The 56,596-nt window shown below is 71.9% G+C and carries 50 protein-coding genes and 1 tRNA gene (2 of these 51 cut by a window edge); 19 read left to right on the top strand and 32 right to left on the bottom strand.

Translation table 11 applies throughout. The features are described from left to right. Both ACYVC6_RS06010 and mshD read left to right on the top strand, forming a co-directional pair. Positions 1-523, top strand: the 3' portion of a protein-coding gene (locus tag ACYVC6_RS06010) for a hypothetical protein (protein ID WP_460711971.1). It extends 194 nt beyond the left edge of the window; the window shows 523 of its 717 coding nt (coding positions 195-717); the start codon falls outside the window, past its left edge; its stop codon occupies positions 521-523. Between the two features lie 14 nt (positions 524-537). After that, positions 538-1,425 (top strand): mycothiol synthase, encoded by an 888-nt coding sequence (gene mshD / locus ACYVC6_RS06005; protein ID WP_460711969.1) that lies wholly within the window; start codon positions 538-540, stop codon positions 1,423-1,425. On the opposite strand, the gene ACYVC6_RS06000 is transcribed toward mshD, so the two are convergent. Continuing rightward, entirely contained in the window at positions 1,415-2,464 is a 1,050-nt protein-coding gene (locus ACYVC6_RS06000; protein WP_460711967.1) for a GGDEF domain-containing protein, read from the bottom strand. The two genes, mshD and ACYVC6_RS06000, sit on opposite strands and share 11 nt — an antisense overlap. 215 nt (positions 2,465-2,679) lie before the next feature. Between ACYVC6_RS06000 and ACYVC6_RS05995 the strand changes: the two genes are divergently transcribed. The 5 genes from ACYVC6_RS05995 to ACYVC6_RS05975 all read left to right on the top strand — a co-directional run bounded on the left by ACYVC6_RS05995 (position 2,680) and on the right by ACYVC6_RS05975 (position 12,361). Continuing rightward, positions 2,680-4,191, top strand: coding sequence for a putative bifunctional diguanylate cyclase/phosphodiesterase (locus tag ACYVC6_RS05995; protein WP_460711965.1), 1,512 nt, complete (start codon positions 2,680-2,682; stop codon positions 4,189-4,191). Positions 4,192-4,201: 10 nt separating this feature from the next. Then, a complete protein-coding gene (locus ACYVC6_RS05990) occupies positions 4,202-7,168 on the top strand; it encodes a response regulator (protein WP_460711963.1) in 2,967 nt (988 codons plus the stop codon). Continuing rightward, positions 7,101-8,438, top strand: a complete 1,338-nt coding sequence (locus ACYVC6_RS05985) for a pyruvoyl-dependent arginine decarboxylase (RefSeq protein WP_460711961.1) — start codon at positions 7,101-7,103, stop codon at positions 8,436-8,438. Before ACYVC6_RS05990 ends, ACYVC6_RS05985 begins: the two co-directional genes overlap by 68 nt. Positions 8,439-8,514: 76 nt before the next feature. After that, entirely contained in the window at positions 8,515-8,904 is a 390-nt protein-coding gene (locus ACYVC6_RS05980; protein ID WP_460711959.1) for a response regulator, read from the top strand. 34 nt (positions 8,905-8,938) lie between these two features. Beyond that, complete coding sequence (locus ACYVC6_RS05975; protein ID WP_460711957.1) at positions 8,939-12,361, top strand: coiled-coil domain-containing protein; 3,423 nt, start codon at positions 8,939-8,941, stop codon at positions 12,359-12,361. Between the two features lie 48 nt (positions 12,362-12,409). On the opposite strand, the gene ACYVC6_RS05970 is transcribed toward ACYVC6_RS05975, so the two are convergent. Then, the gene (locus ACYVC6_RS05970) at positions 12,410-13,231 is read right to left on the bottom strand and encodes an SGNH/GDSL hydrolase family protein (RefSeq protein WP_460711955.1); all 822 of its coding nucleotides are present in this window, start codon (positions 13,229-13,231) and stop codon (positions 12,410-12,412) included. A 34-nt stretch (positions 13,232-13,265) separates the two neighbouring features. Next, on the bottom strand, positions 13,266-14,300 hold the full coding sequence (locus tag ACYVC6_RS05965) for an alpha/beta hydrolase (RefSeq protein ID WP_460711953.1): 1,035 nt from the start codon (positions 14,298-14,300) through the stop codon (positions 13,266-13,268). Between the two features lie 61 nt (positions 14,301-14,361). On the opposite strand from ACYVC6_RS05965, the gene ACYVC6_RS05960 reads away from it, so the two are divergent. The 3 genes from ACYVC6_RS05960 to ACYVC6_RS05950 all read left to right on the top strand — a co-directional run bounded on the left by ACYVC6_RS05960 (position 14,362) and on the right by ACYVC6_RS05950 (position 18,246). Further along, positions 14,362-16,536, top strand: coding sequence for an RNA degradosome polyphosphate kinase (locus tag ACYVC6_RS05960; protein ID WP_460711951.1), 2,175 nt, complete (start codon positions 14,362-14,364; stop codon positions 16,534-16,536). Positions 16,537-16,615: 79 nt separating this feature from the next. Continuing rightward, a complete protein-coding gene (locus ACYVC6_RS05955) occupies positions 16,616-17,233 on the top strand; it encodes a DUF47 domain-containing protein (RefSeq protein WP_460711949.1) in 618 nt (205 codons plus the stop codon). An 11-nt stretch (positions 17,234-17,244) separates the two neighbouring features. Continuing rightward, the gene (locus tag ACYVC6_RS05950) at positions 17,245-18,246 is read left to right on the top strand and encodes an inorganic phosphate transporter (protein WP_460711947.1); all 1,002 of its coding nucleotides are present in this window, start codon (positions 17,245-17,247) and stop codon (positions 18,244-18,246) included. Positions 18,247-18,338: 92 nt separating this feature from the next. Here the strand turns inward: ACYVC6_RS05950 and ACYVC6_RS05945 are convergent, their stop codons facing one another. From ACYVC6_RS05945 to ACYVC6_RS05920, 6 genes are all read right to left on the bottom strand, one after another. After that, complete coding sequence (locus ACYVC6_RS05945; protein ID WP_460711945.1) at positions 18,339-19,382, bottom strand: hypothetical protein; 1,044 nt, start codon at positions 19,380-19,382, stop codon at positions 18,339-18,341. A 147-nt stretch (positions 19,383-19,529) separates the two neighbouring features. Beyond that, positions 19,530-20,300, bottom strand: a complete 771-nt coding sequence (gene pstB / locus ACYVC6_RS05940) for a phosphate ABC transporter ATP-binding protein PstB (protein WP_460713311.1) — start codon at positions 20,298-20,300, stop codon at positions 19,530-19,532. Positions 20,301-20,434: 134 nt separating this feature from the next. After that, positions 20,435-21,343, bottom strand: a complete 909-nt coding sequence (pstA, locus tag ACYVC6_RS05935) for a phosphate ABC transporter permease PstA (RefSeq protein WP_460711943.1) — start codon at positions 21,341-21,343, stop codon at positions 20,435-20,437. Continuing rightward, entirely contained in the window at positions 21,343-22,275 is a 933-nt protein-coding gene (pstC, locus tag ACYVC6_RS05930; RefSeq protein WP_460711941.1) for a phosphate ABC transporter permease subunit PstC, read from the bottom strand. Before pstC ends, pstA begins: the two co-directional genes overlap by 1 nt. A 22-nt stretch (positions 22,276-22,297) precedes the next feature. Beyond that, positions 22,298-23,251, bottom strand: a complete 954-nt coding sequence (locus ACYVC6_RS05925) for a PstS family phosphate ABC transporter substrate-binding protein (RefSeq protein WP_460711939.1) — start codon at positions 23,249-23,251, stop codon at positions 22,298-22,300. A gap of 228 nt (positions 23,252-23,479) precedes the next feature. Then, positions 23,480-24,391 carry an NUDIX hydrolase gene (locus ACYVC6_RS05920; protein WP_460711937.1) on the bottom strand — a complete coding sequence of 304 codons (912 nt, stop codon included), beginning with the start codon at positions 24,389-24,391 and terminating at the stop codon, positions 23,480-23,482. A gap of 19 nt (positions 24,392-24,410) precedes the next feature. On the opposite strand from ACYVC6_RS05920, the gene ACYVC6_RS05915 reads away from it, so the two are divergent. Then, positions 24,411-25,490, top strand: a complete 1,080-nt coding sequence (locus ACYVC6_RS05915; RefSeq protein WP_460711935.1) for a hypothetical protein — start codon at positions 24,411-24,413, stop codon at positions 25,488-25,490. A 9-nt stretch (positions 25,491-25,499) separates the two neighbouring features. Here ACYVC6_RS05915 and ACYVC6_RS05910 read toward each other — a convergent pair whose 3' ends face one another. Further along, positions 25,500-26,738, bottom strand: a complete 1,239-nt coding sequence (locus ACYVC6_RS05910) for an MFS transporter (protein WP_460711933.1) — start codon at positions 26,736-26,738, stop codon at positions 25,500-25,502. Then, positions 26,735-28,114 (bottom strand): FAD-dependent oxidoreductase, encoded by a 1,380-nt coding sequence (locus ACYVC6_RS05905; protein ID WP_460711931.1) that lies wholly within the window; start codon positions 28,112-28,114, stop codon positions 26,735-26,737. Before ACYVC6_RS05905 ends, ACYVC6_RS05910 begins: the two co-directional genes overlap by 4 nt. A 101-nt stretch (positions 28,115-28,215) precedes the next feature. Between ACYVC6_RS05905 and ACYVC6_RS05900 the strand changes: the two genes are divergently transcribed. Further along, positions 28,216-29,127: a helix-turn-helix domain-containing GNAT family N-acetyltransferase gene (locus ACYVC6_RS05900; protein ID WP_460711929.1), complete on the top strand. Its 912-nt coding sequence runs from the start codon at positions 28,216-28,218 to the stop codon at positions 29,125-29,127. Between the two features lie 5 nt (positions 29,128-29,132). Here the strand turns inward: ACYVC6_RS05900 and ACYVC6_RS05895 are convergent, their stop codons facing one another. From ACYVC6_RS05895 to ACYVC6_RS05870, 6 genes are all read right to left on the bottom strand, one after another. Beyond that, positions 29,133-31,436, bottom strand: coding sequence for a heavy metal translocating P-type ATPase (locus ACYVC6_RS05895; RefSeq protein ID WP_460711927.1), 2,304 nt, complete (start codon positions 31,434-31,436; stop codon positions 29,133-29,135). After that, entirely contained in the window at positions 31,426-32,346 is a 921-nt protein-coding gene (locus ACYVC6_RS05890) for a hypothetical protein (RefSeq protein WP_460711925.1), read from the bottom strand. The genes ACYVC6_RS05895 and ACYVC6_RS05890 overlap by 11 nt, the downstream gene beginning before the upstream one ends. 4 nt (positions 32,347-32,350) lie before the next feature. Then, positions 32,351-32,557: a heavy-metal-associated domain-containing protein gene (locus ACYVC6_RS05885; protein WP_460711923.1), complete on the bottom strand. Its 207-nt coding sequence runs from the start codon at positions 32,555-32,557 to the stop codon at positions 32,351-32,353. Then, complete coding sequence (locus ACYVC6_RS05880; RefSeq protein WP_460711921.1) at positions 32,554-32,850, bottom strand: metal-sensitive transcriptional regulator; 297 nt, start codon at positions 32,848-32,850, stop codon at positions 32,554-32,556. Before ACYVC6_RS05880 ends, ACYVC6_RS05885 begins: the two co-directional genes overlap by 4 nt. 79 nt (positions 32,851-32,929) lie before the next feature. Next, complete coding sequence (locus ACYVC6_RS05875) at positions 32,930-33,085, bottom strand: hypothetical protein (RefSeq protein WP_460711919.1); 156 nt, start codon at positions 33,083-33,085, stop codon at positions 32,930-32,932. Between the two features lie 218 nt (positions 33,086-33,303). Continuing rightward, positions 33,304-33,507: a cold-shock protein gene (locus ACYVC6_RS05870; RefSeq protein WP_028650227.1), complete on the bottom strand. Its 204-nt coding sequence runs from the start codon at positions 33,505-33,507 to the stop codon at positions 33,304-33,306. Between the two features lie 614 nt (positions 33,508-34,121). Between ACYVC6_RS05870 and ACYVC6_RS05865 the strand changes: the two genes are divergently transcribed. The 4 genes from ACYVC6_RS05865 (at position 34,122) to ACYVC6_RS05850 (ending at position 37,264) form a co-directional block, all read left to right on the top strand. Next, positions 34,122-35,444, top strand: a complete 1,323-nt coding sequence (locus tag ACYVC6_RS05865; protein WP_460711917.1) for a hypothetical protein — start codon at positions 34,122-34,124, stop codon at positions 35,442-35,444. Positions 35,445-35,643: 199 nt separating this feature from the next. Then, a tRNA-Lys gene (locus ACYVC6_RS05860) sits at positions 35,644-35,716 on the top strand. Positions 35,717-35,911: 195 nt separating this feature from the next. Then, positions 35,912-36,361: a CBS domain-containing protein gene (locus tag ACYVC6_RS05855; protein WP_460711915.1), complete on the top strand. Its 450-nt coding sequence runs from the start codon at positions 35,912-35,914 to the stop codon at positions 36,359-36,361. A gap of 72 nt (positions 36,362-36,433) precedes the next feature. Then, positions 36,434-37,264, top strand: a complete 831-nt coding sequence (locus ACYVC6_RS05850; protein ID WP_460711913.1) for a lysophospholipase — start codon at positions 36,434-36,436, stop codon at positions 37,262-37,264. Between the two features lie 136 nt (positions 37,265-37,400). Here ACYVC6_RS05850 and ACYVC6_RS05845 read toward each other — a convergent pair whose 3' ends face one another. Further along, positions 37,401-38,165: a crotonase/enoyl-CoA hydratase family protein gene (locus ACYVC6_RS05845; RefSeq protein WP_460711911.1), complete on the bottom strand. Its 765-nt coding sequence runs from the start codon at positions 38,163-38,165 to the stop codon at positions 37,401-37,403. Continuing rightward, complete coding sequence (locus ACYVC6_RS05840) at positions 38,162-39,409, bottom strand: acyl-CoA dehydrogenase family protein (protein WP_460711909.1); 1,248 nt, start codon at positions 39,407-39,409, stop codon at positions 38,162-38,164. Before ACYVC6_RS05840 ends, ACYVC6_RS05845 begins: the two co-directional genes overlap by 4 nt. A 44-nt stretch (positions 39,410-39,453) precedes the next feature. Between ACYVC6_RS05840 and ACYVC6_RS05835 the strand changes: the two genes are divergently transcribed. Continuing rightward, positions 39,454-40,620: an acyl-CoA dehydrogenase family protein gene (locus ACYVC6_RS05835; RefSeq protein ID WP_460711907.1), complete on the top strand. Its 1,167-nt coding sequence runs from the start codon at positions 39,454-39,456 to the stop codon at positions 40,618-40,620. Here ACYVC6_RS05835 and ccsB read toward each other — a convergent pair. From ccsB to hemL, 6 genes are read right to left on the bottom strand one after another with little or no spacing between them, the layout of a single operon-like run. Further along, the gene (gene ccsB / locus ACYVC6_RS05830) at positions 40,607-41,614 is read right to left on the bottom strand and encodes a c-type cytochrome biogenesis protein CcsB (RefSeq protein ID WP_460711905.1); all 1,008 of its coding nucleotides are present in this window, start codon (positions 41,612-41,614) and stop codon (positions 40,607-40,609) included. The genes ACYVC6_RS05835 and ccsB overlap by 14 nt on opposite strands. Next, complete coding sequence (gene resB / locus ACYVC6_RS05825; protein WP_460711903.1) at positions 41,611-43,209, bottom strand: cytochrome c biogenesis protein ResB; 1,599 nt, start codon at positions 43,207-43,209, stop codon at positions 41,611-41,613. The genes ccsB and resB overlap by 4 nt, the downstream gene beginning before the upstream one ends. Continuing rightward, positions 43,206-43,970, bottom strand: coding sequence for a cytochrome c biogenesis CcdA family protein (locus tag ACYVC6_RS05820; RefSeq protein ID WP_460711901.1), 765 nt, complete (start codon positions 43,968-43,970; stop codon positions 43,206-43,208). The genes resB and ACYVC6_RS05820 overlap by 4 nt, the downstream gene beginning before the upstream one ends. A gap of 3 nt (positions 43,971-43,973) precedes the next feature. Beyond that, positions 43,974-44,543: a TlpA family protein disulfide reductase gene (locus ACYVC6_RS05815; protein ID WP_460711899.1), complete on the bottom strand. Its 570-nt coding sequence runs from the start codon at positions 44,541-44,543 to the stop codon at positions 43,974-43,976. Continuing rightward, positions 44,540-45,220, bottom strand: a complete 681-nt coding sequence (locus tag ACYVC6_RS05810; RefSeq protein ID WP_460711897.1) for a histidine phosphatase family protein — start codon at positions 45,218-45,220, stop codon at positions 44,540-44,542. The genes ACYVC6_RS05815 and ACYVC6_RS05810 overlap by 4 nt, the downstream gene beginning before the upstream one ends. Positions 45,221-45,231: 11 nt before the next feature. Beyond that, positions 45,232-46,575, bottom strand: a complete 1,344-nt coding sequence (gene hemL, locus ACYVC6_RS05805) for a glutamate-1-semialdehyde 2,1-aminomutase (RefSeq protein WP_460711895.1) — start codon at positions 46,573-46,575, stop codon at positions 45,232-45,234. Positions 46,576-46,846: 271 nt separating this feature from the next. Here hemL and ACYVC6_RS05800 point away from each other — a divergent pair, with 271 nt between their 5' ends. Further along, the gene (locus tag ACYVC6_RS05800) at positions 46,847-48,022 is read left to right on the top strand and encodes a lytic transglycosylase domain-containing protein (RefSeq protein WP_460711893.1); all 1,176 of its coding nucleotides are present in this window, start codon (positions 46,847-46,849) and stop codon (positions 48,020-48,022) included. Between the two features lie 145 nt (positions 48,023-48,167). Here ACYVC6_RS05800 and hemB read toward each other — a convergent pair whose 3' ends face one another. The 7 genes from hemB to ACYVC6_RS05765 all read right to left on the bottom strand — a co-directional run bounded on the left by hemB (position 48,168) and on the right by ACYVC6_RS05765 (position 55,895). Continuing rightward, positions 48,168-49,166, bottom strand: a complete 999-nt coding sequence (hemB, locus tag ACYVC6_RS05795) for a porphobilinogen synthase (protein ID WP_460711891.1) — start codon at positions 49,164-49,166, stop codon at positions 48,168-48,170. A 5-nt stretch (positions 49,167-49,171) separates the two neighbouring features. After that, positions 49,172-50,848 carry a bifunctional uroporphyrinogen-III C-methyltransferase/uroporphyrinogen-III synthase gene (locus ACYVC6_RS05790; protein WP_460711889.1) on the bottom strand — a complete coding sequence of 559 codons (1,677 nt, stop codon included), beginning with the start codon at positions 50,846-50,848 and terminating at the stop codon, positions 49,172-49,174. Between the two features lie 32 nt (positions 50,849-50,880). Beyond that, the gene (hemC, locus tag ACYVC6_RS05785; protein ID WP_460711887.1) at positions 50,881-51,870 is read right to left on the bottom strand and encodes a hydroxymethylbilane synthase; all 990 of its coding nucleotides are present in this window, start codon (positions 51,868-51,870) and stop codon (positions 50,881-50,883) included. Next, on the bottom strand, positions 51,867-53,171 hold the full coding sequence (locus ACYVC6_RS05780) for a glutamyl-tRNA reductase (RefSeq protein ID WP_460711885.1): 1,305 nt from the start codon (positions 53,169-53,171) through the stop codon (positions 51,867-51,869). Before ACYVC6_RS05780 ends, hemC begins: the two co-directional genes overlap by 4 nt. Beyond that, entirely contained in the window at positions 53,168-53,857 is a 690-nt protein-coding gene (locus ACYVC6_RS05775) for a redox-sensing transcriptional repressor Rex (protein ID WP_460711883.1), read from the bottom strand. The genes ACYVC6_RS05780 and ACYVC6_RS05775 overlap by 4 nt, the downstream gene beginning before the upstream one ends. A 158-nt stretch (positions 53,858-54,015) precedes the next feature. Further along, entirely contained in the window at positions 54,016-54,255 is a 240-nt protein-coding gene (locus ACYVC6_RS05770) for a glutaredoxin family protein (RefSeq protein ID WP_460711881.1), read from the bottom strand. A gap of 2 nt (positions 54,256-54,257) precedes the next feature. Beyond that, on the bottom strand, positions 54,258-55,895 hold the full coding sequence (locus tag ACYVC6_RS05765) for a class I adenylate-forming enzyme family protein (protein WP_460711879.1): 1,638 nt from the start codon (positions 55,893-55,895) through the stop codon (positions 54,258-54,260). 75 nt (positions 55,896-55,970) lie between these two features. On the opposite strand from ACYVC6_RS05765, the gene ACYVC6_RS05760 reads away from it, so the two are divergent. Then, positions 55,971-56,596, top strand: partial view of an HAD family hydrolase gene (locus ACYVC6_RS05760; RefSeq protein ID WP_460711877.1) — the 5' portion only. 256 nt of this gene lie beyond the right edge of the window; only the first 626 of its 882 coding nucleotides appear in the window; the start codon lies at positions 55,971-55,973; its stop codon lies beyond the right edge, outside the window.

Here is a 56,596-nt window from a genome sequence, read left to right as displayed (position 1 = left end):
GTGGCTCAACGTGTTCGAGCCGTGGGTCAGCACGTTCGACCAGGGCACGGCGGAATACCGGCTCGCGGACTATCCGCGCGCCCGGGTCCTGCTCGAGCAGGCCCTCCTGGTCGTGCCCGGCGAGGACGAGTGTCTGGTGCGCACCAACCTCGCGCTCACGCTCGAGGCCCTCGGCGATGCCGACCTCGTCGACGGCCGGCGTGACCAGGCCGAGGCCCGCTGGCGGGAGGGGATCGCGGTGCTCGACCAGGGTGCTTGCCGGGACGGCGCGGCTGCGACGCACCGTGTCGCCGCGGCCCGCAGCGTGGCGACACGGCTGGCCGAGAAGCTCGCCGACCGGGCGGTCGCGGACGACGCCACCAACCCGGAGGACCAGGACCCGCCCGACCTGGAGGAGCTGGAACAGCGCAACGAGGAGGCGCAGGAGCAGCGGCGCAAGAACGAGGAGACGCGCGAGGACGAGCCCGACGACCCCGACGACGAGCCGGACGACCCGAGCACCCCGCCGTCGTACTCCTGGTGAGCCAGACTCCTCGCATGCGCGCCGAGCCGTCCGCCGACCTCGCGGTCGTCACCGACGTACGCCGCCGCTGCGTCGAGGCCGGTGAGTTCGACCCGCTCGACGAGGCCACCTCGATCCGGCTCAAGCACCACGGACTCGAGGACGCGGAGCTCTGGGTGACCGGGACGGACGGGTTCGCCCTGGCCCACGGTTCGGCGGTCGAACAGGCGGTCGAGCTGGCGGTCGCGCCGGACGCTCGCGGCGCCGGGCTGGGCCGCGAGCTGGCGGCGGCGGCCCTGGGCGGGCGCCTCGCGATGCACCCAGCCGTGACGGCCTGGTCGCACGGCGACCACCCCGCCGCGGCCCGGCTGGCGGCGGCCCACGGTTTGGCGAGGGCGCGCGAGCTCTGGGTGATGCGCCGTCCCGCGGCGGACCCACTCCCCGACCTCGGCGTCCCGGACGGCATCGAGGTGCGGTCCTACCGCCCGCAGGACGCCGGCGAGGTCGTGCGGGTCAATGCAGCAGCCTTCGCCCATCACCCGGAGCAGGGAGCGATGGACGAGGCTGAGCTCGCGGAGCGGATGGCCGAGGAGTGGTTCGACCCGGCCGGGCTGCTGGTCGCCGCCGACGACCACGGCTCGCTGGTGGGCTTCCACTGGACCAAGCAGCACAGCCCGCGGCTCGGGGAGGTCTATGTCGTCGGCATCGACCCGGCCGCCCAGGGCCGCGGCCTGGGCCGGGTCCTCACCGTCGCCGGCCTGGCGCACCTCGCGGACGCCGGCGTCGAGGAGGTCCTGCTCTACGTCGAGTCCGACAACGCCGCCGGGCGGCGCCTCTACGAAGGCCTCGGCTTCACCCACGCAGCCGCCGACACGCACGTGCAGTACCGGCGGGCAGCCGGCGGCGGCCCGGTCAGGGCGTGACGTCCGACAGCTCGTAGGACGTCATCTGGTCACGGCCCCCGCGCTTCGCGGCGTAGAGCGCCTGGTCCGCGGCGAAGTAGAGGTGCTGCGCGTCGTCCGCGTGGGTCGGCGAGTGTGCGAGGCCGAGACTGATCGAGACGTGGATGACGTCACCCACGCTGAGGGCGAAGCCGTGGCCACGGACCGCGTCGACGATCTGCTCGGCTCGGCGCCGGGCCACCTCCAGCGTGCAGCCGGGCATGAGCACCGCCATCTCGTCACCGCCCAGCCGGCACACCACGTCGCCGCGGCGCGAGGCCTCGACCAGGAGGGACGAGAGCTGCACCAGCACCTCGTCACCACCCGGGTGGCCGAACCGGTCGTTGACCGACTTGAACCAGTCGACGTCCAGAAGCAGCAGCGAGGTGCCGTCGTCGTCGGGGCGCTGCAGCGCCGCCTCCAACGCCTCGTCGAAGGCGCGCCGGGTCACCAGGCCGGTCAGGGAGTCGGTGCCGGCGTGCCGGCGCAGCTCGGCGACCAGCTCGGCCTGGCGTTCCGTCGAGCGCACCAGCAGGACGGTGGCGGTGGCCAGCGCGGCACCGAGGTAGAAGGTGTCCATCACCGCCTCGCGGGGTGCCATCTGGGTGCCCACGACGATGGCCTCGCCGACCACCGACGCCGTGGTCATCACGATCGCCCCGGGCCGAGGCAGCAGGGAGGCGCCGTAGAGGACCGGGAAGATGAAGAAGATCTGAGCCGTCACCGAGGCGTCGTGGGTGGCGAGGTCGACGAAGACGATGATCGCGACGCCCAGCACGGGCACCACTGCCCAGGCGAGCCGGTTGGCCTCGTCGAACCACCACGCCAGACCGCACAGGACGGCGGCCACGAGGCAGCCGCCCGTGGCGAGGGTGATCAACGGCGTCTCGACCGGACCGGTGTCCTCGGCCATCGGCAGGAACAACAGGGTCACGACAACAGCCACTCCGCCCAGGACGGGCACCGTCCGCGCCGCGGCGCGGTGGTCGCGGGGCTGCATCCAGTCGATCAGGTGCCTCATTGCCGTCCTTCCCCCGACGCCGGTCAGGCGAGGGCGAGACCCACCGGCTCGACCAAGGTAGGACGAGGAACGCCGCAACGACCGCGGAACGCCGAAACTCGCCCACCCGGCCCCGCGGCGGCCGGGTTCCAGTTGGGTCAATCGCCGGTGAGGATCCCGCGCGCGTGCTTGCATTGTCGGATGAGGCAACGCGGCGCGCGGCCCGGTGGGCTGTCATGAGCCTGTGGCTCGCGCTCGCGGGGGCGGCGGCGTCGGCGGCCGCGGCCTTCGGTGCCGGCTCGATCTCGGCCCACCGGCGCGGCCGTGCCCAACGGTCGGCGCTCGACACGACGCTCCACCAGCTCAACCACCAGGTGGACGACTTGGAGCGGCAGCGGCAGGAGCTGGAGCGCCTCGCCCTCCGCGACGAGGTGACCGGCCTCGGCAACCGCCGGTTCCTCCACGATCGCGGGGCCGAGCTCGGTCCGGCGCTGGCGGACTCCTCCCTGCTCCTGCTGGGACTCGACCGCTTCCGCGAGATCAACGACTCGATGGGGCACGCGGCCGGCGACGCCCTGCTGCGCCAGGTCAGCTCGCGGCTCTTGGAGTGCGTGCGCTCGCACGACACGGTCGCTCGCCTCGGCGGTGACGACTTCGCAATCCTGCTCCCGGACGCGGGTGAGTGGGTCGCGGGACGGACCGCCGACCGGGTGCTGGACGCCGTACGCCGGCCGTTCGAGCTGGGCGGTCGGTCGGTCCAGATCCACGGCAGCATCGGGATCGCCCACGGCCGGCTGGACCGGGGGCTGGACGAGCTGCTGCGCAACGCCGAGCTCGCGGTGGGGCAGGCGAAGGCCGGCGGCAGCGACCGCGCCTGCGAGTTCGACCAGGGGATGGCCAACGACACCTCCCAGCGCTTCACCCGGGACGTGGAGATGCGCGCCGCCATGTCCGACGGGGAGTTCAAGATCTACTACCAGCCGATCGTCGACGCACGCGACGGCCGGGTCCTGTCGCTGGAGGCACTGATGCGCTGGGAGCACCCTGAGCGTGGCGTGCTGTCACCGGGGGAGTTCCTGGCGACGGCCCAGCGGACCGGGATGATCGTCGAGCTCGGCCGCTACGCCCTCCACACGGCGTGCGAGCAGGCGGTCTCCTGGCGCCGCAAGCGGCCCTGGCTCACCGTGGCCGTCAACGTCTCGGAGCGCGAGCTCTTCGACCCCGACTTCCCATCCCAGGTCGCCGGCGTGCTCGCCACGACCGGGCTGCCGCCCGAGGCGCTGGTGCTCGAGGTGACCGAGACCGTGCTCGCCGCGGAGGAGCACATCACCGACATCCTCCAGCCGCTGACCGCGATGGGCGTGCAGTGCGCGCTCGACGACTTCGGCACCGGGCACTCCTCGCTCAGCCGGCTGCGCAACCTGTCGGTCAACCAGGTCAAGATCGACATGTCCTTCGTGATGGAGCTGTCGCCCGACCGGATGCAGGGCGCCCCGCTGCTCGCCTCGATCATCGGCCTGGCCCACAGCATCGGGCTGCGAGTGGTCGCCGAGGGTGTGGAGACCCGGATGCAGGCGGACTTCCTGCGCGACCACGGCTGCGAGGAGCTGCAGGGCTACTACTTCAGCCGACCCGTCTCCGCGGCCCAGGTGCCCGCCCTGTTGGCGGCGACACCCGAGGAGAGGGTCGCCGAGGCGGCGGCTGCGGGTTTCTCCAAACCCACCAAACACACCGCGTCACACCCCTAACATCAAAATCATGGCGACCCCGGCCTCGGCCCCTTCAGGTCGCCTTCGCTTCCTCTGGGCACTGTCGGTGTGGGGGGTCCTCAGCCTCGGTTTCGCTGTGCTGCTCCTCCCGGTATTCCCCTCCGGCCTCCGCGAGACGGTGAGCGCTGTCGGCCTGATGGTGGCCGGGCTGATCGGCGTCGCGATGACGCTGCTGCGGATCCGGCGCAGCGACGGCAGGATGCGGCGCGGCTGGCAGCTCATCTTCACCGCCGGGGTCGTCGCGATCACCGGCAACCTGTGGGTGGCTGTGGTCGACGCCGACCCGGTGACCTCGCCGAGTCTGTTCGGTGACCTCACCATCGCCGCGGCGCTGGTCCTCTCGACCCTGGGACTGCTCTCCTTCCCGGCGCGCCGACGCGGCGCGGAGCTGTCGGTGATGCTGCTCGACGGGCTCGTGGCCGGCGGCGCCTTCCTGCTCATCGCCTCGGTGCTCGTCTATCCGGGCCTGCTCGACTCGTCGGCACGCGAAGGCGCCGGGGCACAGGTGCTCGCCCTGATCTTCCCGGTCCTCGACGTCGTGTTGGCCACCGTCGCCGTGCTGCTGGTGGTGAGGGCGTCGGGCGCCGACCGGCGCATGCTCGTCCTCGTGGCATCGGCGTACATGATGTACGCCGCCTCCGACATCGCCTTCGCCGTGCAGGCCTCCCAGGGGGATTTCCGCTTCGGGACCTTGCTGGACCTCGGCTGGATCGTGGGCTACCTGACCATCGGTCTCGCCGCATCCGTGCCCGTCCCCGAAGCCCCGGCGGAGGTAGAGCCCGCCCTGAGGGGGCCCTCTGACGCCCTGGGGACCACGCTCGTCTTCGGGATCCTCGTGACCGCAGCGGTGATCCAGACGCTCTTCGGGCAGAGCGGTGTGCTCAAGGAGGCGCAGTCCGCGCTGTGGGTGGTCATGGTCACCGCCGCCGGCCTGCGCCAGGTCCTCCTCACCTCGGACAACGCGAGGCTGCGCCGTGGGCTGGAGCACCAGGTCGAGGAACAGACCGCCGACCTGCGCCGCCTCGCCCGTTACAACGAGGTCCTCGTGACCTCGGTGGGCGACGGCGTCTACGGCGTGGACCACGAAGGCCGGGTCACCTTCGTCAACCCGTCCGCCGCTGCGGCGCTCGGGTTCACGACCGACGAGCTGATCGGCCGCAAGGCCCACGAGACCTTCCACGCGCCGGGCGCCGACGGCGAGCCGCTCCCGTGGTCGGGCTGCTACATCACCGAGGTGATGCAGCACGGCGGCGTGGTGCTGACCGAGGACGACGAGTACGTCCGCGCGGACGGATCGGCCTTCCCGGTCGAGATCACCGCCTCGCCGCTGCTGGACGAGTCCGAGGTCCTCGGCGCCGTCGTGACCTTCCGCGACGTGACCCAGCGCCGCGAGGTCGACCGGCTCAAGAACGAGTTCCTCTCGGTGGTCAGCCACGAGCTCCGCACGCCGCTGACCTCGATCCGGGGGTCGCTGGGCCTGCTGGCCGGCGGTCAGCTCGGCGAGCTGCCGGAACGCGCCGCCACCCTCGTCGGTGTCGCGGTGCAGAACAGCGAACGGCTCACCCGCCTCATCAACGACCTGCTCGACATCGAGCGCATGGACAGCGGCGTGTCGCCGATGGACGTGGTCAACCTCGAGGTCGCAGAGCTCCTGGAGACCGCCACCGAGCAGATCGAGGGCATGGCGACCTCTGTGGGCGTGCGGGTCGAGCTCGGGACGGCGAACGGCCGGGTGCTCGCCGACGAGGACCGGGTGATCCAGACCTTGATGAACCTGCTCGGCAACGCCATCAAGTTCTCCGACCCCGGGTCCGTCGTCCGCCTCGACGCCGCCGTCGACGGGTCCGAGGTCCACTTCCGGGTCGGCGACGACGGCCCCGGGATCCCGGACGACAAGCTGGAGACCATCTTCGACCGCTTCGAGCAGGTCGACTCGTCCGACACCCGGCAGCGCGGCGGCACCGGTCTCGGCCTCACGATCAGCAAGGGCATCGTGGAGCGGCTCGGTGGCCGGATCTGGGCCGAGAGCGAGCTCGGGGTCGGCACGACGGTCCACTTCACCCTGCCCGCGGTGCGGACGCTGAGCCAGCCGCCGCGGCGGCCCGCGGGCACTGCGCCCACGGTGCTGGTGTGTGACGACGACGTCGAGCTGGTCGAGGAGTTCTCGCGGCTGCTGGACGCCCGCGGCTTCCGTTCGGTCGGCGTCACCGACAGCGCCTCCGTGCTCGAGGTGGTGCGGGCCGAACGGCCGCGCGTCGTACTCCTCGACCTGTTGATGCCGGGCGCCACCGGAGCCCAGGTCCTCCGGACGCTGCGCGGGGCCAGCGACACCCAGGACATCCCTGTGGTGGTCATCTCCGGGCTCGGACCGGAGGCCGACGCCTCGGTCGCGAGCTCGACCGACGGCTGGCTGGTCAAACCGGTCAGCGAGGAGCGGTTGGTCCGGACGGTGTCGAACGCCGTGTCGAGGATCGAGACCGGCGCCACGGTGCTGCTGGTCGAGGACGACCCCGACCTCGCCGTCGTGCTCGAGACCATGCTCCGCCAGGACGGTCTCAACGTCGTCCACGCGGCCAACGCCAGCGAGGCGGTCACCCGGGGAGCCGAGGTGCGCCCTGACGTGATCGTGCTCGACATGCGCCTGCCTGACGGATCTGGGGCCGATGTCGTGAAAGAATTCCGTCGGCGCGGGACGCTGGCAGAAACCTCGCTGGTCGTCTACAGCGCCGCAGATATCAGTGCAGGGCAACGACATGAGCTGGAGCTAGGCACAACGGTGTTCCTCAACAAGGGTCGAGTCAGTCCCGGGGAACTTCGGGACCGGGTGCTCGGTCTGGTCAGCGCCGTCACCTCCGAGGCGCACATGTCGCCGCGAGAGGATTCCCCCCATGGCTCAGCAGACCCCCCTGGCGAGCACGACCGACCCCCGGCCCGACCAGCTCAGGTCCCCGTCTGAGCACACCGGGCTCGACATCTCGATCCGGACCGGGTCCGGCACGGGACGAACGCTCCTGTCTGCCTTCGACCACGCCCTGCAGTCGGCGGGCGTCGCCGACTTCAACCTGGTGACGCTCTCGTCGGTGATCCCTCCGGGCAGCCGGCTCCGCCACGTGAGCAACACCCTGCCCGGCGGGCACGGCGACCTGTTGTTCTGCGTCCGCGCAGAGGCCTACGCCGAGCACTCGGGCGACATCGCCTGGGCCGGTCTCGGCTGGTGCGTCGACGAGACCGGTGGCGGGCTGTTCGTCGAGCACCACGGCCCCAGCGAGGAGTCCGTAGCCGAGCAGATCGAGCTCAGCCTCGGCGACATGAACCACAAGCGCGGCGGAGGCTACGGGCCGGTGCAGATGGCGCTCGCCTCCGCCCACTCCACCGGGCTGCCCACCTGCGCGGTGGTCGTGGCGGCCTACCGCGTCTCGAGCTGGTTCGAGGACGACGACAAGCCCGCGGACGCCGGGTCACCGGCCGTAGCGGCCGAGCCTGACTCGACGAGCGCTCGGCACCCAGCTGCTGCCTACAACGGCATGGCCAACGGCCTGGCCTACGGTGTGGCCAACGGTGTGGCCAACGGCCTGGAGCCACCCCACCGGGTCGGTGAAGGACCGCTCGTCTCGCCGAGGTTGTCGTCGGAGGTCGTCGCGAGCCTCGCCGGCTCCTCGGCCGCCCCGGTGGTCGCGGACATCAGGGTCACGGTCGAGAAGGAGCTCGACTACGCCGCGGCGCGTTACTACTACGAGCTCTACCGGGACACCTTCGGCCAGATGGAGACACAGGCCGTGGCCCGGCAACTGCTCCACGAGTCTGAGTTCATCGAGGAGATGCTCGACTCGCGGGTCATGAAGTACGTCGCCTGGAGTGCCGACGGTGAGGCGATCGGTCTGACCACACTGACCAGGGACCTGGCCACCGTGCCGTGGATCAGCCCCGCCTACTTCGCCCACCACTACCCCGACCATCACGCGCGCGACGCGATCTTCTATCTCGGCTTCACGCTGGTCCACCCGGATCACCAGGGCGCCCAGATCTTCAAAGCCATGATCGCAACCGTGCTGCAGGACGTGCTCCCGCTCCAGCCGGTGGTCGCCTGGGACATCTGTCTGGTCAACGACAAGCGGGGTCTCGGCGGCGCCGCTGGCCGGCTGCTCACCAGCCTCTGCGACCTCACCCTCGTGCAGGTCGACCAGCAGAACTACTACGCCGGGACCTTCCACGGACCTCTGCAATAACCCCCCGCGCGGAGCGTCAGCCCCCTAGGCTTCTCTAGTAGTTCTAGGGGGTTGTGGGCGACGAAAGGAGGTTGTGGTGAGTGTTCCAACCGTGCTGGTCGTGGACGACAACGACGACATCCGTGAGCTCGCGCAGCTCTGCCTGGAGACCGTTGACGGCTGGGAGGTGCTGACCGCCAGCTCCGGCGCCGCAGCCATCGAGTCGGCCCGGGAGCACCACCCCGATGCGGTGCTGCTCGACATGATGATGCCCGAGATGGACGGGCTCACGACGTTCGAGCACCTGCAGTCCGACGAGTCGACTCGCGACATCCCGGTGCTGCTCTTCACCGCCAAGCTCCAGGCCCGCGACCGCCAGATCTGGGACGGCACCGCGATCCGCGGCACCATCGCCAAGCCCTTCGACCCGATGACCCTCGGGAGCCAGGTGTCCAAGACCCTGGAGTGGACGACGTCCAAGGCCTGAACCACCCCGCGTCGACCCCACTAGACTCCCCGCGATGAACCCGGCCGGCCCGCCCCCAGCGCCGTCCGGGCCGCGCGACGACCCCACGGTCGACGACCCTGGGGAGGCCCTGGACTCCCCGAACGTCGACGTGGACGATCTCCAGGCCCGGCTGGCCGAGCACGCGCGCGCCGCGACCCGGGCCGCGGCCCTGCGGCGCGCCGCCGAAGAGGCAGCGGCCGAGCAGGCAGCCGCCCGGCTGGAGGCCGAGGAGTCCGCCGAGCGCGCTGCCAGGGCCCGGGAGGCCGCGGAGGCCCTGGCCGAGCAGCACGCGACCGCGGCCGGCGAGGCCCACGAGGCCCGACTGGCCGCCGAACAGCTGGTCGCCGAGCTGGTGGAGGCCCGGCGTACCGCCGAGGAGGCCGCGCTCGCACGCACCCGTGAGCGCGAGGAGGCAGAGGCCGCCTCGGCCGCCCAGGCCGCCGAGACGGCCGCGGCGATCCGGGACCGACGAGCGGCCGAGCAGGCCGCGACCGCCCAGGCGCACGCCCGGCAGGCCGCCGAGCAGGTGGCCCGGCAGCACGCCGACCAGGCGGTCGAGGCCGCGACCGCCCGCGAGGCCGCCGAGGAGCAGGCCCGGCTCCAGCTCGAGGCCGCCGAGCAGGCACTTCGCGACCGCCAGGAGGCCGACCGCCTGGCCGCCGAGCACGCCTCAGGAGCCGCCGAGGCCCATCGCGGCCGCCGGGCCGCCGAGGAGCGGGCCGCCGACCTGGCCCTGCAGCTCGAGGAGGCCCGGCACGAGCTCGACGAGCGCGTGCGCACCGCCGTCGAGGCCCGCGAGGTCGCCGAACGCTCGGCCGCCGAGCAGGCCGCGCTCCGCGAAGCGGCCGACGCCGCCGCCACCGACCACGCCCAGGCCCGAGCGGTCGCCGACGCGGCGGCGGCCCGGCACGCCGAGCTCGCCAAGGACGCGCACGCCGCCCGGCTGGCCGCCGAGGAGAGCGCCCAGGACCTCATCGCCTCCGCCGAGGAGACCACCCGGGCCGTCGTCACCGAGGCCGAACAGCGGGCCCGGGCGACCATCGCGCGGGCCGAACAGCGGGCCCGCGACACGCTCGTCGTGGCCGAGCAGGCTGCGCGGGAGGCCCAGGAGATCGCCGACGAGGCACACACCGCGCGCCTCGACGCCGAGCGGTCCGCCGCCGAGCAGGCCGAGACCTCTCTCCAGGCCGCCCAGGCCGAGGCCGCCGCGCACGAGTCCGCCGCCGAGCAGGCCGAGGCGGCTCGGGCGGCGCACGAGGCACGCGCCGCGGCCGAGACGCACGCCGCCGAGCAGGCCGAGGAGGCCCGCCTGGCGTATGAACGGCTGACGACTGCCCAGCAGGAGGCGACCGACGCCTACGCCGCACGCGCGGCGGCCGACGAGCAGGCGGCGGTCCTCGCCGCGGCGGCCGAGGAGGCGCACGCGGCCCTGACGGCGGCCGAGACCTCCGCCAAGCAGGCCGTGGACGCGGCGGCCCAGGCCGCCCGGCTCCGCGCCGACGCCGAGGGCGCGGCGGCTCAGCAGGCCACGTTCGCCCGACAGGCCGGCCTCGCCGAGCAGCGGGCCCACCAGGCCGCCGAGCAAGCGGCCGAGCGCGCCCACCAGGCCCATCAGGCACGCGAGGAGGCCGAGCGCGCCGCTGCCGAGCAGGCCTGGCTCGCCCGGGCCGCGCACGAAGGTCGCGCCACCGCCGAGGACATCGCCCAGTCGGCGGAGGTCAAGCGGACGGCCGCCGAGGAGATCGCCCACCAGCACGTCGAGGCCGCCACCGCCGCCCACGAGCAGCGCCTCGCGGCCGAACGCGCGTCAAAGGAGGCCCACGTCGCTGCGGAGGCGGCCCGGCTCGCCCGGGCCGACGCCGAGGAGGCGGCGCGAGCACAGTCGGTGCTCGCCGAGCACGCGGGCGCGGCCGAGCAGGTCGCCCACGACGCCGCTGCGGCGGCCCAGGCCGTCGCCGAGCAGGCACACCAGGCCAGGCAGGCCGCCGACGAGGCCGCCGCCGAGCACGCCCGGCTGAGCCAGGAAGCACACGCGGGCCGGGCCGCCGCCGAGCAGGTCGCCGCCGAGGCGCTCGCGGCCCGCAGCGCCGCCGAGGCCGACCTCCAGCACCACGCCGAGTCGGCTGCCGCCGCTGTCCAGGCCCGGGTGTCGGCCGAGCAGGCCGGCCGAGCCGCCGCCGAGGCGGCGGCCGCCGCCCACCGGGAACGCGAGGCCGCCGAGTTCGCCGCCCAGGAGGCCGCCAACGCCGCGACCCAGGCCGCGGCCGCGGAGACCGACGCACACCGCGCCGCTGCCGAGGCGGCCGCGACGGCGCGGGCAGCGCACGAGGCCCGGACCGCCGCCGAGAACGACGCCCAGGCCCAGGCGCTGGCCGCCCGACAGGCCCACGCCGACCGGCAGGCCGCCGAGGACAACGCAGCCGCGGCCCACCAGGCGCGGGTCGGCGCCGAGCAGGACGCCGCCGAGCAGGCCGAGGCGGCACGGCTGGCGTTCGAGGCGCGCGAGGTCGCGGAGCGCGCGGCTCGCGAGGCGACGGCGGGCGCCGCGGCGGCGTACGCCGGCAGGACGGCGGCCGAGGAGGCCGCCCGCGCCGCGGAGGCCCGCACGGAGCACGCCGCCGCGGCCGCCAGGGACGCTCTGGAGCAGGCGGCGGCGGCCGCCTCCCAGGCCGCCCGGGCCGAGGCGGACCGTCAGGCCGCCGAGGAACGCACCGCCGCGCAGGCCGAGGCCGCCGCGGTCGCCCACGCCGCGCGGGTCACCGCCGAGGAGACCGCCACCACCGCCCTCGAGTCCACCGCCCAGGCCGAGGCCGCCGCGGCCGCGCTCGCCGAGGAGGCCGCCGCCGCCCTCGAGGCCCGCATCGCGGCGGAACACGCCGCGCAGGAGCAGGCCGCCACCGCCGAGGAGGTCGCCCGGCAGCGCGCCGAGGCCGAACAGCGCACGGCCGAGCAGCTCGCCGCCACCGCGCGGGCCGCCGAGGCACAGGAGGCGGCACACCAGGCCGCCGCCGAGCAGGCCGCCCTGGCGCAGCAGGCCCACCAGGCCAGGGTCGCCGCCGAGGAGGCGAGCACGATCCAGGCCGAGACCGCCCGCCAGGCCCAGGCCGCGCGCGCCGAGGCCGAGGAGGCGGCACGAGCCGCCCAGCAGGCCAGGGCCGAGGCCGAGCAGGAAGCCACGGCTCAGGCCCAGGCCGCCGTCCGCGCCGGGCGCGAGCGGGCGACCGCCGAGTGGCGTACGGCCGAGGCGCTCGGCAACCTCCAGGTCACCGCCGAGGACTACGAGCAGCGGCTGAGCGCCGCAGTCGAGGGCCGCATCGAAGCCGAGCGCGCGGCGGCCGAGGCGATCGCCGCCCGGACGGCCGCCGAGCAGGCGGCCGCCCGGCTGGCCGAGGAGCTGGCCGAGGCCCGGGCCCGGCTGGTCGAGCTGGAGCGCTGAGGCCCCGGCCCGGCCGGGCTGTCGTCGGCTCGCTTGCGGCCGCGGGCACTACGCCCCCAGACCGCGCAGCGCCCTCGCCAGCTTGCGGCCCAGGATCCGGTGGCCCTTCGGGTAGGGGTGGACGTAGTCCGGGCCGATCAGGTCGTAGTGGCCGGCCAGCCAGTTCTTCATGTTGACGAACGGGACCGAGCGCTTGGTGGCGGCCTTGCGGAGCACCTTGATGACCGGGACCAGCTCGGCGTGGTCGCTGTCGGTGTCGAGCGGTCCGACCAGGACGACCCGGGCGTTGGGGAACGTGCGCTGGGCGATCCGGAGGACCTTCCGGGCGTTGGCGCGGACGTCCTCGAGCGACTGGCCGACGTCGTTGTTGCCGCCCTCGATCACGACCCAGCGCCGGCGGCCGACGTCGAAGGCACCCGCCGCGATCTGGTCGAGGTAGTTGCCCAGGTCGTAGTCGTAGTTGGTCTGCACGAAGCCGGTGCCGCCACCGCCGTTGACCTCCGACTCCCAGCCGAGCCGGTTGCTCGCCAGGCGGGCCATCGAGTTGTCCTCGCCGGTGTAGCCACCGCCGATGAAGTAGGAGTCGCCGAAGAACAGCGCGCGCACCGGGCCACGCTCGGAGGTGGGGGCGACCGGCGCGACCTCCTCCGCCGGCGAGGACTGAGCCGGCTCGGCGGCCGGGCTCTCGGCGGCGCCCGGGCTCTCGTCGGTCGGGGCCGCCACCGTCGTCGCGGCGTGGTCGCCGCTCACCCCCCGTGGCTCGTCACGCAGGGCCACGGCGGCCACCGGGATCGCGACGACCAGCGCCAGGAGCGCCACGGCCCAGACCCAGGAGGGCCGAGAGGGCTGCTGCGGGTCCGGGCTCGTCATGGTGGGTCCAGGGTAGTCAGCCACTGGCAGCGCCTCAGGACATCGCGGAGCGCAGCGCAGCGCCCACCCGCCGGTTGGCCTCGCGGGAGCTGCGCCCGACGCCGACGATGTTGACGAAGCCGTGGATCTGATCGGGGAACCTGGTCAGCTCGACCGTGGCCCCGGCGGCTCTCAGCTGCTCGGCATAGGCCTCCCCCTCGTCGCGCAGGGGGTCGAAGCCCGCCGTGAAGACCAGGGCGGGCGCGAGCCCCGGAGGCAGCTCGGCCTTGGCCGGCGAGAACCGCGGGTCGTCCAGGTCTGCGTCGGACGCCGCATAGCTCTGGTTCGCGAGGTCCATGTAGCCCTTGGTCAGGTAGAAGCCGGTGGCGAACAGGTCCGCGCTCCTCGTCGCGCGCCGAGCGTCGGTCGCCGGGTAGACGAGCAGCTGCACCCGGCAGGGCCAGCCCTGCTGTGCCGCCTCGATCGCGACACCGGCCGCGAGCGCGGCGCCGGCCGAGTCACCGCCGACGCCGAGCCGGTCGGGGTCGCCGCCCAGCTGCGCCACGTGCTCGACCGTCCAGGCGTACGCCGCCACCGCATCGTCGTACGCCGCCGGGAACCGGTGCTCGGGACCCAGGCGGTAGTCGATCGCCAGCAGCCGGACGCCCGAGGCCTCCGCGAGGAAGCGGCAGGCGGGGTCGTGGCTCTCGAGGTCGCCGTGCATGAAGCCGCCACCGTGCAGATACATCAGCAGCGGGCCGGTCGCCGCCGCACCGGTGGGGACGTAGAGGCGGGCCGGACGGCCGGCCACCTCCAGGTCGCGCCGGCTCCCGATCGGCAGGTCGCCGCCCGTCAGCGCGGTGTGGTGGACGATGGCCTTGCGGGCCTCGGGGATGGGCAGGGTCTCCGCGCCCACCTCACGGGCCAGGCGCTGCAGCCGCAGCATGAGCTGAACGTCGGGAGCCAGGGTCTGCCCGTCGACCACGACGGGCCGTCCACCGAGCAGGCGCTGGACGCGCGGGGGCAGCGCCATCGCCCCGGCCAGGCCGAGACGCTCGACGGTGGCCACGAGGGTGGCGGTGCGGGTCACAGGGCAGGAACCTACCGAGCGGAGACACCCGGTGTTCACCCGGCGGTGCCACACTTCCCTCATGTCGCTGGACGCACGTGTCGACGCGGGGTCGGACCTCCCCGAGGAGGTCTTCGACGTCGACCCTCCCTACGTCCCGGCCGAGCCCGACGACGGCGACCAGGCCTTCAGCACCGCGCTGGAGCTGGTGCAGAAGCACGAGGACCGCTTCCTGGACCGGGAGCTCTCCTGGCTGCGGCTCAACCAACGGGTCCTCGAGCTCGCCGAGGACCGACAGCTGCCGCTGCTCGAGCGGGTCCGGTTCGCGGCGATCTTCACGAGCAACCTCGACGAGTTCTTCATGGTCCGGGTGGCCGGCCTCAAGCGCCGGATCGCGGCCGGGCTGGCGGTCCGCGCGGCGTCCGGCGCCCTCCCCCGCGAGGTGCTCGAGGCGATCTGGACCCACTCCCGCGAGCTCAGCGAGCGGCACGCGAGGCTGTTCCGCGACGACCTGGTGCCCGAGCTGTCGCAGGCGGGGATCGAGCTGGTCCGGTGGGCCGACCTGGACCGCGAGGAGCAGAAATACTGCAAGAAGCTTTTCCGGGACCGGGTGTTCCCCGTGCTGACCCCGCTGGCCGTCGACCCGGCCCACCCGTTCCCCTACATCTCCGGGCTGTCGCTCAACCTCGCGGTGGTCCTGCGCAACCCCAAGTCCGACAAGCAGCACTTCGCCAGGGTCAAGGTGCCGCAGATCTTCGCCCGGTTCGTCCCGCTCGGCAACGAGCGCTTCGTGCCGCTCGAGGACGTCATCGGCGAGCACCTGAAGCGGCTCTTCCCAGGCATGGAGATCCTCGAGGTGCACACCTTCCGGGTCACCCGCAACGAGGACCTCGAGGTCGAGGAGGACGACGCCGAAAACCTCCTGGCCGCGCTCGAGAAGGAGCTGCTGCGCCGGAAGTTCGGTCCGCCCGTCCGGCTCGAGGTCGAGGACTCGATGACCGCGTCCGCCCTCGAGCTGCTCGTCTCCGAGCTGGGCGTCAGCCAGGAGGAGGTGTTCCGGCTCCCCGGCCCGCTCGACCTCCGCGGCCTGCACGGCATCGCCGACCAGAACCGCGAGGACCTCAAGTTCCCGGCGTTCGTGCCGAGCACCCACACCCTGCTGGCCGAGGTCGAGTCCGCCGCGCCCGTCGACGTCTTCAAGGCCACCCGCCGCCACGACGTCCTGCTGCACCACCCCTACGACTCGTTCGCGACCTCCGTGCAGCGCTTCATCGAGCAGGCCGCCGCCGACCCGCACGTGCTCGCGATCAAGCAGACGCTCTACCGCACCTCGGGCGACTCGCCGATCATCGACGCCCTCATCGACGCTGCCGAGGCCGGCAAGCAGGTGCTGGTGCTGGTCGAGATCAAGGCCAGGTTCGACGAGGAGGCCAACATCCGGTGGGCCCGCAAGCTCGAGCAGGCGGGCTGCCACGTCGTCTACGGCCTGGTCGGGCTCAAGACGCACTGCAAGCTGGCCATGGTCGTGCGCGACGAGCCCGACGGCATCCGCCGCTACACCCACATCGGCACCGGCAACTACAACTCCAAGACCGCCCGGCTCTACGAGGACCTCGGCCTCATCACCACCGACGAGACCATCGGCGAGGACGTCGCCCATCTGTTCAACAACCTGTCGGGCTGGTCGCGCAACGCCTCCTACAACGAGTTGCTCGTCGCCCCCGACCACGTCCGCAGCGGCCTGCTGGAGCGGATCCACCGGGAGATCGAGCACCACCACGCCGGCCGTCCGGCGCGGATCCGGATGAAGATGAACTCCCTGGTCGACGAGCACGTGATCGACGCGCTCTACGTGGCGTCGACCCAGGGCGTCCCGGTCCAGCTCCTCACCCGGGCGATCTGCGCCTTGCGCCCCGGCGTACCCGGTCTCTCCGAGTCCGTCGAGGTCCGCTCGATCCTGGGCCGGTTCCTCGAGCACAGCCGGGTCTACTGGTTCGACAACGGCGGTGAACCGGAGGCCTGGATCGGGTCGGCGGACATGATGCACCGCAACCTCGACCGCCGGGTCGAGGTGCTGGTGCGGCTGCCGGAGGCCGAGCTGGTGGAGGCCGTGGGCGAGATGATCGACCTCGCGTTCGACCCCGGCACGGCGGCGTGGGAGCTGCGCAGCGACGGCGACTGGGTCAAGAACGAGGGCCGCGTCGACTACCAGGAGGCGCTCATCGAGCGCCAGCGGAGGCGACGTACCGCGTCCTGACCCGGCCTGAGTTGCGCTCCGGACGAACCGTGCCCCTAGGCTGTCGGGCGGTCCCGCACCGTCTCGCCAGGAGTACTCAGTGGCTTTCCGTCTCCGCCCGGTCGACACCGCCTTCTACGACCTCTTCACCGAGTCCGCCCAGCACCTCGTCGTCGGGGCCGGGCTGCTCGCCGAGATGCTCGCCGAGGGAGCGGACCGCAGCGCGGTCGCCCAGCGGATGCGCCAGGCGGAGCACGAGGCCGACGAGACGACGCACGCGATCGTGCGCCGGGTGAACCAGACGTTCGTCACCCCGTTCGACCGCGAGGACATCTACCGCCTCGCCTCCGGGCTCGACGACGTGATGGACATGATGGACGAGGTCGTCGACCTGGTCCTGCTCTACGAGGTCAAGCTCATGCCCCCGGAGCTGTCCGAGCAGGTCAGGGTCATCCAGCAGTGCGCCGACCTCACCGCTGCCGCCATGCCGAAGCTCCAGTCGATGCAGTCACTCGAGGAATACTGGATCGAGATCAACCGGCTCGAGAACGAGGGCGACCGCAACCACCGGCGCACGCTGGCCCAGCTCTTCTCGGGCGAGTTCAAGACGATCGAGGTGCTCAAGCTCAAGGACATCGTCGAGGCGCTGGAGCACGCCATCGACGCCTTCGAGAGCGTGGCCAACACGGTCGAGCAGATCGCGGTCAAGGAAGGCTAGGACCTCCCCCAGTGGACCTCGCGATCATCATCGCGGTCGTCGTCGTCGCCCTCGTCTTCGACTACACCAACGGCTTCCACGACGCGGCGAACGCCATCGCCACGTCGGTGTCGACCCGTGCGCTGACGCCCCGGATCGCGCTGGCGCTGGCCGCGGTCATGAACTTCGTCGGTGCCTTCCTCGGCCAGAAGGTGGCGACCACGGTCTCCGACACCATCGATCCCGGCACCGGCGCGCACGCCCTGGTGATCGTGATGGCGGGACTCCTCGGTGCCATCTCGTGGAACCTCATCACCTGGTACTACGGCCTGCCCTCGTCCTCCTCCCACGCGCTCATCGGCGGCCTGGTCGGTGCCGCGCTCGCCGCCGGAGTCAGCGTCTCCTGGGACACGGTCATGCAGAAGGTCGTCATCCCGATGCTCGTGTCGCCCGTGGTCGCCTTCGGCCTCGCATTCGTGCTGATGATCCTGATCATGTGGCTCTTCCGCCGGGCCAACCCGCACCGGCTCAACCGGGGGTTCAGGCTGGCCCAGACGGCGTCGGCAGCCGCGATGGCACTGGGGCACGGTCTCCAGGACGCCCAGAAGACGATGGGCGTGATCTTCCTGGCCCTGCTGGCCGGCGGACACGTCGCCGAAGGCGACCCCCTGCCCTTCTGGGTGATCTTCGCCGCCGCCGCCGCGATCTCCCTCGGCACCTACGCCGGTGGCTGGCGGATCATGCGCACCCTCGGCCGCCGGATCATCCACCTCGACCCGCCGCGCGGCTTCGCCGCCGAGAGCATCGCCGCCTCGGTCCTCTACACGACGGCGTACGCCTTCGAGGCCCCGATCTCCACCACCCACACCATCACCTCGGCGGTCATGGGCGTGGGGGCGACCAAGCGCTTCTCCGCCGTCCGCTGGGGTGTCGCCCGCTCGATCGTGACCGCCTGGGTCCTCACGTTCCCGATGGCCGGCTCCGTCGCCGCGCTCGTCTACCTCCTCTGCCGGTTCGTCTTCCAGCTGCCGTAGGGGGGCGGGCGATCGCGATAGTCCCAGACGTTCGGGACGGCGACACGCCCAGTCGGCCAAACGTCTGGGACTATCCCCCGCGGGGGGGCCGATCAGCCGGCCAGTCGGTTCTTCAGCAGGCGTTGACGCTCGCTCCGGCTCAGGGCGCGCCGCTGCTCGACCGTGAACGTGGGCGTCCACCAGGACGGGAGCTCGAGGGTCCACCGACGATCGGCGACCGGACGAGACTCGGCACGCGCGTACGTCGCAGCCAGCCGCTGCCGAAACTCCCATCGTCGGGACAGGTCACCGGCGACCATCTCGACAGGCTCGAGACCCAGCGATCGGTAGGTCTCGCCGCGCTTGATGTCGGCGTACCTCCGCTTCCCCTCCAGGTGCAGACCGCCGTTGTACTCGCCGACCACCCCGGCGACGGGATCGATGAGATCCGGGGTGGCAATGTGATGTCCGGACCACCTGTCGAAAAGTGGCCGGTTGGTGAGCGGACATCCGAAGCCCGCTTGGCACCACTCCAGGCGCATGACTGGCTCCATCGGAGACCAGGCGTTCTCGTCCGCTAGCTGCACGGCCTGCCGACCCTGCTCGATCCCGGTGTAGCTCGGGTGCCCGAGCATCCACTCGGCCGCCTCCTCGACCGAGACCAGGTCGTGGAAGGCCGCCATGTCGAGCACCCCCACCGCCGCCTCCAGGTCCGGCGCGTAGCGAGCGGCGAAGCACGCGGCTCGCACCTCGGCCGCGACCGGAAGGCCGTCGACGACCTTGACCTCTGTGGGGTCCCACCGTTCCTCGCACAACAGCATGCCGGGCTGCCACCTCATGAGATGGCGTGACATCGCTATCGGGACCACTTGGAACGACCCGTCGGCCCGGGTCCCTGTGAACCACCAGCCGCCCTGCCACGACAACGCGGCCCAACCCGTGACGCAGGCATAGCGGGGTGGCAGCAGGATGCCCATCTCTGCGACTCGCTGCTCGGGTGAGCGCTCGACGTACGACGGCACGTTCCAGCCCCGACTTGACCGGCGCCACTCGGGTCCAGCTGCCTCGCGCTTGGTCGGCCCCGACTTCCCTGTCGGATCCACGCGCACCGGCAGCACGACACCGTGGTCGCGGCCGAGGTCGGGTCGAAGCAGCACCTGCACAGACTGGGCCGGATCGACCGAGAGCGTCGGTGCTCCTCCACAGCCGGCCCGCCCGCCGGGATAGTCCCAGACCTTGTGGACAGCGAACCGGCGTGTCGCGGTCCCAAACGTCTGGGACTATCGGCCGCCGCCGCCACGACCTCAGCCGAAGCGGCCGGAGATGTAGTCCTCGGTGCGCTTGTCCGACGGGTTGCTGAAGATGTGTGCCGTCCGGTCGAACTCGACCAGCAGGCCCGTGCGGTTGCCCGTGGTCTCGTCGGGGCGGGCGGTGAAGAACGCGGTCCGGTCGGAGACCCGGGCCGCCTGCTGCATGTTGTGGGTGACGATGATGATCGTGTAGTCCGAGCGCAGCTCGAGCATCAGGTCTTCGATGCGCGAGGTGGCGATCGGGTCGAGGGCCGAGCACGGCTCGTCCATGAGGATCACGTCCGGCTTGGTGGCGATGGTCCGCGCGATGCAGAGACGCTGCTGCTGACCGCCCGAGAGGCCGTACGCCGACTGCTTGAGCTTGTCCTTCACCTCGTCCCACAGCGCCGCGCCTTGGAGCGCCTCCTCGACCAGGTCGTCCATGTTGGAGACCTTCATGCCGGTGACCCGGGGGCCGTAGGCGATGTTGTCGTAGATCGACTTGGGGAACGGGTTGGGCTTCTGGAACACCATGCCGATCTGGGTGCGGACCGCGATCGGGTCGACGTCCTTCGCGTAGATGTTCTGGCCGTGGTAGGTCACCTGGCCTTCCACCCGGGCACCGGCAACCAGGTCGTTCATCCGGTTGAGGCAGCGCAGGACGGTCGACTTGCCACAGCCCGAGGGCCCGATGAGAGCGGTGATCTCGTGCTTCCCGAACTGCAGGTCGACGTCGTGAACCGCGTGGAAGTCACCGTAGAAGACGTTGAGCCGCTGGGTCTCCATCACCGGGTCCGGAGGCAGTGCGGGCAGCTCGCGAGCCCCCTCGCCTTGCACGTCGACCAGCGACGTCACCTCAGGCTCGTCGTCAGGACGGCGGGTGGTGGCGGTGGCAGGGTGGACGGCCACGTTGTGACTCCTCACCAGGTTCTCTGGAACTTGTTGCGGATGAAGATCGCCAGGCCGTTGAGGCCCAGGATCATGACCAGAAGCACGATGATGGCGGCCGAGGCGGCCGTCTGGAACTCCTCCTGCGACTGCGAGGTCAGGGAGAAGATCTGCATCGGCAGCGCGGTCACGCTGCTGAACAGCCCGGTTGGGTCGAAGCGGACCGACCCGGCGAGCCCCACCACGATCAGCGGGGCGGCCTCGCCGATCGCCCGGGAGAGGCCGAGGATGGTGCCGGTCGCGATGCCTGGGACCGCCGAGGGCAGGGTCTGGCGCCACGTCGTCTGCCACACGGTGGCACCGAGCGCCAGCGACCCCTGCCGGATCTCTTCGGGGACGGCACGCACCGCCTCGCGGGTGGTGATGATGATGACCGGGAGGATCAGCAGCGCCAGCGCCACCGAACCGCCCAGGACGATGCCGGTGTTGTCGAAGCCCATCAGCGCCATCACCGCCACGGCCAACAGACCGTAGACGATGGACGGCACCGCGGCGAGGTTCTGCAGGTTGACCTCGATCACCCGGTTCCACCAGCGCTCCCCGTCCGCGAACTCCTCCAGATAGAGCGCCGCCCCGATCCCGAGCGGCACGGCGAACAGCGCGGTGAACGCCATCAGCCACACGCTGCCGAGGATGCCCGCGCGGAAGCCAGAGGTCTCGGGACTGATCCGCGAGATGTAGTTGGTGAGCAGCGCGGAGTCGAAACGAGCGGAGCCCGCGATCGCGGTGTCGACGATGAGCACCAGGAGCACCATGATGCCGAAGAAGAGGGAGAACCACAGCAGGCCCAGGAAGACCAAGGACGAGACGTTCCGGTCCTTGCTGCGACCCGAGGAGATGGCGGCGGTGACCTCGCGGGCCGTCGCGGTGGCGATGCTCATCAGTAGACCTGCCTGAACCGTCGGACCAGCGCGATGCTGATGATGTTGATGACTAGGGTCAGCGCGAACAGCGTGAGCCCGACGGCGAACAGGGTGTTGTAGGACGTGGAGCCGACCGGGTTCTCACCCTGAGCGGTCTTGGCGATGAAGCCGGTCATGGTCTGCATGCCCTCGCGCGGGTCCCAGCTGAGGTTCTTCTGGGCTCCCGCGGCCAGGGCCACGATCATGGTCTCGCCGACCGCGCGTGACATCCCGAGCACGACCGCCGCCGCGATTCCCGAGAGCGCGGCCGGGAAGACGACCCTCAGTGTGGTCTGCATCCGGTTGGCGCCCATCGCCAATGACCCCTGCCGTAGTGCCTGGGGCACCGCCGACATGGCGTCCTCGGACAGGGACGCCACCGTCGGGATGATCATGACCCCCAGGACGAGGCCCGCGGCCAGGGCGTTCACGAATCCCACCTCCATGCTCAGGATGTCCTGGAGCAGGGTCGGCGTGACGAAGGTCAGCGCGAAGAACCCGTAGACCACCGACGGAACGCCGGCGAGCAGCTCCACGGTCGGCTTGAGCACCTTGCGGGCCCGCCGGGAGGCATACTCCGAGAGGTACATCGCCGCGCCGAGCCCGAGCGGCACTGCCACGAGAAGCGCGATGACCGTCGTCATCGCCGTGCCACCGATAAGGGGGAGCACGGCGAACTCGCCCTCGGTTGCGAAGAAGTCGCCGAACGGGACCTCGCGGAAGAAGTCGATGACCGGCTGGATCAGGGCCACGACGATCCCGATGGTGACGGCGACCGACAGAAGCGCCGAGCCCATCAGGACACCATGGATCACCGTCTCGCCCGGGCGGGACCGGCGGCTCAGGTTGGGAGCACCGGGCAGGCCCGCCCCGGGGGACGGGCCTGCGCCGATGCTGGAGAAGCTGCTCATGTGTTGATGAGGGACCCTTCGGTCAGCCCGTGATGCCCTCGAGGGCGGTCTGGGTCTCAGCGTAGAGCTCGTCGCTCAGCGGGATGTACTGGCCGATCTCGGCGATCTCGGCGAGGTTCTCGATGTAGAAGTCGACGTAGGTCTTGACCGCCTCCTTCTCGTTGTACGACGAGTGGCTCACGTAGATGAACAGCGGTCGGGCCAGCGGGGTGTACTCCCCGGCCTGGGCGGTCTCGGCCGACGGCTCGACACAGCCGGCACCGTCGTCGATGCTGACCGCCTTGAGGCTGTCGGAGTTCTCCTCGTAGTAGGTGTAGCCGAAGTAGCCGGTCGCGCCCTCGGTGCCGGCCACTCCCTGCACCAGCACGTTGTCGTCCTCGGAGGCCTCGTAGTCGTCGCGGGTCGTCTCGGACTCGTCACCGATGACGTCGGCGGCCATGTAGTCGTAGGTGCCCGAGTCGGTGCCGGGACCGAAGAGGCTGATCTCCTGGTCAGGGAAGCTGGGGTCGAGCTGGTTCCAGTTGGTGATCTCCGATCCCGGCCCCCACAGCTCGATCAGCTGCTCGGTCGTCAGGCAGTCCACCTCGAGGTCGGGGTGGACGACGACGGTGAGCGCGTCGACCGCGACCTGGAGCTCGGTGTACTCGACACCGTTCTCCGCGCAGATCGGAGCCTCCTCGTCCTCCTTGATCGGACGCGACGCGTCGGAGATGTCGGTCTCGCCGGCGCAGAACTTCTCGAACCCACCGCCGGTGCCGGACTCCGACACCGACACCTCGATGTCAGGGTTCTCCTCGTTGAGGAGCTCCGCGGCCGCGTCGCTCATCGGGAACACGGTGGAGGAGCCGTCAACCAGCACCGAGCCGCTGACGTCGCCTCCCTCGCCACCGTTCTCGTCGCCGCCACACGCGGTGAGGGCGAGGGCGAGCACGGTGAGGCCGGGGACGATCGCCCGGCGGATGGTCGTGCGCTTCACGAGTTCTCCTGAACTGTTCTCGGGTATCCCGCCGACGCACGCCAGTGCGCACCTGGGAGTTCCACCTCCCTGGGTGGAACGACTCGGACGCTAGGGAGCGCAGGTGTCCGGTTCCGGGGACGCCGGTGAACGCAGGGTGAACGTGGTCGGCCAAGTGAGCGTCGCAGCGTGATCGCGCTCACGCATCCGCCCAGGTCAGAACACGTGCGGCCGCCACTGACCGCCTGATCATCCGGCCTGGTGGCGCTCGGTCGCCACGACCTCGCCCCGCCGCAGGTGGACGACCAGCAGCTCACCCTTCTCCAGGCGCGGGTCCTCGAGTCCGATCGCGTCGAAGACCCAGGGCAGGACGGGGCGATGTGTGCAGAGCACCAGGCCGCCGGCGCTCCGCGGTGCCTCCTCCAGGTCCGCCACCAGGTCGGCGACCTTGCGTCGCACCGCCTTGGGGGTCGAGTCCTCCTCGCTGAAAACGTCGTCCACCTCGAGCTTGCCGCCGACCGAGGCGGCGTACGGCTCGAGGGTCTGGGTGCACCGGGTGCTGCCCGAGGTGACCAGCCGGGAGACGCCGTACGCCGCCAGCACGGGCGCCAGCCGCTCGGCCTGGCGCCGGCCGCTCGCCAGCAGCGGTCGGAGGCGGTCGTCCCCGGTCCACGCCTTCCTCGACCTGGACACCGCGTGGCGGAGCACCACGAACGTGCGGGTGCGTTTGCGGACCTCGAGGGACTCCTCGAGCGTGTCCACGTCGTGGGGGTAGGTCAGGTCCCGGCGCGCGTCGGCGACGGGGACCCAACGGACGTCGTCGATCTCGGCGTTGGGCTCGTAGGAGCTGACGTCGATGTTGTCCCAGGAGTGGTCGACCGGCCGGCCGGTCCAGTAGACGACGGTCTTCATCCCACCGCGGATCGGGTAGCGCTGGCTGGCCAGCGGTGGCCCGAGGCGCACCCGCACCCCGGTCTCCTCGAGCACCTCGCGGACCGCGGCAGCGGCCGCTCGCTCACCGGGGTCGAGCTTGCCCTTGGGGAACGACCAGTCGTCGTACTTGGGCCGGTGCACCAGCAACACGGTCCGCCTCGGGCCGAAGACCACGACCCCCGCCGACACGACGTCACGCGGACCACGGCGGACCGAGCCGGAGGGCATGGCCGTTAGTCTCACACGGGTGACCGGGGAGCGCAGGCGACGGTTCACGACCGTGGCCGCGGGGGGTCTGGTCCTGGTGCTCCTCGCCGTCGGCGCGGTCGCCGGCGTCAGTTGGTGGCGCGACTCGCAGCGCACCGACCTGCAGCGGGCGCTGGCCTACTCGCCCGAGACGTCGGCGCGCTGGTCCTGGACCGACTGGGCGGCCGTCCGGGCCGAGCTCGACGCCGACGTCGACCGTGAGTCGACCGGGCTCGAGGTGACCGAGCTCCTCAACGAGGGCTACGACGCCGACCTGACGTCGACCACGGCGATGGGCGAGTCCGCGGAGGTCCTCCAGGAGCGGTTCGGGATCTCGCCCGCGACCGTGGACTGGGAGCTCCTGAGCCAGTCCGAGACGGGCTCGCTGCTCACGCTGGGCGTGCCGGACGGCTTCGACCTCGACGAGCTCGCCGAGACACTGGACTCGCTCGGCTACGAGGAGCCGGACTCCGAGTCCGGCGTGTGGATCGGCGGGGACGAGCTGATCGCGACCATCGCGGCGGGCGCGTCGATCTCCCCGCAGTTCTCCCACCTGGCGATCGACCGCGACCGCCACCTGGTCCTGACCAGCGACGACGAGGGCTACCTGGGGAGGGCGGTCGATGCCCTCGAGGACGAGCAGGGCGGTGAGGACGTCGAGGAGGTCGCCACGGCGGCCGGGGAGGCCGTGTCGGCGGTGCTGCTCGACTCCGAGCAGGTGTGCGGGGGGCTGGCCATGTCCCAGGCCGACGCGGTCGACCAGGAGACCGCCGCCGAGCTGCTGGCGGCCGCCGGGGACGTCAGCCCGCTGACGGGGTTCGCGCTGGCGGCGCAGCCAGACGGCGAGGTGCTCGCCGTGATGGCCTTCGAGACCGAGGACCAGGCCCGCGCCAACGCCGACACCCGCGCCGAGCTCGCCTCCGGCCCGGCGCCTGGGCAGGGAGGTGACTTCAGCGAACGGTTCACGCTGGGCGACGTGGTCGCCGACGGCAACATCGTCACGATGCACCTCGAGCCGGTCGAAGGCGCCTTCGTGCTGTCCGACCTGTCGTCGGGTCCCCTGCTGTTCGCTACCTGCTAGTCCCTCGAGCTATCCGGCGACCGGCGCCGGCCGCGGCGGCAGGGACGCCAGCAGGACCGCCGACAGTCCACCGGCAACCGCGATGGCGACGAAGGCTCCGTCGTAGCCCCCGACCACGCTCGCGATCAGCGCACCCAGCCACGGCGCGAACGCCGCCGCCACCATGACCGCGCCGGTGAGGACCGAGCTGCGGGCCCCGAAGTCACGGGTCCCCCACCGGTCCGAGACGGCGGTCGCTTGGATGAGCGTGAAGATGCCGCGCGCGACCCCGGCGGCGAACGACACCAGGCACACGAGCAGGGCCCACCGGGCGGAGAACGCCAGGGCCAGGGTCGTCGCGCTGGCTGCCCCCACCACGAGCACCGTGCGTGGGCGGACCGGGATCCGGTCGAGCAGCGGGGCATAGACCAGTCGCCCGGCGACCTGGCCCACCCCGCCGAGACCGAGCGCCACCGCCGCGGTCAGCGGCGTCAGGCCACCCTCCGTCAGGAGGGGCACCAGGTTGACGACGGCGGCGTAGACGCAGAAGCCGGCCAGGGTGAACGCCGCCACGAGCAGCGCGAACTCCGGCGTACGCAGCAGCCGCCCCGACGCCGAGCGGCTGGGCTCGTCGTGGCCGGCGAGCACCGGGGACCAGGGCTCGCGCAGTCCCCACCAGTGCGCGGCGACCGTGGTGGCCAGCGGCCCGGCCAGCAGCAGGTAGGCGGTGCGCCACGTGCCCTGCGACTCCAGCAGCGCGGCGAGCGGGCCGAACACCGTCGAGGCCAGCCCCGCGACCAGGGTGACGACGGTCAGCGCCCGCACCCGGCGCGGACCGGCCCAGTGGGTCAACACGGTGAACGCCGGCGCGTAGAGCGTGGCGGACATCGCCACCCCCATCAGCACCCACGCCGCGACGAACCAGGCGAACGTCGGGGCGAGGGCGACCGCCACCACGGCGACCACGCCCAGCGCCGAGCCGGCGGTCATGAGCACCCGCGGGCCGTCCCGGTCGAGGCGGCGGCCGACCCAGAGGCCCACCCCAGCGGCCACCACCTGCGCCATCGTGAACACGGCCATGAGATGGGTCAGCGGCCAGCCCTCGCGGTCGCGGACCGACGTGGCCAGCACCATGAACGCGTAGAACAGCACCCCCCACGACACGATCTCGGTGAAGGAGAGCACCCTCACCACGCGGCGCAGCCGGTCCTCCGCCAGGGGGACGACGTGGGCCGTCGTCGGGTCCCCACTCGTGTCGGGCAGGGTCATCCGCAGCCGGAACCTCCGGGAGCGCCGATGCTGATCAGCTCGGGCTGCGCGGGGGCGCAGCACGCGCCGCCGTTGGCCTCCGAGGGTTGTCCGTCGAACACCCCCGATCCACCGCACACCCCGGACTCGGGCAGCACCAGCTCGACCCGGGCGGCGGCCTCGTGGTCACCCGCGATCTCGGCCACGATGCTCCTCGTCTGCTCGAACCCGGTGAGCGCCAGGAAGGACGGCGCCCGACCGTAGGATTTCATGCCGGCCAGGAACAGGCCCGGCTCGGGCTGCCCGAGCTCGGCGGCGCCGTGCGGATAGACGGTGCCGCACGAGTGCACGTTGGGGTCGATCAGCGGCGCCAGCGCACTCGGGGCGGAGAGCACCGGGTCGAGGTCGAGGCGCACCTCGCTCAACCAGGTGAGGTCGGGGCGGAACCCGGTCACCACGATGACCTCGTCGACGTCGGGGACGGTCTGGCCGTCGGCGCCGGTGAGCGTGAGTCGGCCATCGGGCTGCGCGGCGACCTGCTCGGCGCGGAAACCGGTGACCACGTCGACGTTGCCGGTCGACACGGCCGCCTCGGCCCGCTTGCCCAGCGCCCCACGGGCCTCGAGCTGGTCGTTGTCGCCACCGCCGAAGGCGTCCTCCACCCCGGGTCGGCGCAGGAGCCAGACGACCGCCGTTGACGGGACGTCGCGGGTCAGGCCGGCCAGCCCCACCAGGGTGTTCTGGGCCGAGGCACCCCGGCCGGCCACCGCGACCCGCTTGCCGGCGTAGCGGGCGCGCACCTCGTCGTCGTCGAAGTCGGGGATGCCGTAGGTGATGCGGTCGCGGTGCTCCGCCTCCCCCACCGCCGGGAGCCCGTCCGCGCCCAGCGGGTTGGGTCCGGTCCAGGTGCCGGAGGCGTCGATGACCGCCCCGGCGAACAGGCGGGACTGCACGCCGTCGTGCTCGACGTGCACGGCGAACGGCGTGCCCTCGCGGCCGGAGTCGACCAGGCGGTCGCGACCCCGCTTGGCCACCCCGACGACCCGGTGGCCGGTCCGCACCTCGACCAGCCCGGTGGCGGCCAGGGCCTCGGCCAGCGGGGTCAGGTAGTGGTCGACCCACTCCGCGCCGACGGGATAGGAGTCGGGGTCGGGCCGGACCCACCCGCGCGGCGTCAGCAGCGACTCCGCGACCGGGTCGACCAGCTCGCGCCAGGCCGAGAAGAGCCGGACGTGGCCCCACTCGCGCACCGAGGCTCCCACCTGGGACCCGGCCTCCAACACCAGCGTCCGCAGCCCGCGCGCCTGCGCGTGGGCGGCGGCGGTCAGGCCGATCGGTCCGGCGCCGACGATGACAAGTGGGACAAGCGGCAGGTCGGGCGTGGGTCGTGCGGTCATGACAAGGTCCTCACACATCCATCGATCGTTGTCGATGCAGGACTGTATCGACTGGCGTCGATGAAAGCAACCATCGATCACTGTCGATGTAAGGTGGCGGCGTGAGCACGCTCGACATCACCCCTGTTCCCTCGGCGGTCGAGCCGGACGACTGCTGCGAGCCGGCGGCCGCCGCACCCCGGGCCGGCCTCGACCCGGCCGCCGCCGCGACGTACGCCGAGTGGTTCGCGACGCTGTCGGACCCCACCCGGGTCCGACTGCTCCACACCGTCTCGACGGCGCCCGCGGGGTCGGTGCGGGTGGGCGATCTCGCCGAAGCACTCGGCATCAGCCAGTCGACCTGCTCCCACCACGTGCGGCGGCTGGCCGAGGTGGGGTTCGTGGCCGTCGACAAGGTCGGCACGGCCTCGGTCGTCTCGGTCAACCCGGCGTGCTGCTCCGGCCTCCCCCACGCCGCCGACGTCGTGATGGGCACGCTCGCCGAGGCACCGTGCTGCCCGGACGACCTGCCCGAGGGCGTCACCACCCGCGCGATGACCGACGCCGACCTCCCTGTCGTGCGCGACATCTACGCGGAGGGCATCGCCACCAGGAACGCCACCTTCGAGACCGAGGTGCCCCCGCTCGAGACGCTCGCGGACAAGTGGCTGCCGGGGCACCGCTGGGTCGCCGAGACCGCCGGCGACGAGGGCCCGGTGGTCGTGGGCTGGACCGGGGTCAGCCCGGTGTCGTCGCGGTCGTGCTACGCCGGCGTGGGCGAGACGAGCGTCTACGTCGCCGAGGCGGCGCGCGGCCGGGGCGTGGGGAAGGCGCTCCTCTTCCGCCAGGTCACCGAGGCCGACGCGGGCGGCCTGTGGACGCTGCAGACCTCGATCTTCCCCGAGAACCGAGCCTCCATCGCCCTGCACCACGCGGCGGGCTACCGCACCCTGGCCGTGCGTCCCCGGATCGCGCAGCTCGACGGGGTCTGGCGGGACACGGTGCTCCTCGAGCGCCGGCGTGCCGACGACTGACCCGCCTACGTGAAGCGGCGCAGCCGCAGGCTGTTGCTGACCACGAAGACCGACGACAGCGCCATCGCCGCACCCGCCACCATCGGGTTGAGCAGGCCGGTCATCGCCAGCGGCAGGGCGGCCAGGTTGTAGCCGAACGCCCAGACCAGGTTGCCCTTGATCGTGGTCAGGGTGCGGCGCGAGAGCCGCACCGCGTCCGCCGCGCTGCGCAGGTCACCCCCGACGAGCGTGAGGTCGGCCGCGGCCATCGCGGCGTCGGTGCCCGTCCCGAGCGCGATGCCCAGGTCGGCCGTGGCCAGCGCCGCGGCGTCGTTGACCCCGTCGCCGACCATTGCCACGACCCGGCCCTGCTCCTGCAGCCGGGCCACCTCCGCGACCTTGTCGGCGGGCAGTACGCCGGCCACCACGGTGTCGATGCCCACCTCGGCGGCGACGGCCCGGGCCGCCACCTCGTGGTCGCCGGTCAGCAGGATCGGCTCGAGCCCCAGCGCCCGCAGGTCGCGCACCGCCTCGGCAGAGGTCGCCTTGACGACGTCTGAGACGACCAGGACCCCGCGGGCCCGTCCGTCCCAGCCCGCCAGCACCGCGGTCCGGCCCGCCTCCCGGGCCCGGGTCATCGACGCCTCGAGCTCGGGCGGGACAGTCATCCCCCGCGACGTCACCAGCTCGGGGCGCCCCACTACCACCTCGCGCCCCTCGACGGTCCCGCTCGTCCCCAGCCCGTCGTGGCTTTCGAAGTTGTCCACAGCGGGGGCCGGGCGGCGGGATAGTCCCAGACGTTCCGCACCGGCCTGCGGCGTGTCGCCGTGCGAAACGTCTGGGACTATCGCGCGGGCCACCGGATGCAGCGAGCCTGCAGACACAGCAGCGGCCAGACGGCGTACGTCGTCGGCGTCCTCGCCGTCGGCGGCGACGACGTCGACGAGGGTCATCTGCCCGGTCGTGACGGTGCCGGTCTTGTCGAGGACCACGGTGTCGACGCGGCGGGTCGACTCGAGCACCTCCGGGCCGCGGATCAGGATGCCGAGCTGGGCGCCTCGGCCGGTGCCGACCAGCAGGGCGGTGGGCGTGGCCAGGCCCAGGGCGCAGGGGCAGGCGATGATCAGGACCGCCACCGCGGTGCTGACCGCGAACGCCCCACCGGTGCCCGCGCCCACCCAGAAGCCCAGCGTGGCCACGGCCAGGGCGACGACCACGGGCACGAAGACGCCCGAGATCCGGTCGGCGAGCCGCTGGACCTGGGTCTTGCCGTGCTGGGCCTCCTCGACCAGCCGCGCCATCTGCGCCAGCCGGGTGTCACTCCCGATCCGGGTCGCCCGCACGACGATCCGGCCGCCGGCGTTGAGGGTGGCGCCGGTGACCTCGTCGCCGGGTCGCACCTCGACCGGCACCGACTCGCCGGTCAGCATCGAGGCATCCACCGCCGAGCTGCCGCGCTCGACGACGCCGTCGGTGGCGACCTTCTCCCCCGGCCGCACCACGAAGTGGTCGCCCACGCTCAGCCGATCGACGGGGATGCGCGTCTCCGCGCTGCCGTCGGGTCCGTCGGCGAGGACCGCCACGTCCTTGGCACCGAGGTCCATCAGCGCGCGCAGCGCCGCACCGGCCCGGCGCTTCGAGCGGCGCTCGAACCAGCGACCGGCCAGCAGGAAGGTGGTGACGCCGGTGGCCGCCTCCAGGTAGATCGAGTCGAGCCCGTCACTGCGCTCCACCGTCAGCTCGAAGGGGTGCGTCATCCCGATCTCGCCCGCCGAGCCCGCGAACAGGGCCGCCAGCGACCAGGCGTACGCCGCGAGCACCCCCACCGAGACGAGCGTGTCCATCGTGGTCGCCGCGTGCCGGAGGTTGGTCCACGCGGCCCGGTGGAACGGCCAGGCGCCCCAGACGACCACCGGGGTCGCCAGCGTCAGCGACGCCCACTGCCAGGCGTCGAACTGGAGAGCGGGCACCATCGCCAGCAGCACGACCGGCACGGTGAGCAGCACCGAGACCACGAGCCGCTGGCGCAGCCGGTCGAGCTCGGGGTCCGCGCCCTCCTCGGCAGCGGCGGCGCCGGACCCGTCCTGCGGCGCGGGCGGCGCGGGCGGCCTGGGGAGCGCGGCGGCGTAGCCCGCCGCCGAGACGGTGGCCAGGAGGTCGTCGGCGGTGACCGGCTCGGCGTAGGTCACCCGCGCCTTCTCGGTCGCGTAGTTGACGCTCGCGGAGACGCCGTCCAGCTTGTTGAGCTTGCGCTCGATCCGGTTGGCGCACGACGCGCAGGTCATGCCGGTGATGTCGAGCTCGACGTCACGGGTCAGGTCAGTGCTCATCGCTGTCCTCCACGCTCAGGGTGAACGCCGCGGCGTGCACGGCTCCCGCGTGCTCGAACTCCAGGAACAGCCGGTAGCGCCCCGCGCTCGGGAAGGTCACGGCGAACGGGACGGTGGGGCCCGCGCCGGCCGCGCCCGCCGGGTGGCCGTGGATGTAGGCGAGGTCGCCGTCGCGGAGCACGACCAGGTGACCGGGCTCCCCGAGATAGTCACCCAGGTCGGTGACCGGGAGTCCGTCGCGGCGCACGGTGGCCACGACGGGCGTCTCCTCCCCGGCCACCGGCGAGGCATCCAGGGTCACCTCGTAGCCATCGACAGAGGCCACCAGCGCGTCCTCGCCCAGGGGCGCGCTGCTCCCGGGCCCCTCGGCCACCAGGTCCGCCCCCAGGACGACCTGGTCTCCGCCGGCCGGGACGAAGTCCGCGAGCACGCGCCACGAGCCGGGCTCCAACGCCACGGTGGTGGACCACTCGCCGGACGCCGGGTCCAGGGTCGGGTGGAGGTGCTGGAACCCGGTGAGGTCGCGGCGTACGACGATCAGGTGCAGGTCGCGCTCGTGCGCCTCGTCGTACGCTCTGACCGGCTCGCCGTCGGGGCCGACGACCGTGAACATCAACGGCTGCTCGCCCGGGGCGAACCGGGTCGCCGACAGCTCGAGCCGGTAGCCGTCGAGCTGCTGGACCAGGCCCGTGGTCACCGCGCTCGCAGTGTCCTCGGCGTGCTCCTCGCCGTGGGGCAGGGCCTCGGCCGTCCCTCCGGAGGCGTGCTCGTCGTCGGCCGGATGGGCGGGCGCGGCGCCGACGTCCACCGGACCGACCAGTCGGCCCAGGCCGAGGGCGGCCACGAGGACGACCGCCAACACCGCGACGTACGCCGCGGCGCGCACGGGTGCTTTGTCGAACCGGGTCATCGGGTCAGGCCAGCGTGTAGCCGGCCTCGTCCACCGCCGCGGCCACGTCGGCGCGGTCCAGCGGCTCGGCGCTGGTCACGACCACGCGGCCGGTCGCGAGGTCGACCTCGACGTCCTCGACACCGGCCAGCGCGGCGACCTCCTCGGTCACCGAGGCGACGCAGTGGCCGCAGGTCATGCCGGTCACGGTCCAGGTGCTGGAGACGGTCATGCCCTCACCAGCCTGGCGATCGCGTCGACGGCCTCGCCCACCTTGGCCCGCCCCTCGGCGTCCCCGGCGCGTGCCGCGTCGACGACACAGTGGTTCATGTGGTCCTCGAGCAGGTTGATCGAGACCGCCTGCAGGGCCTTCGTCATGGCGGAGACCTGAGTGAGGATGTCGATGCAGTATTTCTCCTCCTCGACCATCCGCTGCAGGCCGCGGGCCTGGCCCTCGATCCGCTTGAGACGGGCCAGGACGTCGTCCTTGTGGTGTAGGTAGCCGTGGCTTGTCGTGTCACTCATGCCCCTACCCTACCCCCCTAGGGTAATTCGTCAAGGACGAACGACCACGGACGACGACGGGGCGCCGGACGGGCCTGGGTCAGCTCGCCAGCGGGGTGACGCCGAGGATGGCGTCGATCTGAGCCGTCGTGAGGTGCTCGTCGGTCTCGCTCGCGGCGATGATGAGGTTGGTGGTGAGCTCCACCTCGCCGAGCAGGTCGGCGTCCTCGAGGGTCACATCGAACTGGTCATGCACCCGAGACACCCCTCTCGACGGACAGCTTTGGATTGACAACGACGGAGTAACGGCGACGGTACCCCGCGCGGGGTTGGTCCTGCGACCCAGCGTAGACCGCTCGGCGTCCCTGCGGCTCTGATCCGAACGGGTGGTTGGTCACCGCCGCAACACCACCCGGACAGGACACGAGGCCCCACCCGAGCGGGTGGGGCCTCGCATCTGCAGACTCGGGTGAGTCAGAGAGGGCGAACGTTCTCAGCCTGGGGGCCCTTGGGACCCTGGGTGACGTCGAACTCGACCTTCTGGTTCTCGTCCAGCGACTTGTAGCCCTGGGACTGGATCGCCGAGTAGTGCACGAAGACGTCGTCGCCGCCGTCCTCCTGCGCGATGAAGCCGAAACCCTTCTCGGCGTTGAACCACTTCACGGTGCCTTGAGCCATTGCTCGTTAACTCCTATATCGGTGCGATGAAGCCCTCACTTCGAGGACCCCGCATCAGATGCGGTGACACGTCGCTCCGAGATGTGGAAAAGGGCACCACACTTACGAAACGCCGTTGGATCACAAACTCCGCGGGCGTCAGACCAGCTGGAACTTTGCACCTGTTGCAGGCATGACACTACCAAGCCTGGCCGCCCTGCAAACCCCATGGCGGGGTCTGTGTGATTCGCGGGCGTGAAACTTCGTGGACGACTCGGTGACCTCTCTGCGACGCCGGCTGCGACGCCGGCCCGCCCGCCCCACTCGCGACGCGCTTCTGTTACCCCCATGTGGCCGATGGGTGTCGTCGAGGTGCCCTGGTCTAGATGGATTGCCTCCTCAGGCGCCCCATTGATCTCAGAAGTGCACAGATTCCTCACATTTGTGGGCCGTTCGTACTAGTCCGATGTGACTAGGTACGCGGACATCGAATGACTGGTAACGAAGTCTGTTCACAACCTGTTACTCGGGGTCCACCCTTGTGGTGTGACCTCCCCCCAGGGTCACTCCCCACCAGGGAAGCGGTCCGATCCCCCGGTCGGCCGCCTCCCAAGACCCCACCTGGATGGCCCCCGATGTCCAAGTACTCGCATTTCCCCCGTCCCCGCCAGTCCCTGCGCCGCGTCGCCGGCGCGGCACTCGCGATCGGCACCGCCGCCGCGGTCCTCCCGCTGGCGAGCCTCGACACCGCCGTCGCCAACACCGGCGGGACGACCTACTACCTGTCCCCCAGCGGCAACGACTCGGCGAGCGGCACCAGCCCCGAGCAGGCGCTGAGGTCGGTGGGCCGCGTGGAGAGCCTCAACCTCCAGCCCGGCGACAAGGTCCTGCTCGAGCGCGGCGCCTCGTTCACCGGCAAGCTCGGCGTGTGGCGCAGCGGCACCGCCGCCAAGCGCATCACGATCGGCGCCTACGGCCCCAAGAGTGCCGGCAAGCCCCGCCTGAGCAACAACACCAACGACTTCTGCGTGATGGTCGGCGCGTCCTACGTCACGGTCACCAACATCCGGGTCTCCGGGTGCCGGGTGGGCATCTGGAGCCGGGGCACCGAGAACCTGATCACCAGGGTCGAGGCCACCAAGAACATGCACGGCATCGAGGTGGACGCCGGCTCGCTGCGCACCCGCGTGGTCCGCAACTACCTGCACCACAACGACGTCATGGCCGCCAACACGCCCGGCGCGTACGACGACTACGGCGCCGTCGGTGTCGTGGTGGTCGGCGACGACACCGAGGTCGCGTTCAACAGGATCACCGACAACTGGGCGCCCTCCGCCGACTTCGGCAGCGACGGCTCGGCGGTCGAGATCTACGGGGGCATCGGCACCGTGGTCCACCACAACGTCGCCAAGAACAACCGGACCTTCACCGAGCTGGGCAACAGCCGGTCCGCGGACACGACGTACGCCTACAACGTGGCCACCTCGTCGTTGCAGGACTCCGAGTTCCTGATCACCCGGGGCACCGACGACTACTTCGGCCCCGTCCGCGGCACGGTCGCCGTCAACAACACAGTCAAGCTCACCGGCAGCAACTCACGCGGCTTCGTCTGCTACGCCGGCTGCACCACGGATCTGTTCGCGATGTACAACAACATCTTCGACGTGGCCGGTCTCATCGGTCACCTCGAGGGCCAGCGCGCCGGCGGCAACAACATCTACTGGAGGGGCTCCATGTGGAGCGTCACCCTCCTCCCGGGTGACCGGGTCATCGACCCGCAGTTCCGCAACTCCCGCCTGGGTCTCCGGGCCGGCAGCCCCGCGGTCGACCGGGTCAAGAAGGCCACGATGAAGCGGGATCTGCGCGGCACCAAGGTCGGCGTCGACGGCAACGGCGATGGCAAGCGCGGCTCCGACATCGGCGCCCTCGAGGTCAAGAACGCCAAGCGGCGTCACTGAGTCACCCCTGAGCGACCACTGAGCTACGACAACTGAATCTCCCCAGAACCAGCCCGGGGACCCCGAGGGGTCAGGGTCCCCGGGCTCGGGAAACCACCAGGGGGTCGTTTCCCACCCGTAGTCCCTGATTCCTGACACCGGCCCGGGGGTGGCAGGATTCAGGGACTACGCGCGCGTCCACCCAGCGCCGTTCGCCCCCGGGCCCCTAGCTCAATTGGCAGAGCAGGAGACTTTTAATCTCTTGGTTGTGGGTTCGAGTCCCACGGGGCCTACGCCGGCCGTGTTTGCCTTCGCCGGCCGCGGATGTGATGAGCCCGGTCCTCTTTGACCGGGCTCATCCCCGGGCGCAAGGAGGGGCCCATCCGGAGGGGCCGAAGGGCGGCCAGACCCGGGACGTTGTGCCCGGTTCAACGCGGCGCCGGAGCCCAAGACTGGGGTGACAGATCCCCCTAGTGGAGGTGCTTTCGATGACCAGCCCGCGACCCGAGCGTCCCGTCTCCACCATCATGAGCTGGCCCGTGGCCACGATCGACCACGAAGCCACCTTGTCCGAGGCCGTCGACACGCTGGCCGGCGACTCGATCGGTGTCGTGCTCGTGCTGCGCGAGGGCGGCCTGGCCGGCATCCTCTCCGAGCGCGACGTCGTCTCCCACCTGGCCGCGGGGGCCGACCCGGAGCACCTGCTCGTGGGGGAGGCCATGGTCCCCGACCTGGTGACGATCCAGTCCGACGAGCCGATCCTGGACGCCGCCCGGGTGATGCTCGACGCCGAGATCCGCCACCTCCCGGTGCTCACAGACAACCTGCTCGCCGGTGTCGTCTCGCTGCGCGACGTCGTGGCCTCGCTGGTCGCCGCCGTCGACGGCGACACGCTGGTCGTCCCAAGCGGGACCCGGATCGTGGTCAGCACCGGCTGAGCGCCGCCTCGCGCCGACCTCGGCCGCGGTGTGTCACTAGGATTCGCGCACAACGCGACCGAGGAGACCTGGATGACCCGTTCGACCAGCACGTTCAGCGGGGTCGGTGGCACCACCATCGAGTACGACGTCTACGAGCCGGCCGGCCCGCCCAAGGGCCTGATCCTCGTCGTGCACGGCCTGGGCGAGCACCGGGGCCGCTACGCCCACGTCGCCGAGCGGCTCACCGCCCTCGGTCTCCGGGTCGCGGTGCCGGACCACCGCGGCCACGGCAAGTCGGGCGGTCCCCGCTGCGACACCCGCGACGTCTCGGACTACACCGCCGACCTGGAGACGCTGCGCAAGCTCACCCTCGTCGACGGGGCACCGACCTACCTCCTGGGCCACAGCATGGGCGGGCTCATCGCGCTCGACTACGCGCTGGACCACCAGGCCGACCTCGCCGCGCTGGTGCTCTCGGGCCCGCTGGTGCTGCCCGGCGAGGACCAGCCGCCGTGGCTGGTCGCGATCGCCAAGGTGCTCGGCAAGGTCGTGCCGACCCTGGGCACGCTCGCGCTGGACCCCAAGAGCGTCTCGCGTGACCCGGAGATCGTCGAGGCCTACGAGAACGATCCGCTCAACTACCACGGCAAGGTCAAGGCGGGCACCGGCGCCGCGCTGCTCAACCGCCTCCAGACGTTCCCGGCCCGGCTGCCGTCGCTGACCCTTCCGCTGCTGGTCATGCACGGCGAGAAAGACAAGCTGACCAATCCGGAGGGCAGCAAGCTGGTCGACGAGCTCGCCGGCTCGACCGACAAGACGCTGACGATCTATCCCGGCCTGTTCCACGAGATCTTCAACGAGCCCGAGCAGGACCAGGTCCTCACCGACGTGACGACCTGGCTCGAGAAGCGGATGGGCTGATCGCCCGGTGGGAGTTTCATCGGCCGGCCGACGAAACTCCCGCGAGCGCGCCACGAAACTCACGCTTGGACGACGAAGGTTCGTCGTCCCGGCGTGGGTTTTGTCGGCCGGCCGATGAAACTCCCGCGGGCCGGGGCTAGCGCCCCTTCCAGACCGGCGGCCGCTTCTCGGCGAACGCGGTCGCACCCTCCTGGGCGTCCTCGGAAACGAAGACCGGCATCATCAGCTCCGACTGCTTCTGCCACCCCTCCTCGGTCGACCAGTCGCGCGAGGAGGTCGCGATCTGCTTGGTGACCGCGACCGCGAGCGGCCCGTTGGCGGCGATCGTCGCGGCCAGCGCCAGCGCCCCCTCGAGAGCCCCGCCCTCGGGGGTGAGCCGGTTGACCAGGCCCAGGTCCGCGGCCCGCTGGGCGTCGATCGGCTCGCCGGTCAGGAGCAGCTCGAGCGCGATGGTGCGGGGGATGCGCTGCGGCAGCAGCAGCGCGGCGCCGGCTCCGGCGACCAGCGCCCGCTTGACCTCGGGTACGCCGAACCGCGCGGTCTCCGCGGCCACCACCAGGTCGCAGGCCAGCACCAGCTCGAAGCCACCGGCCAGGGCCCAGCCCTCGACGGCGGCGACGAGCGGCTTGCGTGGCGGCGCCTCGGTGAGACCGCCGAGCCCGCGACCCTCGATGACCGGCACCTCGCCCGTCAGGAACGCCTTGAGGTCCATGCCGGCCGAGAACACTCCCCCGGCCCCGGTGAGGACGCCGACGCGCAGGTCGTCGTCCGCGTCGAGCTCGTCGAGCGCCGCCGCGATGCCCGCGGCGACCGCGCCGTTGACGGCGTTCTTGGCCTCCGGCCGGTTGATCGTGATGACCAGGACGCCGTCGCGGCGCTCGGTGAGGACGGAGTCGGTCACGAACCCTCCCCGATCCGGAAGGTGGGCTCGCGGGTCAGCTCGTGCCGGCCGAGCGAGGCCAGGTGCACCTCGTCCGGCCCGTCGAAGATGCGCATCGCCCGATGCCAGCCATAGAGCGCGGCCAGCGGTGTGGCGCTCGAGACGCCCGCGCCGCCGTGCACCTGGATCGCCCGGTCGATGACGCCGGTGACGATGCGCGGGACGGACACCTTGGCGGCCGCGATGAGATGACGGGCCGCCTTGTTGCCCTCGCTGTCGACGGCGTACGCCGCTCGGTGGCACAGCGCCCGCGCCTGCTCGAGCTCGACACGGGACTCCGCGATCCGCTCGCGCACCGCCGACTGCTCGGCCAGGGTCTTGCCGAACGCGGTCCGCGACTTCGTGCGCTCGACCATCAGCTGCAGCGCCCGCTCGCCGGCCCCAAGGGCACGCATGACGTGGTGGATCCGGCCAGGACCCAGCCGGGCCTGGGCGTTGGCGAAGCCACCGCCCTCCTCGCCGAGCAGGTTGGCGACCGGGACGCGGACGTCGTGGAAGTCGAGCATGCAGTGACCGTGCCGGTCGTAGCCGCCGAAGACCGGGTAGTCGCGCACGACCTCGACGCCAGGGGTGTCGGCGGGGACGATGACCATCGACTGCTGGCGGTGGGTGGGTGCGTCCGGGTCGGTCTTGCCCATCACGATGAACACCCGGCACCGCGGGTCGGCGGCGCCGCTGATCCACCACTTGCGTCCGCTGATGACGTACTCGTCGCCGTCGCGCACGATCCGGGTCTCGATGTTGGTCGCGTCCGAGCTCGCGACCGCCGGCTCGGTCATGGCGAACGCCGAGCGGAACTGCCCGTCGAGCAGCGGCTCGAGCCACTCCTTCTTCTGCTGGTCGGTGCCGACCAGGTGGAGCAGCTCCATGTTGCCGGTGTCGGGAGCCGCGCAGTTGGTGCCCTCCGGGGCGAGCTCGAGCGACCAGCCGGTCAGCTCGGCCATCGGGGCGTACTCCAGCTGGGTCAGGCCCGACTCCGAGGGCAGGAAGAGGTTCCAGAGGCCGCGCTCCTTGGCCTTGGCCTTCAGCTCCTCCAGCACGGGCGGGGGCTCGCGGCCGTCGAGGCCGGCCTGGGTCTGGCCGCGCTCGAGCTGCGCCTCGGCGGGGAACACCTCGTCCTGCATGAACGCCACCAGGGCGTCGTAGAGCTCGGCGGCCCTGGCGGAGGGTGCGGGGAACGCGGGGTACATCGCGGAACCGGTCACAGGTGCAGACTGCCACGTGGCGACCCGCCGCATACCGTGGGCCCATGACCGCCCGACGCGTGCTGCCGACCGACGAGACCGCCGACCTGTTGCGGCTGGTCAGGCAGATCGCGACCGACGAGCTGGCACCCAGGTCGGCGGCGGCCGAGGCGGACGGCTCCTTCCCGCGCGACGTGTTCCTGATGCTCGGACGCACCGGTCTGCTGGGACTCCCCTACCCCGAGGAGTACGGCGGCAGCGCGCTGCCCTACGAGGTCTACCTCCAGGTGCTCGAGGAGATCGGTGCCGTCTGGGCGTCGGTGGGCGTCGGGGTGTCGGTGCACGCGCTGTCCTGCTTCGGCCTGGTCACCCGCGGCACCGAGGAGCAGAAGCGGCGCTGGCTGCCCGACATGCTGGGCGGCGAGCTGCTCGGCGCCTACTGCCTCTCCGAGCCGCACGCCGGCTCCGACCCGGCCGCGATGCGGACGTCCGCGCGCCGCGACGGTGACGAGTGGGTCATCAAGGGCACCAAGGCCTGGACGACGCACGGCGGCTTCGCAGACTTCTACAAGGTGATGGCACGGACGGGCGAGGGCCGCAACGACATCTCGTGCTTCCTGGTGCCCGCCGACGCGCCCGGCCTGTCGGCGAACCCGCCGGAGAAGAAGATGGGCCTCACCGGGTCGACGACGACGGCGATGAACTTCGACGACGTCCGCATCCCCGCCGACCGGCTGCTCGGCGCCGAGGGCGAGGGCCTGAGGATCGCGCTGGAGGGACTGGACTCCGGCCGGCTCGGCATCGCCGCGGTGGCGACCGGCCTGGCGCAGGGAGCCCTGGACGCCGCACTGGCGTACGCGCAGGAGCGGGAGACCTTCGGCAAGCGGATCATCGACCACCAGGGCCTCGCATTCGTGCTGGCCGACATGGAGGCCAACACCCAGGCGGCGCGCGCGATCACGCTGCACGCGGCCCGGCTCAAGGACGCCGGCCTGCCGTTCCGGCGCGAGGCGTCGGTCGCCAAGCTGGTGGCGACCGACAACGCGATGAAGGTGACGACCGACGCGGTCCAGGTCTTCGGTGGATACGGCTACACCCGCGACTTCCCGGTCGAGCGCTACATGCGCGAGGCCAAGGTGATGCAGATCTTCGAGGGCACCAACCAGATCCAGCGGATGGTCATCGGCCGGTCGCTCGACACCGACGAGCCGGGTGGGATCAGCTCGGCCTGATTGTGGGGTCGCGGGGGCTGGAGGATTCCCCCGTCAGCAGCGCCGACTGCGCATTCGCATACGAGTGCTGGCTGGAGCTCGAGAAGTAGTTGATGCCGATGAAGTTGAACCACAGCGTGGCGGTGCCGACCAGGGCCAGGATCGCGGCGTTGCGGCCCTTCCAGCCGGCGGTCGTACGGGCGTGCAGGTAGGCCGCGTAGACGACCCAGGTGATGAACGCCCAGACCTCCTTGGGGTCCCAGTTCCAGTAGGACGACCACGCCTGGTGGGCCCAGATCGGACCGGTGATCAGGACCGCGAAGGTCCACACCGGGAACGCGAAGGCGTGGATCCGGTAGGCGACCCGGTCGAGGACCTCGAGGGCCGGCACTCGGGAGAGGAGGGCGCCGTCGCCGCCGCGGCGCGCCTTGACGAGATAGACCACGGAGATGAGGCCGCCGACGGTGAAGGCTCCGGTGGCGAGGATCGCGGACACGACGTGGATCACCAGCCACGGCGAGTCGAGGGCGTCGGGAAGCGGGCCCACCGGGTCGTAGAGCCAGATCACCGCGACCATCAGCAGCGCGACGACCGTGGCGACGACCAGGGGGCCCATCCAGGCCAGGGAGAAGCGGCGGTAGAGGACCAGGTAGACCAGCGCGACCACGAAGGTCCCGGAGATCGTGAACTCGTACATGTTGCCCCAGGGCACCCGGTCGGGGTCCGCGCTCATGCCCCGGCCGACCAGGCCCAGCAGGTGCAGGCCCGCGCCGAGGCCCGTGAGGAGCAGGCCGAGCCGCCCGAACAAGGCGACCCGGTGCTCGTCGACGGCTGGTAGATCGTCGGGCCGCCCAGACGCCGGCGCCTCGGCACCGACGTGCACGGTCACCTTGGCCCGGCGCGAGCCGACGAACGCCGACCACTCGACGAGGTGCGCGATCAAGGCCAGGAAGTAGACGACGCCGGCGGCCGCGATGGCCTGCTGGCTGAGGTCGCCCCACGAGGCGTCGGTCATGGCCCGTCCTTCTCCTTGGCGCGCAGGTCGCTGGCCAGTCGGTCGACCAGGTCGTCGAGGACCGAGCGTACGTCGCCCCCGCCGGACCGTTCGAGGCCGGCCACCTCCACCAGCGTTGCGCCGCCGTCGGTTGCGGTCGCCCGCACCCAGACCCGGCGCGAGCGGATGAACAGCGAGCCCATCAGCCCGACCAGGGCCAGCACCACCCCGGCGAGCGCGATCCGCTTGCCGGGCGTCTGGCTGATCTGGATCCGCTGCCAGGAGTACATGTCCTCGAAGGTCACCGACCCGAGCCCCTCGGGGAGGTCGACGGTCTCGCCGATGCTCAGGTCGATCCGGTAGGGCTGCCCGTTCTTGCCGGGCACCGCCACGGCGTTCGACTTGTCGAGGACGTAGACCGACTGCGACTGACCGGTGTCCATGTTGAGGTCGCCGGTCCACACGTTCAGCGAGAGCAGGGGGTTGTCGGCCGCGCCGTAGAGGTTCCTCGGGTTGCCGTCGGCCAGCACGAAGGTCGGGTAGAGGAACCCCTCGAGCCCGATCTGGTCCGGCTCGGCGTCCGGAGCCTTGATCACGCCGAAGCTGAGCAGGTCAGGTCCCTGCGGCAGGAACACCGTCGGGCCGGAGTAGGCGATCTCGCCGCTGCCGTCGCGGACGGTGACCACAGGGGCATACCCGTGCCCGATGAGGAAGAGCTCGGTGCTGCCGACCTTCAGCGGGTGGTTGACCCGCAGGTCGTACTGCTCCTCCGCGCCGTCGCCCTCGCGGTAGCGGACGTCGGCGTTGAAGTTGCGGGCCATCCCCCTGCGCTCACCGCCGGTGATCCACTCCACGTCGAAGTCGTCGACGGTGAAGCGGAAGTCGTCCATCCGGTCAGCCTGGAAGAGGCTGCCGGGCACGAAGTCGTCGTACTGCGTCGGGTTGTTGGCGAACGGCGTCCCGGTGACCAGGATGACGCCGCCCTTGTAGCCGAACAGCCCACCCAGGGCGAAGCCCACCAGCACCACGAGCACCGCCAGGTGGAACAGCAGGTTGCCGACCTCGCGCAGGTAGCCGCGCTCGGCGCTCACCGCCGTGTCACCGGAGTCCTCCGCGCGGAGCCGGTAGCCGCGGCGCTTCAGCTCGGCCCGGGCCGCGGCGAGCACCTCGGCCGGGTCGGCGTCGGTGCGGTAGGTCGCGTGGTCAGGAAGCCGGGTGAGGTTGCGCGGCGCCGCGGGCGGCGGCTTCCGGATCGCCCGGGCGTAGACCATCGTGCGCGGAACGATGCAGCCGACCAGCGACGCGACCAGCAGCAGGTAGATCGCGGCGAACCACGGCGAGCCGTAGACGTCGAAGAGCCCGAGCTTCTCGTAGACCGGCGTCAGGGTCTCGTGAGCCTCCTTCCACCGGGTGGCGTCGAGCGCGTCGACGTCCTGCTGGGGGATCACCGACCCGGGTACGGCGGCCAGAGCGAGCAGCAGGAGCAGAACCAAGGCTGTGCGCATCGAGGTGAGCTGTCGCCAGCTCCAGCGCGCCAGCTCACGCAGGGTCAGCTCACCGGTCCGCCGCCGCGGCGGCTCGTGCTCGGTGTCGGAGAACACGTCGGTGGCGGTCACACGCTCACCTCGAAGTCGCTGACGAGCTGGATCTGCACCCAGGTGACGGCCTCGGCCCACAGCCCGGTCAGCAGCGCGACGCCGATCAGGATGAGGAGTCCCCCGCCGATCCGCATCACCCACACCTGGTGCCGACGGACCCAGGCGAACGCGGTCAGCGCCCGCCGCCAGGCCAGTGCCGCGATGATGAACGGGATGCCCAGGCCCAGCGAGTAGAACGCGAGCAGAAGCCCGCCGCGGGAGCCGGTCTCGTTGTAGGCCAACGTCAGGATGACGCCCAGCGTCGGGCCGATGCAGGGCGTCCAGCCGAGCCCGAAGAGGAAGCCCAGCACCGGCGCCGCGGCGAGACCCACGGCCGGCACCCGGTGCACGCGCAGGTCCCGCTGGGACCACGGCAGCAGGTTGGTGAGCGCACCCATGAAGACCAGCCCTAGCACGATCGCCAGGATCCCCAGCACGACGTCGAAGGTCCGCGCGTTGACGAAGAAGAACCTGCTGACACTGCCGGACAGCACGCCGAGCCCGACGAAGACGACGGAGAACCCGAGCACGAAGAGCACCGCACCGGCCAGCATCCGGCCCCGGCGTACGTCGCCGGCAGCCAGGTCGGCGCCGGACAGGCCGGTGGCGTAGGAGAGGTAGCCGGGCAGCAGCGGCAGCACGCAGGGCGAGAAGAACGAGACCAGGCCGGCCAGCACCGCGACCGGGATCGCCAGCGCCAGCGCGCCCGACCCGGCGGTCTGCTGGAACCAGTCGGCCATCCCTCAGCCGTCCTCGGCGAGGACGTCGGCGATGACGTCGCGCAGCGTGACGGCGCTGGTGATCTCGCCGGTGACGAGCGCCGCGAGCCGACCGTCGCGGTCGAGCACCGCGGTGCTGGGGAGCGCCCGGGGCTGGATGCGCCCGAACGCCAGCAGCACCTCGCCCCCGGGGTCGTAGAACGACGGGAAGTCCACCTCGATCCCGCGCATGAAGGAGCGCGCGTTGTCCGCGCTCGTGTCCCGGATGTTGATGCCCAGGAGCACCGCGTCGTCACCCAGGTCGTCGACGACGTCTGCCAGCACTGGCATCTCCCGACGGCAGGGGAGGCATCCGGACCACCAGACGTTGGCGACGACGACCGAACCGCGGTAGTCGGCCAGGTCGAGCTCGTCGCCGGCGATCGACTGCCCCGACGCCTCCACCGGGGCCTCCCGGTCCTCCGGCTCGATGACGACGACCCCCTCACCGCCGACGTAGTCCTTGCCGTCCGTGCCCTGGAGGTCGCTGCAGCCGGCCACGGTCAGCAACCCGACCGCGACCGCGAGCGCAGCGACTCTCGGCAGTCTGCTCACGCCGGGGGCTGATTCTCCTCGGGCGCACCACCGGCGGAGAACGGCGCCGACTTGTGCTTGATGGGGATGAGGTCGCCGGCGGGCTCGCTGTAGGACACCTGGGTGAGCTGGTCGCCGACGAAGTGGAAGGACGTCAGCGAGCAGAGCGTGCACTGGCGCTTGCGGGGGTCGTGCAGGAACGAGCGCTTCTCGGCGGCCAGCCGGGTCGTCCAGATCGGCAGCTGGTGGGAGACGACCACCGCCTCGTGGCCGGCGGCGGCGATCCGGGCGTCGTGCACCGCCGACATCATCCGGGCCACGATGTGCTTGTAGGGCTCGCCCCAGGAGGGGCGCCAGGGGTTCCAGAGGTGCCGCCAGGCCGACGGCTTGCGCAGCGCGCCGTCGCCGACGCCGAACCGCTCGCCCTCGAACACGTTGGTCGACTCGATCACCCGCTCGTCGGTGACGATCTCGAGTCCGCGGGCCTTCGCCAGCGGACGCCCCGTCTCCTGGGCCCGCTCGAGCGGTGAGGACACCACGTGCACGATGTCGCGCTCGCCGATCACGTCGGCGACCCGCTCGGCCATCCGCACCCCGAGCTCGGAGAGGTGGTAGCCGTCGCGCCGCCCGTAGAGCACGCCCTCGGGGTTGTAGACCTCGCCGTGGCGCAGCAGGTGGACGGTCGTGTCGGGGGTCATGGGGCTCCTGTTCAGGCTTGGGTGGCTGCGGCCGCGCGGGCCGCGGCGGGCAGCGCGTCGAGGACGGCGGACACCGCCCGGTCGTCGTGGGCGGAGGAGAGGAACCACGCCTCGTAGGCCGACGGCGGGAGGTAGACCCCGGCGTCGAGCATCGCGTGGAAGAAGGCGGCGTAGGCATCCGTGTCGGTGCGCGAGGCCTCGGTGAAGTCGCGGACCGGGCCACCGGTGAAGAAGACCGAGAACATCGTGCCGGTGCTCTGGACGACATGCTCGACGCCGGCGACCGACAGGGCGTCAGAGGTCGCCGCCTTGATCGTGTCGCCGACCCGGAGGAGGTGGGCGTAGACGTCGTCGGTGGCCAGCCGCAGGGTCGCCAGGCCGGCCGCGGTGGCGACCGGGTTGCCCGACAGCGTCCCGGCTTGGTAGACGGGCCCCTCGGGCGCCAGCAGAGCCATGACGTCCGCGCGACCCCCGAACGCCGCCGCCGGGAAGCCGCCGCCCATCACCTTGCCGAACGTCATCAGGTCGGGGACCCAGCCCTCGGCGGCGCCGTCCAGCCCCCACTGGCCCTGCCTGGAGGCCCGGAAGCCGGTCATCACCTCGTCGCTGACGAAAAGCGCGCCGTGCCGCCGGCAGATCTCGGCGAGGAAGCCGTTGAACCCGGGCTCCGGGGGAACGACCCCCATGTTGCCCGGGGCCGCCTCGGTGACCAGGCACGCGATCCGGTCGCCGTGCTCGGCGAACGCCGCCTCGACCGCCGACCTGTCGTTGTAGGGCAGCACGAGGGTCAGCGCGGTCGAGGACTCGGGAACCCCGGGGGTGCCCGGCACCGCGAACGTCGCGAGCCCGGAGCCAGCCGCGGCAAGCAGGGCGTCGACGTGGCCGTGGTAGCAGCCGGCGAACTTCACCACGACGTCGCGCCCGGTGAAGCCGCGCGCGAGCCGGATCGCCGACATCGTCGCCTCGGTGCCGGAGCTGACCAACCGCACCTTCTCCACCGGGGTGCGGGCCACGATCTCCTCGACGAGCTCGACCTCGGTCTCGGTGGGGGTGCCGTACGACGTCCCGCGGGCGACCGCGGCCAGCACGGCCTCCTGCACCTCGGGGTGGGCGTGCCCCAGCAGCAGCGGTCCCCACGAGCAGACCAGGTCGACGTAGTCGTTGCCGTCGACGTCGGTCAGCCAGGCGCCACGGCCGGAACCCATGAACCGGGGGGTGCCGCCGACCGCGTTGAACGCCCGCACCGGGGAGTTCACACCTCCCGGGGTGACCGCCTTCGCGCGGTCGAACAGCGCCGCGGACCCGGCGACGCCGCGCAGGCCCGAACCGGGGGTCGAGTCGACTGCGGGAGGCACCGCCTCATCATCCCCGAGCCGCTCAACCCTGGCCCAACCGGGCCATAGGCAGGCACTCGGCGCCCGGCGTACCTTGGTCTGGACCAGGGGAGGGAACGGTCGGTTTCCGCGTCACGTCCGAGGGGTATCACCGTTGGCAACGTGACGGTGACCACACACTGTTCGACCTGTGCGCTCGGGAGCACAGCGTAACTTCGGAGCAACCCGGGTCGTTGGAAAGCCTGCGATGCTCTGGAGGGGGCATCAAGGGAGCAACCGGGAGATCACTGCAATGACCGCACAGTCCGAACGCACCGGCCGCCTGCGCAAGGCCACCGCGCTGCTGCCACTCGCCCTGCTCTCGGCCGCGTTCACCGCGAGCATCGCCGGCGCCAACGCACCGGCCGTGCTCGCCGCCGGCGCACCCACCGCGGACGCGACCCTGCCCGACGGCACCGCGGTGCCGACCCAGGCGATCGAGGCACCCGCCAGCGTGTCCAACGGTGACAGCCTCGGCATCGGCAACGCCAACGCGTCGCAGATCGTCTCCACCGCCTCCACCTCCGGCATCCCTTCCGCGGCCCTCAGCGCCTACCAGCGCGCCGAGACGGTCATCAACGCGGCGGACAAGTCCTGCAACCTCACCTGGCAGCTGATCGCCGCCATCGGTCGCGTCGAGTCCAACCACGGCCGCGCCAACGGCAACGTCCTGGACAACACCGGCCTCGCCGTCCCCGGCATCTACGGCATCCCGCTCAACGGCTCCAACAAGACCGCCGAGATCCTCGACACCGACGCCGGCCAGTACGACAACGACACGACCTACGACCGCGCGGTCGGCCCGATGCAGTTCATCCCCTCGACCTGGTCGGTGGTGGGTGTCGACGCCGACGGCGACGGCGTCCGCAACCCGCAGGACGTCGACGACGCGGCGCTGGGCACCGCGGTCTACCTCTGCTCCGGCTCCGACGACCTGGCCACCGACGCCGGCCGTCAGTCCGCGGTCTACCGCTACAACCACTCCCAGTCCTACGTCGACCTGGTGCTCTCCATCATGGAGGCCTACACGCTCGGTGACTTCACCTCGGTGCCCAACAGCACCGTGGCGGCCGGTTACCTGGTCCGTGACCCCGACCCGGTCGTGGGCGGCAACGGCCAGGGCCAGCAGGAGATCAAGACTCCTGAGCAGGACGACGAGGACACCGAGCCGACCGCACCCACCGAGCCGACCGAGGCGCCGCCGGCCAGCGGTGGCGGCGGCAACGGCGGCGGCGGTGGCGGTGGCACCAACACCAGCACGCCCAGCCTGCCGCCGGTCGAGGTCCCCGACCTGCCGTCCACGTCCGTGGAGCCGGTCGACGAGGTCCTCAACCTGGCCGAGGCCACCGCCCAGTGCCTGGCCGACGGGATCAGCCAGCTCGACGTCGCGGCGTTCGCCGCCTGCCTCGAGGGCTACATGAACCCGTAGCGGGTGCGGACAACGCGGGCCACGCGGGCCACGCGGGAGTCTGATGCGTGGCCCGGGGGCGTCGAGACACACCTTCTGGCTGTCCTGAGGGCCAGATGACAACCAGTACGTGCGTCTCGACGCCCGCAGAGCCGCGCCGCCGGGGTCAGCGGCTGATGAGGCGGGCGGCCTCGGCGGCCCAGTAGGTCAGCACCACGTCGGCGCCGGCCCGCCGGATCGAGGTGAGGGACTCCAAGATGGCGGCCTCGCGGTCGATCCAGCCCTGCGCGGCCGCGGCCTCGACCATGGCGTACTCGCCGGAGACGTTGTAGGCCGCCACCGGGACGTCGACGGCGTCGCGGACGGCCCGGACCACGTCGAGGTAGCCGAGCGCGGGCTTGACCATCACCACGTCCGCCCCCTCCTCGACGTCGAGCAGCGCCTCGCGCACGCCCTCGCGGCCGTTGCGGGGGTCCTGCTGGTAGGTGCGTCGGTCACCGACCAGTGAGCTGTCCACCGCCTCCCTGAAGGGGCCGTAGAACGCCGAGGCGTACTTCGTCGAGTAGGCGAGCACCGCGACCTCGGCGTGGTTGGCCGCGTCCAGGGCGTCCCGGACGACGCGAACCTGGCCGTCCATCATCCCGCTCGGCCCGACCACGTCGACGCCGGCGTCGGCCTGGGCGCGGGCCATCTCGGCGTAGATCTCGAGGGTGGCGTCGTTGTCGACGCGGCCATCGGGGGTGAGGACGCCGCAGTGCCCGTGGTCGGTGAACTCGTCGATGCACAGGTCGCTCATCACGGTGAGCGCGTCACCGACCTCGCCCACCACGTCGGTGATGGCGAGGTTGAGGATCCCACCGGGGTCGACGGCTCCGGTGCCGGTGGCGTCCTTGGTCTCCGGGATGCCGAACAGCATCACCCCACCGAGCCCGAGGTCGGCCGCCTCGGCCACCGCCTTGAGCAGCGTGCCTCGGGTGTGCTGGACGACGCCCGGCATCGAGGAGATCGCGACCGGTTCGTCGATGCCCTCGCGCACGAAGAGCGGCAGCACCAGGCTGCGCGGTTCGAGCGACGTCTCGGCGACCAGGGCGCGCAGGCCGGGCGTACGGCGCAGCCGGCGGGGCCGCACCAGCGGCCGGGTCACCTCGACGCCGTCCTCGCCCATGTCGGCTACTCCGCCCGGCGCCTGCGGGCCGAGGGCTTGCGCTCGGACGGACGCGTGACCGGCTGGCCGGCCTCGAGCATCTCCAGGCGGCGGGCCGCCCCGAAGTCGGCCAGCGCGTCGACCAGCACCTCGACGTCCGGCTTGGCGGCCAGGACGTCGACCCGCAGACCGTGCTCCTCGGCGGTCTTGGCGGTGGCCGGGCCGATGACCGCGATGACGGTCGAGGGATGCGGCTTGCCGGCGATGCCGACCAGGTTGCGCACCGTCGAGGACGAGGTGAACACCACCGCATCGAACCGGCCGGACTTGATCGCGTCACGGGTCTCGGCCGGCGGCGGGGTGGCCCGGACCGTCCGGTAGGCGGTGACGTCGTCGCACTCCCAGCCCAGGTCGATCAGGCCGGCGACCAGGTTCTCGGTCGCGATGTCGGCGCGCGGCAGGAAGACCCGGTTGATCGGGTCGAGCAGCTCGTCGTACTCCGGCCAGTCCGCCAGCAGGCCGGCGGCGGACTGCTCGCCCGAGGGCACCAGGTCGGCGCGCAGGCCCCAGGCCGCGATCGCGGCGGCGGTCTTGTCACCGACCGCGGCGATCTTGAGCCCGGAGAAGGCGCGGGCGTCCAGGCCGTACTCCTCGAACTTCTCGCGGACCGCCTTGACGGCGTTGACCGAGGTGAAGGCGATCCACTCGTAGCGCCCCTCGACCAGCCCACGGACGGCCTTGTCCATCTGCAGCGGGTTGCGCGGCGGCTCGACGGAGATGGTGGGCACCTCGTCGGGGACCGCACCGTAGCCGCGGAGCCGGGCGGCCAGCGGACCGGCCTGGTCCTTGGTGCGCGGCACCAGCACCCGCCAGCCGAACAGGGGCTTGGTCTCGAACCAGGAGAGCGTCTCGCGCAGGTCGACGACGTCTCCGATCACGATGATCGCGGGCGGCGCCATCCGGGCGGCCCGGACGTCGGCGGCGAGGTTCTCGAGGGTGGAGATCACCGTCTCCTGATCGGTGGTGGTGCCGACCCGGGTCATCGCGACCGGGGTCTGCGGCGAGCGCCCGGCGTCCATGAGCGCCTTGGCGACCTCGCCGCACATGTTGACGCCCGAGAGCAGCACCAGCGTGCGGTCGTCGGCGTACTGGCTCCAGTCCACCGAGCTGTGGCACGTCACCACGGCCACCTCGCGGTGGTTCTTGGTGGTCAGCGGGATGCCGGCGTAGGCGGGCACCGCCGAGACCGAGGAGACGCCCGGGACGATCTCGAAGGGCAGGCCGGCCTTGGCGCAGGCCTGGGCCTCCTCCGGCCCGGAGGCGTAGAGGAACGGGTCGCCGGTCATCAGGCGCACGACGCGGCGCCCGCCCTTGGCCTGGCGGACGACCACCTTCGCGCGGGCGGCGTGGGTCAGGGGCTGACCGTCCTCGCCGAAACCACCGTCGACGAACGTCGGGCCCTCGACGGCTGCCGGCTCCTCCGCCCCGTCAGCGCTGTTGGCGGCCGGGGGCTCGGTGATGCCGAGCAGCCGACGAACCATGGGTGCGTGCTCGGGGGACTCGGTCACCACGACGTCGGCCTGCTTGAGCAGGTCGACGGCGCGCACCGTCAGCAGGTCGGGGTCGCCGGGGCCGCTGCCCACGAACGACACCCAGCCGCGGGTGGTGGTCTCGCCCTCTGAAGTGGTCTTGCCTCGCGTCATGCGTCGTGCACCCTGTCTATCTCTTTGCGTGATCAGGTCGTGGGGTGGTTGGTCGTCTGGGTGGCGGCCTCGGTGGCGGCTTCGGTGCCTGCCTCGAGGTCGGCGGCGCCGTCGGCCAGCATCTCCTTGGCCAGGCGCTCGCCCAGCCCGGTGGCGTCGGTGACGTCGCCGGAGGCGGACCTGCGCACCGACAGCGTGCCGTCGGTCGACAGGGCGACCGCGCGGAGCCAGAGCTCCTCGCCGTCCTCACCCTCGACGACGTCGGCAAGCGCGCCGACCGGGGCCGAGCAGCCCCCTTCGAGGGTGGCCAGGACCGCGCGCTCGGCGGCAGTCGCGGCCCGGGAGGCCGGATGGTCGAGGAGTGCGAGCTGGGCGGCGAGGTCGGCGTCCGGGGTGGCGGCGCGGCACTCGACGGCCAGGGCGCCCTGACCGGGTGCGGGCAGCATCTGCAGCGGGTCGAGCACCTCGGTCACCTCCTCCAGCCGGCCGATGCGCGCCAGGCCGGCGCGGGCAAGCAGAACCGCGTCGAGCTCGCCCGATCGGACCTTGGCGACGCGGGTGTCGACGTTGCCACGAACTCCGACCACGTCCAAACCGAGGCCGAGGGCCAGCAGCTGGGCGACCCGGCGCGGTGAGCCCGTGCCGACCCGGCTGCCGGCCGGCAGCTCGCCCAGAGTCAGGCCGTCGCGGGCGACGACGACGTCGCGCGGGTCCTCGCGCGTGGGGATCGCCGCCAGGACGACCCCCTCGTGCGGGTAGGTCGGGAGGTCCTTGAGCGAGTGCACGGCGACGTCGACCTCGCCGGCCAGGAGCGCGTCGCGAAGGGCACCGACGAAGAGCCCCGTGCCGGCGGCCGGGACCGCGGCCAGCGGCGTGCCGCCGGCCTGGCTGCGGTCACCGTCGGTGGTCACCTCGACCAGCTCGGTCGCCCACCCGAGCCGCTGGCGCAACATCGCCGCCACGAGCTCGGCCTGGGTGGTCGCGAGCAGCGAGGCGCGGGTGCCGATCCTGACGGTCCTCACGGTGCCAGCCCCTCCGGCCTGGTGACCGCGTCGACCGCCTCGGGGTCGAGGGCGAACAGCTCGGCGAGCGCGGCGGCGTAGGACACCGCGCCCTCCTCGTTGGCCAGCTCCTTGACCCGCACGGTCGGCTCGTGGAGCAGCTTGTCGGCCACCCGGCGCATGGTCTGGAGGATCTCGGCGCGGGTCTCGTCGTCGAGGTCGGGCAGTCGGCCGGCGAGTCGGCTGACCTCGGCGTCGACGACGGCCGTCGCCATCGAGCGCAGCGCCACGACCGTCGGAGTGACGTTGGCCTGCCGCCGGGCCGCGAGGAAGGCAGTGACCTCCTCGGTGACGATCCGGCGCACCTCCTCAACCTCCCGGCCGGCCTCGGACGCGTGGAGCTCGTCCGCGAGGTCGCCCAGGTCGATCCGGGTGACCCCCGGCAGGTCGCTCACCGACGGGTCCACGTCGTGCGGCATGGCCAGGTCGACGAACGTCATGGGCCGACCCTCCGGCCGGGCCTCCTCGACCATCGCGCGGGTGATGAGGACGCCGGACGCCCCGACACACGCGATCACCAGGTCGGCGGCGGCCAGCGCGTCCGGGAGGTCGGCGAGCGTGGCCGGCGTGGCGGCGTACTCCGTCGCCAGACGGGAGGCCCGCTCCGGTGTCCGGTTGGCCACGGTCACCCGGTCGGCGCCCCGGCGCGTGACGGTCGCGGTCGCGAGCCCGGCCATCGCACCAGCACCGACGACCAGCACCCGGCGGCCGGCCACGGACCCCGGGTCGCCCGGCGAGCCGGACGAGCGGTCCAGGGCGGCGCTCACCAACGTCGGCGCCACCCGGTCGATGTCGGTCTCGGCGCGGGAGCGCTTCCCGACCCGGAGGGCCTGCTGGAACAGCACGTTGAGGGCGGGTCCGACGGTGCCCAGCTCCTGGCCGAGTCGCAGCGCGTCGCGGGTCTGGCCGAGGATCTGGCCCTCGCCGACCGCCATCGAGTCCAGCCCGGCGGCGACCTGGAAGAGGTGGGAGACCGCGCCGTCGTCGTAGTGGACATAGAGGTGCGGCAGCATCGACTCCGTCGAGTGACCCGCACGCTCGACGAGGAGCATGGAGAGCTCCTCGACCGAGCCGTGGAACCGGTCGACCTCGGCGTAGATCTCGACCCGGTTGCAGGTCGCGATGATCGTGGCCTCGACGACGTGCTCGCTCGCGGCGGCCTTCTGGACCAGCTTGGGCACGGCGTCCGCCTCCGGCGCCACGCGCTCGAGCAGCGCGACCGGAGCGGAGTTGTGGGAGATGCCCACGACGAGCACGCTCACGTGGTCACCTCCGCGACCTCGACGGTCCGCTGGTCGTGGCCCTTGCGCTGCTCGTGGTAGGCCAGGATCTGGAGCTCGATCGACAGGTCGACCTTGCGCACGTCGACGCCGTCGGGCACCGCGATCACCGTCGGCGCGAAGTTGAGGATGCTGCTGATGCCGGCGGCGACCATGGCGTCGGCGACTGCCTGGGCGGCGTTGGCCGGAGTGGCGATGACGCCGATCGCGACGCCGTGCTCGGCGACGATCTCGTCGAGGTCGTCGAACGGCCGGACGTCGATGCCGGCGACGACCTCGCGGTGTCGCTCGGGGTCGGCGTCGAGGAGGGCCACGACCCGGAAGCCGCGGCTGCGGAAGCCCGAGAAGTTGGCGAGCGCGTGACCGAGGTTGCCGATGCCGACGATGACGACAGGCCAGTCCTGGGTCACGCCGATCTCGCGGGCGATCTGGTAGCGCAGGTAGTCGACGTCGTAGCCGACACCGCGCGTGCCGTAGGAGCCGAGGTAGGAGAGGTCCTTGCGCAGCTTGGCGCTGTTGACGCCTGCCGCAGCGGCGAGCTCCTCGCTCGAGCAGGTCGTGATGTCCGCCTCGGCGAGTGCGCTGAGTGCCCGGAGGTAGACGGGCAGCCGCGCCACCGTGGCCTCGGGGATGTCCCGGGCGCTCTGGCCGTTCGTCCGTGCGGTCACTGGTGGTACCGGTCTTCTCTCCAGCCACCGGAGGGGAACCGAGAGGCCCGTCTGCCCCGGCGGCGATCGCGCTGATCAGGCTAGGCGCTTGTGAACGGGAGAACAAAACCGAACCATTGTCGGCAATACCACAGCGCCTGGACTTGACCGGGGGCGGGTCAGCCCGCCAGTGCCGCTCGCAGGCGCGCCTCGTCAACCCGCCAGAAGTCATGCTGCCGCCCGTCGACGAAGGTCACCGGTATCTCCTCGCCGAAGCGGTCCGCCAGAGCGGGGTCGTCGAGGATCGAGATCTCCTCGTACGACTCCCCGAGGTCCGCGCACACCCGCTCGATGACCGCCCGGGCGTCGTCGCACAGGTGACAGCCCGGCTTGCCGTAGAGGGTGACGCGAGCGGTCACGCTCACTCCAGCAGGCCCAGCGCCCGCCGCCGCTCCATGCCGCGCAGCCGGCCCTTCTGGACCTTGCCGGTCACGCCGACCGGGAGCTCCCCCACCACCTCGACCCGGCTCGGCTGCTTGAACCGCGCCAGCCTGGTCTCGCAGTGGGCGCGCACGGCGGACTCGACCTCGTCGGCGTCCCGGCCCGGCGCGACGACGTAGGCCACGACCGCCTCGCCCTGGTGCTCGTCGTCCACCCCGATGACGGCGGCCTCGGTGACGCCGTCGACCTCGCGGATCACCTCTTCGACCTCGATCGGGTAGACGTTGAACCCGGAGACGATCACGAGCTCCTTGAGCCGGTCGACCAGGAAGAGGTCGCCGCTCGGGTCGAGGAAGCCCACGTCGCCCGTGGACCACCAGCCCTCGGCGTCGGGGCCGTCCGAGCCGTCGGGCCAGTAGCCGCTGAACAGGTTTGCCCCCCGGATGGAGATCTCGCCAGCGTCCTCGCCCTCCGGAGCACTGCCGAACTCGTCGATGAGCCGGATCTCCACACCGGGCAGGGCCGCGCCGACCGAGCCGGTCTGCGGCTCCTTGCTGACCAGGGTGCTGGTCACGACCGGCGCCGCCTCGGTGAGGCCGTAGCCCTGGTGGATGGGGATGCCGGTCAGCTCGGTGAACTCCTCCATCAGCTCCGGCGCGAGCGGCGCGGAGCCGGAGAGCATGAGGCGCACCGGACCGAGCCGCTCCCGCAGCCCGTCGACGTCGCGCCAGTAGGCGAACACCGGCGGCGCGACGGGAATGACGCTGCAAGCCTCGTCCTCGATCAGGTCGAGGGTGCCCTGCGGGTCGAACCGCGCGGCGAGCACCAGCTTGGCGCGATGGTGCAACGCGACGCCGAGGACCGCGTTGAGGCCGTAGACGTGGAACATCGGCAGGACGGCCAGCACCACGTCGTCGCCGTGGATCATCGGCGGGTCGACCGAGGCGACCTGCTCGATGTTGGCGAGCAGCGCCCGGTGCGTCAGCATCGCGGCCCGAGGACGGCCGGACGTCCCGCTGGTGTAGAGCAGTGCGGCCAGCTTCTCGGGGTCCTGCAGCGGCGGGATGGGCTGCGCGCGCTCGGCGCGCAGGTGGTCGTAGGACCGCTCGCCGGGCTGCAGCGTCGCTCCCACCACGACGAGCCGCGGCCGGACGAGACGGGAGAACAGGTCGTCCTCGATGGACCCTTCGGGGTGGTCCCCCGCCATCGCCTCGTCGAGCGCGGCGACCGCGGCGCGCACGGCGGTCACGGAGTCGGCGTCGGTCACGACCACGCGGGCACCGGAGTCGGCGATCATCCGGGCGAGCTCGCCGCTGGTCGCCATCGGGTTGACGGGCACGGCGACGGCCTGGGCCCGCAGGATCCCGAGATAGGTCGCGACGAACTCGAGCCGGTTGCCCATCACGATCATGACCCGGTGGCCGGCCACGACTCCGGAGGCGCCCAGACCGGTGGCGAGCCGACCGACCTCGTCCTCCAGCTCGGCCCAGGTGGTGCTACGGCCGCCCGCCTCGACAACGGCGAGCTTGTCGGGGTTCTCGGCGGCGGCGCGGATCAGCAGGTCGGCAACGTCCGTGGCCGGCCGGGCGGGCGCGAGCTCGTCGTCCGGAGCAGGCATGGACGGATGATTCCACACAGCGGCGCCCCCGTCCGGAGGACGACAGCCCCGCTAGTGGTCACTAACCTCTGGTTCGTGCCCCCTCCAGAACGCCCGCGCCGGTTGGACCTGCAGCAGCGGTCCACGCTCGCCGGCGAGGCCGCGGCTGCCGCGGCGGAGGTCGAGACGGCCCTCGACACCCCCGCCGACCCGTCCCGGGCCGCGTTCTTCGACGTGGACAACACCGTCATGCAGGGCGCGAGCATCTTCCACCTGGCCCGCGGGTTGCACCGGCGCAAGTTCTTCACGACCCGGCAGATCGCGGGCGCGGCGTGGAAGCAGGCCTACTTCCGCGTCGTCGGCGTGGAAGATCCCGAGCACGTCGCCGAGGCCCGCAGCTCCGCGCTCGCGTTCATCGCCGGGCACACCGTCGCCGAGCTCGAGGAGCTGGGCGAGGAGATCTTCGACGAGGCGATGGCGCACCGGATCTGGCCCGGCACCCGCGCCCTGGCCCAGCTGCACCTCGACCGCGGGGAACGCGTCTGGCTGGTCACCGCCGCGCCGATCGAGATCGCCGGCATCATCGCGAGACGACTCGGGCTCACCGGGGCGATGGGGACCGTGGCCGAGCACAAGAACGGTGTCTATACCGGTGCCCTGGTCGGCGACATGCTGCACGGCCCGGCGAAAGCCGAGGCCATCAAGGCGCTGGCCGCGCGCGA

Source organism: Nocardioides dilutus (assembly GCF_054779555.1).
This window is presented reverse-complemented; position numbering and strand designations above follow the sequence as displayed.

Coding starts and splice junctions, on each gene's coding strand:
- ACYVC6_RS05810 (WP_460711897.1), bottom strand. CDS start 45,220: ATGACCCCCGACACGACCGTCCACCTGCTGCGCCACGGCGAGGTCTAC.
- ACYVC6_RS05765 (WP_460711879.1), bottom strand. CDS start 55,895: ATGCCTGCTCCGGACGACGAGCTCGCGCCCGCCCGGCCGGCCACGGAC.
- ACYVC6_RS05975 (WP_460711957.1), top strand. CDS start 8,939: ATGAACCCGGCCGGCCCGCCCCCAGCGCCGTCCGGGCCGCGCGACGAC.
- ACYVC6_RS05970 (WP_460711955.1), bottom strand. CDS start 13,231: ATGACGAGCCCGGACCCGCAGCAGCCCTCTCGGCCCTCCTGGGTCTGG.
- ACYVC6_RS05790 (WP_460711889.1), bottom strand. CDS start 50,848: ATGACGCGAGGCAAGACCACTTCAGAGGGCGAGACCACCACCCGCGGC.
- ACYVC6_RS05820 (WP_460711901.1), bottom strand. CDS start 43,970: ATGGCCGACTGGTTCCAGCAGACCGCCGGGTCGGGCGCGCTGGCGCTG.
- ACYVC6_RS05800 (WP_460711893.1), top strand. CDS start 46,847: ATGACCGCACAGTCCGAACGCACCGGCCGCCTGCGCAAGGCCACCGCG.
- ACYVC6_RS05880 (WP_460711921.1), bottom strand. CDS start 32,850: ATGAGTGACACGACAAGCCACGGCTACCTACACCACAAGGACGACGTC.
- ACYVC6_RS05895 (WP_460711927.1), bottom strand. CDS start 31,436: ATGAGCACTGACCTGACCCGTGACGTCGAGCTCGACATCACCGGCATG.
- ACYVC6_RS05960 (WP_460711951.1), top strand. CDS start 14,362: ATGTCGCTGGACGCACGTGTCGACGCGGGGTCGGACCTCCCCGAGGAG.
- pstC (WP_460711941.1), bottom strand. CDS start 22,275: ATGAGCAGCTTCTCCAGCATCGGCGCAGGCCCGTCCCCCGGGGCGGGC.
- pstB (WP_460713311.1), bottom strand. CDS start 20,300: ATGGAGACCCAGCGGCTCAACGTCTTCTACGGTGACTTCCACGCGGTT.
- ACYVC6_RS05865 (WP_460711917.1), top strand. CDS start 34,122: ATGTCCAAGTACTCGCATTTCCCCCGTCCCCGCCAGTCCCTGCGCCGC.
- ACYVC6_RS05835 (WP_460711907.1), top strand. CDS start 39,454: ATGACCGCCCGACGCGTGCTGCCGACCGACGAGACCGCCGACCTGTTG.
- ACYVC6_RS05890 (WP_460711925.1), bottom strand. CDS start 32,346: ATGACCCGGTTCGACAAAGCACCCGTGCGCGCCGCGGCGTACGTCGCG.
- hemB (WP_460711891.1), bottom strand. CDS start 49,166: ATGGGCGAGGACGGCGTCGAGGTGACCCGGCCGCTGGTGCGGCCCCGC.
- ACYVC6_RS05885 (WP_460711923.1), bottom strand. CDS start 32,557: ATGACCGTCTCCAGCACCTGGACCGTGACCGGCATGACCTGCGGCCAC.
- ccsB (WP_460711905.1), bottom strand. CDS start 41,614: ATGACCGACGCCTCGTGGGGCGACCTCAGCCAGCAGGCCATCGCGGCC.
- ACYVC6_RS05995 (WP_460711965.1), top strand. CDS start 2,680: ATGAGCCTGTGGCTCGCGCTCGCGGGGGCGGCGGCGTCGGCGGCCGCG.
- ACYVC6_RS05850 (WP_460711913.1), top strand. CDS start 36,434: ATGACCCGTTCGACCAGCACGTTCAGCGGGGTCGGTGGCACCACCATC.
- ACYVC6_RS05870 (WP_028650227.1), bottom strand. CDS start 33,507: ATGGCTCAAGGCACCGTGAAGTGGTTCAACGCCGAGAAGGGTTTCGGC.
- mshD (WP_460711969.1), top strand. CDS start 538: ATGCGCGCCGAGCCGTCCGCCGACCTCGCGGTCGTCACCGACGTACGC.
- ACYVC6_RS06000 (WP_460711967.1), bottom strand. CDS start 2,464: ATGAGGCACCTGATCGACTGGATGCAGCCCCGCGACCACCGCGCCGCG.
- ACYVC6_RS05990 (WP_460711963.1), top strand. CDS start 4,202: ATGGCGACCCCGGCCTCGGCCCCTTCAGGTCGCCTTCGCTTCCTCTGG.
- ACYVC6_RS05905 (WP_460711931.1), bottom strand. CDS start 28,114: ATGACCGCACGACCCACGCCCGACCTGCCGCTTGTCCCACTTGTCATC.
- ACYVC6_RS05910 (WP_460711933.1), bottom strand. CDS start 26,738: ATGACCCTGCCCGACACGAGTGGGGACCCGACGACGGCCCACGTCGTC.
- ACYVC6_RS05985 (WP_460711961.1), top strand. CDS start 7,101: ATGGCTCAGCAGACCCCCCTGGCGAGCACGACCGACCCCCGGCCCGAC.
- pstA (WP_460711943.1), bottom strand. CDS start 21,343: ATGAGCATCGCCACCGCGACGGCCCGCGAGGTCACCGCCGCCATCTCC.
- ACYVC6_RS05855 (WP_460711915.1), top strand. CDS start 35,912: ATGACCAGCCCGCGACCCGAGCGTCCCGTCTCCACCATCATGAGCTGG.
- ACYVC6_RS05920 (WP_460711937.1), bottom strand. CDS start 24,391: ATGCCCTCCGGCTCGGTCCGCCGTGGTCCGCGTGACGTCGTGTCGGCG.